The following is a 57,463-nucleotide window of genomic DNA, read 5'->3' as shown; positions in this document are numbered from 1 at the left end:
GCGACGATCTGTCCGACCGCACCGACCAGCAGCTTGCCGCGCACGCCCGGGCGCCGCCCGGAGAGGACCGAGACCCCGATCGCCACCAGGAACATGGGCATCTGCACCAGCCCGGCGTGGAAGGGCGAGAGTCCGTAGCCCTCCTCGGTCCACTGGGTGAACCCGTAGAGGAAGGCGTAGGAGACGACATAGGCGACCAGCGCGCGGCCGTAGGTGGCCAGCAGCGGCGGGTTGCCGCCCAGTACCCGCAGGTCGACGAAGGGGGTGCCGGCCCGCAACTCCCGTGCGGCGAAAGCTATTCCCGCCGCCGCGGCGAGCACCAGCAGGTACCAGTCGCGCAGGTGAAGGTTCATCAGGAACAGCAGCAGCGACATCAGCGTCGCGGCGAACAGGCCCATGCCGGGCAGGTCGAGCTGGGCGGCCAGGCGTCCACGCTGCGGGGACTCGCCCGTTCCGGCGGAACCGGGCAGCCGGAGCAGCCCGAGCAGCACGGCCGCGACGGCCAGCGGCACATTCAGCGCGAAGGTGGCGCGCCAGCCGCCGAGACCGATCAGCAGTCCGCCCAGCAGCGGGCCGATCACGGCGATGGTCTGGTTGGTGACCGCGAGGGCGGTCAGCACCCCGCCGGGGCTGTCCCGTCCGGTGCGCCGGCCCTCGCTGCGCAGCAGCGCCATCGCCGACGGATAGCCGGCGCAGGTGCCGAATCCGAGCAGGACCCGCGCGGCGATCAGCACCCCCAGGTTCGGCGCCAGGGTGCCGATCACCCCGGCGACCCCGACCAGACTGGTGCTGACCAGGAAGAGCCTGCGCGGCCCGAAGACGTCGATGAGTCGACCCACGACCGGCTGCCCGAGCGCGGTGGCCAGGTAGAGGGCCGACACCAGCCAGGCGGTCTGCGAGGGCGGCGCGCCCAGGGCGTTGCCGATCGGCACCAGCGCGACGGCGATGATCGTGGAGTTGATCGGGTTCAGGATCGAGCCCAGCATCATCGGCGGCAGCAGCCGCCGGTCGAAACCGGGCTGGTCGGCCGTGCCTATGGACTCTGTCCTCGCGTCCCTGGCGTCAGTCATGGGTCAGCCGCTGCAGTACGGCCATGGCGGCGACCACGGTCAGCCGCTCCTCCTCGGTGCACCGGGTCTGCAACTGGTCCACCAGCCATTCCTGCCGGACCTGCCGCCCTTCCGCGACCCGGCGGCGGCCCTCGGCGGTGAGCGCGATCAGCCGGCGCCGCCCGTCGCCCGGGTCGGGGCTCCGCTCCACCAGGCCCAGCGCGGCGAGCGCGGTGACGGTCGCGGTCATCGACTGGTGCCGCACCCCCTCGGTGCTGGCGAGCTCGCTCGCGGTGACGCCGACCCGGTCGGCACCGGCCCGGTCGGACAGCCGGGCCAGGACGGACGCCTGGCCCAGGGTGAGGTCCTCCACCTCGGCGGCGTTCAGCAGACGCCGCCGCAGGCGGCTGATCACCGCACGGACCTCGCGTGACGCCTGGATCGCCGAGGGCGACGGGCTCGGGTTCTCGCTCATGCTCCGCACGGTAATATCAACAGTCTCAACTGTCCAGTTTGAGCTGTACAGTATGCGCTGCATGAACGGTATGTGCCGCGTGAACGGCCGCCGCCCTGCCCCGCGGGTGTCCCGAAGGCGAAGGCATCTACCGCGTGCCGTTCCGCATGATCCCGCTGATCCGAGAGGCTTGTGTTGTCGTAGAGCGTGCCCACCGTCGCCGACTTGATGAGGGCGGCCCAGACATCGGCCGTACATCTTGAGCTGCACGACAGCTACGGCATCGCACGAGAGACGGACGCTCTGAGGACTTGGCGGAGACCGGCAGGCGGAACGTGGACCCTGCCTCAGACCACTGGCGGCGGTCATGGGTCGAGCTGATCGGGGAGACCACGGGCCGGGGCGTCGTGGTGCAGCGCGCCCGGATCGTTTCCGAGCCGGTGTCTGAGTACATCCGGTACGAACACGCGGGGTCTGGGAGCTTGCCACTCCGCACGCTGACTACGTGGTCTGAGAGGCCCGGGCCGCGCGACCATGCCTGCTTCGCCGCTCTCCGGTGCCCAAGAGGCACGTAAGGCTATTGCTGACCGGCTGGGAGGAATCAGGAGGGACGCAGAGCTGTCCGGCCTTCAACTGGCTCAACTCTGCGGCTGGCACCCTTCCAATTCGTCCCGCATAGAGAATGCACGAGCCGTCCCGTCCGATGCGGACATTCGGGCGTGGTGCGCAGCGTGCGGAGTGCCGGACCGGGCCGCCGACCTGATCGCCGCGTCCCGCTGTATGAGCGGACCCGGCTCATGCCGGTGTACTGCTCCACAGTCGAAGCTCTGGCCCATGGGTCGTCATGGCACCGGAAGAGATCAGCACATACGCCAAGGCGTTTCAGGACGTGGGCGAATGGATCAGATGGTCAAGGCCACCACCCGGCGCTGTCTGGTTTGCGACGGCGTAAAGATGGGGTGGCGGGATGGCCGTTGGTCTGTCGCCCTCTCCGTGTTCCCGGTGCCGCCCGTCGTCGGGGCAGGGGAGTGAGCGCCGTGCACGCTCGGGCACGATCGGGCTCAGCGACGGGCAGATCACCGAGTTCTCGATGTCGACCGCGAAGCCGTTGACCTGGAGGCCGCCCTGAAGCGGGAGATGCCGTCCAGGATGATGGCCTACTCCGAATCAACATAGGTCGAACACGATTCCCACATATCTTCCGGGAGCTGCAGATCGAACAGGGCGGTGGTCAGTCGGTCGAGGAAGAGGCGGGTGCTGCGGTCGGCGGCGGTGCGGGCGCAGCGGTGGGCCTCGGTCTCGAGGAGTTCCTCGATGCTGTTCACAGGGCTGTTCCCGGTGCCGGTCGGACGGGGCGGGCGAGCCGGGCGTCCAGGAAGCGCAGACCGGCCCAGGTGTGCGCCTTCGCGGCGCCCTGGTCGATGTTCAGGGTCAGGGCGACGGTGCGGTAGGGGAGTCCGGCCAGGTGGCGCAGCCGCACGCAGTGCGCCTGCAGCGGGGAGTGCGCCTCGAGTTCGGCCAGGGCGGATCTCAGCGGGGAGGCCGGGTCGGGCCGCGGGCAGGCGGCCAGTACGTCCTGCAGGATCTCCAACGCGCCCAGGGTCGGGGCGGCCCGGCCCAGGAGGTCCGGCCAGTGGCAGTAGATGAGGGCGGCGGCGTGCAGAACGGCCTGCTCCGCGGCGGCCGGGTCGGGCAGGTGCTGGGCGGCAAGGCGCAGGAAGGGCTGGTGCCATTGGGTCAGGAACGCCTCAAGGTCCAGCGGCAGCGCGGGTGCGGCGGGGGACGGGTTGCCGGTCATGCCGGGCCCGCCGTGGGGAGGCCGTGGCCGGGGGCGAGTGGGGTCAGGGCGTCGGGGTTCCGGCGGGCGGCGTTGGTCGCCTCCCACAGCGGGCGCACCTCCTGCGGGCGGCCGTGGAGGGCGTCCACCACGTCCTGCACCACGGGCCAGTCCGGGGTGTCCCCGTCAAGTAGCGCGGTGATCCCTTGCGTGGTCAGGGTGTTGGGGTACAGCGCACACAGCTGGGAGGGGGCGGGGCGGGACGCCGCCAGGTAGAGCCCGTTGATCGCGGCGTGGAGTTCGGCCTCGGCGCTCTGCGGCAGCAGACGCGGGCGCAGTCCGCGGGCGGCCTCCCACAGCGGCAGGAGATTGGCCGGGTCGCAGTCGCAGGCCTGGGCAAGCGCCTCGGTGAGCCTCCAGGTGGGCAGGCGCTCACCGGACAGTACCCGGGAGATGTAGGAGGGGGAGACCTGGGTGATCTCTGCCAGATCGCGGATGCTGTGCGCCGAGGAGCGCTGCAGGTGCGACATGGCGCTGCTGAGCTGCTTGGTGGGGTCGGTCGGCAGTTGCGGGGTGCTGGGGGTGGTGGGGTCGGGCGCGGTCCCGGGAGTCCTGGGCGGTCGGCGCTCGAAGACCGACTCGGCCCGGCGTTTGGCCTGGACCCGGCTCTCGCGCTTGAGCAGCATGCGCCAGGTGCGGCTGCTCGACCAGCGTTCGCGCGCGGTGGGGGCGCTGACCTCCAGGGCGTCGCCGATGGATTTCCAGCTGAGGTTCGGATGGCGTAAGCGGGTTTGCTGCACCGCTATGGCCATGAGTTCGGTCAGGCCGTGCTGGGTGTGGTTGAGCTGTTCCAGGAGCGCCAGCGGGGGCAGGTCGGGGTCGTCGCCGACCGTACGGGCCGCCAACCGCTCGACGTCCAGGGCGAGTTGTTTGAGGTCCTGGGCGAACAGGCCCAGGGCGTGGTCGTACTGGCGCGGGGTGGGGCCTTCCGCGGCGGCGGCGCTCTGGGTGTGCCGGCCGCGTGCCCGGGCCCGGCACGCGGCCGAACGGCAGGTGGTGGTGCAGTACTTCGAGGGGCGGCCGTTGGTCTTGGGCCGGGTGTACGGCTGGCCGCAGTGCCAGCAGATCGCAGACGGCGATGTCATGTGTCTTCCTAGGGATGCTCGTTCCGAGGGGTGGGGGTTTCGTTGTGCGCCACCCCAGCCTCCGCGCACGGTCCTTGTACGAAATAGGTGATCCGTGCGCTGTTTTCCGATCCGGTCGGGTGCCGCCGCCGACGGCGTGCGTCGCCGGCGGCACCGCGCGGCCTAGCGGATGGTGGTGCGGCGATAGGCCAGGTGGGAGCGGTTGGCGGCGGCGATCGCGGCCAGCACGAGAGCAGCTGCCGGGCCCGGTGCCGCCACCCCCCGGATCAGCATGATCGGAAGAACGAGCAACGCGAGGAAGGCCCCCGCGCGCCACATGACCGTCAGGTCAACACGCTGTCGCGGTTCCCAGGTTTCAAGGGGGTCCGGATGCGGCATGTTACGGTCGTCAAACGCGCGGTCCGGCAACGCCCTTGGGCGCTGGACTGCACTCCGGTCGGGGGGCATGGGCCATCCTTGATCTTGGAGTGGACGTGGACGGTGGAGCCCCGGCAGAAGTTTGAGAGACCGAACCGGGGCTCCCCGCTATCGGGGGACACTACAGCGACAGGTGCACACCCAAGGTGCCCGTCGGAACGTAAGCCGAAGATTTCACCAACCACCCATGTAGAAAATCCGATTCTTTCGGAATGCTCTGCGCGCCGGTCGAATCTGGTCTAGCGTTGACGACTTTCCATCGCGAAACGGCCATTTGACGGTCCAGTCCTGCCACGGGAAAACCTCGGCCCCGCCGGCGGCTGCCGGCGGGGCCGAGGTGCTGCTGCGGTGCGTGTCAGGCGGTGCCGAGGGCGGTGCGGAGGACGGTGACGGCCTTGGTGATGGCGGCCTCGGCGGCGTGGGTTCCGCGCAGGGCGTTGAGCATCACGAAGTCGTGGATGATGCCCGGGTAGCGGACGGCGGTGACCTCGACCCCGGCCTGGCGGAGCTTCTCGGCGTAGGCCTCGCCCTCGTCCCTGAGCACGTCGGCCTCGCCGGTGATGACCAGGGCCGCGGGCAGCCCGGCGAGCTGCTCGGTGCTGGCGCGCAGCGGGCTGGCGGTGATCTCGGCGCGCTGGGCGGGGTCGGTGGTGTATTGGTCCCAGAACCACTGCATGCCGTCGCGGCGCAGGAAGTAGCCCTCGGCGAACTGGCGGTAGGAGCCGGTGTCGAAGTTGGCGTCGGTGACCGGGTAGAACAGCACCTGCTGCACCAGCGGCACATCGCCGCGCTCCTTGGCCATCAGGGTCAGCGCGGCGGCCATGTTGCCGCCGACGCTGTCGCCCGCGACCGCGACGCGGCCGGCGTCCAGGCCCTTGGCGGCGCCGTCGGTGGTGATCCAGCGGGCGACGGCGTAGTTCTGCTCGATGGCGACCGGGTAGCGGGCCTCGGGGGAGAGGTCGTACTCGGGGAAGACCACCGCGGCGCCGGCGCCGACGGCGAGTTCGCGGACCAGGCGGTCGTGGGTGTGGGCATTGCCGAACACCCATCCCGCGCCGTGGATGTAGAGGATCGCCGGCAGCGTGCCGGAGGCCCCGGCCGGCCTGACGATCCGGACCCGGACGCTGCCGGTGGGGCCGCCGCTGACGGTGGTCCACTCCTCGTCGACCGCGGGCTTGGCGATGTCTCCGGACTGGACCTCGTCGACGGCCTTGCGGCCCTCGGCGGGACCGAGGTCGAACAGGTACGGCGGGTTGGCGGTCGCTGCGGCGAACTCGGCCGCGGCCTGCTCCAGGACGGGTGCGGCGGGCGTGTGCTCGGTCATGGCTCACTCCTTCGGAGCGGGAGCCGGGGCGGCTCTCCGTCTGAGCACTAACCTATGACACGATTACCTCGTGCGCAAGTTAAGTGCTGAAGTGGTAATCGCCTCCGTGGGATAAACTGGCCCCATGAAGGCTGCTGACACACCCGGCGAGGCCGGGGACGGGTTCTCGCTGCTGCTGGACGACCAGCTCTGCTTCGCGCTCTACGCCGCGTCCAGGGCGGTCACCCACCGCTACCGGCCGCTGCTGGAGGCGCTGGGGCTGACCTACCCCCAGTACCTGGCCCTGCTGGTGCTGTGGGAGCACGGAACCGTGCCGATCAAGGACATCGGCGCCGCGCTGCAGCTCGACTACGGCACGCTCACCCCGCTGATCAAGCGGCTGGAGGCAAGCGGCCTGGTGCGCCGGGAGCGGTTGCCGCAGGACGAGCGCACGGTCCAGGTCAGCCTGACTGAGCAGGGACGCGACCTGCGCGAGCGCGCCGCGCAGGTGCCGGGGGCCATCGGCGACGCGATGGGGCTGTCCACCCGGGACTTCGACGAGGCCAGGAGGCTGCTCCGGCTGCTCACCGCCAATGTCTCGGCGGAGGCCTGACGGCGGATCAGTGGCCGGGGATGTCGCCTCGGGCGTGGGCGGCGAACTGCGCCGCCGCGGCCTCCGGTCCTGCCGACTCCAGCGCGGCCAGCAGGCCGGCGTGCTGCTCGGCCATCGCGGCCCAGTCGCCGGTGAACAGCGGGTCGGACACCACCCGCAGCGCCCGCAGGCTGGGCTCCATCACCGCCCAGACCTTCGGCAGGAACGGATTGCCGCTGGCCTCGCAGACCGCGCGGTGGAAGGAGATGTCGGCGTCGCGGAAGCGTCCGACGTTCCCCTCCGCCGCCGCCTCGCGCATCGCCTCGACCTGTTCCCGCAGCGCGTCCCACGCCTCGGCCGAGGGCTGCACCGCCGCGGTGCGCTCGGCCACGGTGCGTGCGGCCAGCTCCTCGATGACCAGCCGGACCGCGCGGGCGGCGGAGGCGTCGTCCGGCGACACCTTGGCCACGAAGCTGCCCCGGCGCGGGGCGTGCTGGGCCAGGCCCTCGTGCACCAGGCGCTTCACCGCCTCGCGGACCGGCGCCTGACTCACCTTGAGCTGCCGGGCGATCTCGGACTCCACCAGCCGGTCGCCGGGTTCGAGCTCACCGCTGATGATCAGGGCGCGCACCCGTGCGTACACCTGGTCGGACAGCAGGACCCGGGTCAGCGGCTGTCCGATGGTGCTCGCCATGAAGCCTCCTTGTGTGGACCTCCCGGCATCCTATCGACGGCCCGGGCCCGGATCCATGACGAACGGTGCAACCTATTGACGCCTCACAAGGGCCTCTCATACATTTCCTTCATGTAAACGGACTGAAACGTTTCAGATGGATTGTGGAGAAGCACACATGACGATGCCTCACCGTGTACCTGGCCGTTCGGACCGGAAACGACGTCTCGGCGTCGGTGCAGCCCTGGTGGGGCTGGCGGTGGCCGCGCTGCCCGTCGCCAACGCCGATGCCTCGGGCCACGCCGCCGGCCGTGCCGCCGACCACGGCCCTGCCCCGGCCCGTCCTTGGGACGCCTACAACCTCGCGCCGGCGAGCCGCACCGTCGCCCCGGTCCGGGTGACCCGGACGACGGGAACCGTGAGCAGCCCGAGCGCCCTGCTGCACGGGCGCCCGGTGGTGCTGTCCGGGGCCGGGTCCGGCTCCTCGATCACCCTGGACTTCGGCAAGGAGGTCGGCGGCGTGGTCAGCCTGCACTTCACCGGCGCCAGTGCCGGCGGGCAGCGGTTGGGCCTGGCCTTCAGCGAGTCCTCCCAGTACATCGGCACCAGCAGCGACGCCAGCAACGGCGGCTCCGGCAGTGACGGCGCGATCTACGCGGACGTCACCCCGGGTGCGACGTGGACCATGCCGCAGGCCTCGCTGCGCGGCGGCTTCCGCTACCTCACGCTCTTCTCCGCCTCCGGCGGGCCGATCTCCCTGGACAGGGTCAGCCTCGACATCTCCTTCGCGCCGACCATGGCGAACCTGCGCGACTACGACAACTACTTCTACTCCAGCGATCCGCTGCTCAACCGGATCTGGTACGCGGGCGCCTACACCGTGCAGACCAACACCATCGCCCCGACCACCGGCCGGGTCTGGGGGCCGCCCGCCTCCGGGTGGGACAACAGCGGCACCGTCGGCACGGGTGACACCGTGCTGGTCGACGGCGCCAAGCGGGACCGCACGGTCTGGCCCGGCGACCTGGGCGTCTCGGTGCCCACCGAGTTCGCCTCGCTGGGAGACCTCACCCCCACCCGCAATGCGCTGACCACGCTCTACCAGCACCAGGCCGCCTCAGGTGAACTCCCCTTCGCCGGACCGGAGGTGAACTTCTACGGCTCGGACACCTACCACCTCTGGACCCTGATCGGCACCGCGAACTACTACCAGTACTCGCACGACAAGGCGTGGTTGGACAGCGAGTGGTCCAACTACAAGCGGGCGCTGGCCTTCTCACTGGCCAAGGTCGGCACGGACGGACTGATGTCGGTCACCGGCACCGCCGACTGGGCCAGGAGCGACCAGGGCGGCGAGAACATCGAGGCCAACGCCCTGCTCTACCAGGCGCTGCGGACCGGCGCCGCGCTTGCCGCCGCCGAGGGCGACCAGGCGTCCGCCACGGCCTGGAAGGCCGCCGGCGACAGCGTCAAGGCCGGCGTCAACGCCGTGCTCTGGGACGACGCGGCGGGGGAGTACCGGGACAACCCGACCAGTGACCTGCACCCGCAGGACGGCAACTCGGCCGCCGTCTGGTTCGGCCTGGCGCCGAGCGACCGCGCCAAGCGGGTCAGCGCCTCGCTCACCACCGACTGGAACGCCTTCGGGGCGACGACCCCGGAGAAGAACTCCGAGATCGCCACCTTCCCCGGCTCCATGGAGATCCAGGCCCACCTGCAGGCCGGTGACACCACCCAGGCGCTGGACCTGATCCGCCGGGAGTGGGGCTATATGCTCAACTCCCCGCTGGGCACCGGCAGTACCTTCTGGGAGGGCTACCTCGCCAACGGGCAGTTCGGCTACGGCGGCGCCTACATGAGCGCCGCGCACGGCTGGGCCACCGGCCCCACCTCGGCGCTGACCTTCTACGTCCTCGGCATCAACCCGGCCTCGGTCAGCGGCGGTTACACGATCAAGCCGCAGCCCGGTGACCTCAAGAACGCGCAGGGGTCGCTGAAGACACCGCTCGGCGACATCAAGCTCGGCTGGCAGCACGACGTCAGCAGCCGCACCTTCACCGAGCAGCTCGACGCCCCGGCCGCGGCGGTCGGCGAGGTGGACGTGCCGACCTTCGGCGCCGCAACCCTGGTGACCGTCAACGGCAAGCGGGTCTGGAACGGCCGCGAGGGCTCCGGCTACGGCGCGCACCTCCAGGACGGCTATCTGGTCCTGCGCGGCGTCCCGGCCCGGGCGACCATCCGCAGCCAGGCCGTCGGCGCGGTGCCGACCACCCTCTCGGTGGCGGCGACCTCCACCTCCACCGCTCCGCTGCAGGCCGGACACACCCTGACGGTGCCGGTCACCGTCTCCGCCCAGGGCGACAAGGTGCTGAAGGGCAAGCTGACCGCGACGCTTCCGGCCGGATGGACCGCGGACCCGGCGAGCTTCACACTGGACACCAGGGACGGGCCGACCGACACGGTGGTCGACCTCACCCTGCACGCTCCCGCGGACGCCGCGAGCGGCCCGCAGTCCATCGGCATCACCGCGACGGCGGACCGGGCCAACGCCCATCTCAGCACGCCGGTGCTGGTGTTCGGCAGCTGGCCGCAGGGCAGCACCGCCGCCGCGTCCAGCGCGCACGCGCCGAATGTCTTCAACGGCCAGCAGCGGACCTATGACGCGGCCAACGCCATCGACGGCGACCCCGCCACCTTCTGGAACGACGACACCCCCGGCCAGTTCCCGGACACGCTGACGGTGACCGCGCCGTCGCCGGTCACCCTGCACGGAGTCGGCTTCGCCTCGATCGTCGACGGCGTGCCCACCGACTTCTCGGTGCAGACCTGGGACGGCAGCGAATGGACCACCCGGGCGGAGGTGAGCGGGAACTCCGCGGTCGACCGGTGGATCCCCTTCGACGCCCCGGTCAGCACCACCCAGGTCCGCCTTGTCGTCACTGGTTCGCAGACGCAGAACGGCAATTTCACCCGGGTTGCCGAGCTCACCCCGTAGTGCCGGAGCCCAGCGTTTTCCGGCTGTCGTTTTGAAACGTTCTACTGCGATCGAACCCCTGGAGCCCCCATGCCCTCCCCCCGTCCACGCCCCCGCCCGCGCCCCCGCGCGGTCCGTACCGCCCAGGCGGCGGCGCTCGCCGCCGCGCTCACGGTGACCATGTCCGTGGTGGTCGGTCCGGCCTCCGCGCAGTCGGCAACGGCCGCCCTGCACCGGTCGTCCTCGCCCGACTGGAAGCAGTACGTCCAGGCGCCGTCGAGCCGCTCGGTGCAGCCGGTCGCGGTCGTCGCCACCACCGGCGACGTGAGCCACCCCGGCGGGGCCCTCGGCCGCGGGACCGCCGTGCTCACCCGCCCGGCGCCCGCGCCCAAGCCCGCCTGGCCGGCCGGCACCACCGCCGACGCCTCGTCCTTCCACGACGGCAACAACGGCAATGACGGCAAGCCGCGCACCTATGTGCCCGGCAACGCGGTCGACGGCAATACCGACACCTTCTGGAACGACGCCTCCGCCGCCACCTATCCGGCCTGGATCCAGCTCACCAGCCCGACGCCGGTGAAGCTGCCCGGCATCACCGTGCTGTCCAACAGCGACGGGGTGCCGCAGGACTTCACCGTGCAGACCTGGGACGGGTCCGCCTGGACCACCCGGGCCACGGTCACCGGCAATGCCGACGTCCAGCGCGCGGTGGCCTTCCCGGCGGCGGTGAGCACCACGCAGGTGCGGATCACCGTGACCAAGGACCAGTCCACGCCCAAGGGCGAGTACACCCGGATCAATGAGATCTGGCCCGGCCTGGTCCAGGCCGACCCACCGCCGCCGAGCATCACCCTGGACTTCGGCAAGGTCGTGGTCGGCTACCCCAGGATCAGCTTCGCCGGCGCCTCCTCCAACAGCCCCGGCGTGCGGATCGCCACCTCGGAGACCCTGCAGTACCTCAGCGACCGCTCCGACTTCACCCGCTCCGACGTCAACGGCGGTCCCGGCACCGACCAGCACGCGGTGGCGCAGCAGGGCGAGATCTGGACCGACACCAAGGGCTGCCAGAGCGGCACCAAGGTGTGCGCCGACGGACTGCACGGCTTCCGCTACCTCAAGATCACCCTGGACGCCCTGGACACGGACGCACCGATCGCCCAGCCCTACGGCACCGTGAGGATCAACGGGGTCTCGCTGGACTTCAGCGCCTTCCTGGGCACCCCGGACAGCTACACCGGCTGGTTCGAGTCCTCGGACCCCCAGCTCAACCAGTACTGGTACGACGCCTCCTACACCAATGAGCTGGTCACCGACACCTTCCGGTCCAGTGACGTGGACCCGCGCGGCGCCGACAGCCCGACCCTGGACGGCAAGCTGGTGCTGCAGGACGGCGCCAAGCGCGACCGCGACCCCTATGTCGGCGACATCGCGGTCTCCGGCCGCACCACCTACCTCACCCATGACACCGCGGTCGCCGCCCGCAACGTGCTGGCCGACCTGGCGGACCACCAGCGCGCCGACGGCTGGATTCCCCCGGCGTCCATCAACAACTACACCCTGCCGCTGTTCGACTATCCGATGTGGTGGGTCACCAGCAGCTGGGACTACGTGCTCTACAGCGGGGACACCGCCTACGCGCAGTCCTACTACCCCAACCTGGTGAAGGTGCTGGACGACTGGTACCCCAGCGTCACCGACGCCAACGGCCTGCTGTCCAAGGGCCTGAACGGCACCGGCGGCTACGGCGACTACGCCTTCCTGGGCCGCACCGGCGAGGTCACCTACTACAACACCCTCTATGTGCAGGCGCTCAAGGACGCCTCGGCGATGGCCCGTTCGATGGGCCGCGGCGCCGACGCCGACCGCTGGCAGCAGCGGGCGCAGACCGTCAGCACGGCGATCAACGCCCATCTGTGGGACAGCGCCACCGGTGCCTACCTCGACTCCGCGTCAGGACCGGTCCGCCACGCGCAGGACGGCAACGGACTGGCCGTGGTCGCCGGGGTGGCCGACCAGGCGCAGGCCACCTCGGCCCTGAACTACCTGGCCCAGAACACCGCGCTGCCCTACGGCAACTCCTTCATGGACAACAACACCCTGGTCTCCGACGGCACCCAGCGGGTCTACGCCTTCACCTCCTACCCGGACATCCAGGCCCGCTTCCTCAGCGGCCAGGCCGACTCCGCGATCGACGAGATCAAGCGGCTGTACGGGTGGATGGCTGGCCACGGCCCCGGCATCACCGACTGGGAGGGCATCGGCGCGGGCGGGTCCCTCTACGAGGGCGCCTACACCTCGGCCGCGCACGGCTGGTCCACCGGTGTGGTCCCGGCCCTGAGCAACGACCTGCTCGGCGCCACCCCGACCGGACCCGGCTTCAGCACCTGGAGCGTCCAGCCGCACCCCGGCTCGGTGACCTGGGCCCGCGGCCAACTGCCGACCCCGCACGGCCCGTTGCAGGTCAGCTGGAGCCGAGGCAGCGGCGCGCAGCAGTTCAGCCTGACCGTCACCGCCCCCAAGGGGACCAGCGGGGACGTCGCCGTGCCGGTCACCGGGAGCGTCCTGGTCCGGGTGGACGGCAGGACCGTCTGGAACGCGGCCGGCGCGGTCGGATCCGCGGGCTCCTCCGCATCCGGGGCCACGCTCCAGGACGGCTACCTCACCCTGCACGGGGTGCGGCCCGGCACCCACACCGTCACGGTCACCGCCGCCGGCAAGTAGCACCCAGCCACCAAGTGCCGGTCCCTCCACGCCCGAACCGAGAGGACACATGTCAGTGAGATGGCCAAGGATCCGAGGAGGCGGGCGGACGCGCACGGTCGCGCTCGCCGCCGTGCTGGCGGCGGCGCTGTCCGTCCCCGCCGCCGTACCCGCGCTGGCGGCAGCCGCGCCGCAGCACCACCCGGGGGCCTCGGGCAGCGCCCTCGCCCCCACCGACCTGCGGGTCGACGGCCACGGTCCCGGCCTGCCCGCCGGTGAGTCGCGGCCGATCCTGGCCTGGGCCCTGCATGACGCGGCCCGCGCCGAGACCCAGACCGGGTACGAGATCCGGGTCCGCTCCGGGGCGAAGGCGGTGTGGGACTCGGGCCGGGTGGCATCGCAGAACTCGACCGACGTCGGCTACGCCGGGCCCGCCCTGGTCAGCGACCACAGCTACCAGTGGTCGGTGCGGACCTGGAACCGGCAGGGCCAGGCCTCCCCGTGGTCGGCCCCGTCGTCCTTCGACACCGGGCTGCTCAACGCGTCCGACTGGTCCGCCTGGTGGCTGCAGGTGAACGACGGCGCCCTGGTGCGCGGGGACTTCTCCGTCACCAAGCCGGTCGCCCGGGCCCGGCTCTACTTCGCGGCGCAGGGCATCGTGGAGCCGCATCTGAACGGCGCGCGGGTCGATCCCAGCGAGGTGCTCGACTCCTCGGTCACCGACTACAGCTCGCGGGTGCTCTACCGCGACCTGGACGTCACCGCGCAGCTGAAGCAGGGCGGCAACGCCCTCGCCTTCATGGCCGGCAAGGGCCAGTTCAGCGGTCGGCCGACCTTTGTCGCCCAGCTCGACGTCACCTACACCGACGGCTCCAGGTCGGTGTTCGGGACGGACCCGTCCTGGCGGACCACCGCAGGGCCGGTGACCGGCGACGACTTCTACTACGGCGAGACCTACGACGCGCGCAAGGCCGTCGCAGACTGGGACACGGCCGGTCTCGACGACAGCTCCTGGGCCGCCGCGCACGCGGTGGCACCGGCGGCGCACCCGGTCAGCCTGGCCCAGGGCAAGCCGGTGACCTCGCTGGACTCCACCACCTGCTGCGGCTGGTCGCCGGCCGCGCTCACCGACGGGGTCGACGGTTCCAGCGACGCCTCCGAGGGCTACCACTCGGCGATCGGGTCGGTCGCCGACACCACCAAGTGGGTGCAGACCGACCTGGGCACGGACCAGCAGGTGCGGCAGATCCGGCTGTTCCCCGCGCGGCCGACCAACGACCCGGCCGGTGACTTCCCCGCCGCCGGGTTCCCGGCCCGCTACCTGGTCCAGGTCAGCGACGACCCCACCTTCGCCACCGCCACCACGGTCGCCGACCGCACCGGCGCTGACCAGCCGTCACCCGGTACCTCGCCGGTGCTGCTGGACACCGACGCCACCGGGCGCTACGTCCGGGTCACCGCCACCGAACTGCCCTGCATCGGTACCAGTTGCACCTTCCGGCTGGCCGAGTTGGGCGTCTACGGCGCGCAGCCGGCCACCGGCTACTCCGCGGTCACCCGGCTGCAGGCCGACACCACCCCGCCGACCACGGTCGTCAAAACCCTCACCCCGGTGAAGGAGACCCGCCTCAGTTCCGGACAGCGGGTCTACGACTTCGGCCAGGACATCACCGGCTGGGTCACCATCTCGGCGGCCCAGCCGTCCGGGACCACCGTGGACATCAAGAAGGGCGAGATCCTCGACCCGTCCGGGCAGGTCTCCACGGCGAACATCAGCTTCTCCGCGAGCGACCCGCCCCGGCAGACCGACCACTACACCTTCAGTGGCTCGGGGACGGAAACCTACGCACCGCACTTCAACTACAACGGCTTCCGCTACGCCGAGCTGAGCGGCCTGCCGGACGGCGCCGCGGTCACCGTCACCGCGCAGGAGGAGCACACCGGTGTGCTGACGACAGGTCAGTTCACCTCCTCCAACCCGCTGTTGAACTCGATCCAGAGCGCGGTGGCGCAGACCCAGCTGAACGACCTGCAGTCGATCCCGCTGGACTGCCCCACCCGTGAGAAGCACGGCTGGCTCGGCGACGCCGCGGACTCCGACGTGGAGGCGATGAGCAACTACGACATGCAGTCCTTCTACGACAAGTGGCTCGGCGACGTGGTCACCAGCATCAACCCGGATGGCAGCATCCCCTCGGTGGCGCCGACCAACGGCGGCACCGGCTGGGCCACCGACCCGGCCTGGGGCACGGCGTATCCGCAGATCATCTGGGACAGCTACACCCAGTACGGCAGCACCCAGCCGATCACCGCCAACTACCAGCACGTGAAGGCGTGGGTCGACTACCTGGGCACGATCAGCGACGCCGACCACATCGTGGTCAACTCGCCCACCTCCTGGGGCGACGACTGGGTCGCCTCGGTCAGCACCCCGCACGACTACTTCCAGACCGGCTTCTACTACCTGGACGCCACTCTGCTGGCGAAGATGGCGGCGGTGGTCGGCAACACCGCCGACGCCACCCACTACAGCACCCTGGCCGGCCAGATCGCCACCGGCTTCACCCAGCGCTACTTCGACCCGGCCACCGGCGTCTACGGCACCGGAACCCAGCTCTCCTACGCGATGCCGCTGGTGCTCGGCCTGGTCCCGGCCGGACACGAACAGGCCACCGCGGACAAGCTGGTGCAGGACATCACCGCCCATGACGACCACCTCACCACCGGCTTCGTCGGCACCACCTTCGTATTCCAGGCGCTCGGCGACTACGGGCGCAACGACGTCGCGCTCGCGGTGGCCGAACGCACCGACTACCCCAGCTTCGGCTACATGATCAGCCAGGGCCCCGGCACCATCTGGGAGAAGTGGCCCAACTCCTCGGCCCCGGACGGGACCTCGTCCAAGGACCACATCGGCCTGGGCGGCTCCATCGGGCAGTGGTTCTACCAGCAGCTGGCGGGCATCCAGCCCGGCAGCACCGGCTCCGGCTACCGCACGCTGACCCTGGCGCCCAGCGTCGTCGGCGATCTGACCTCCGCCTCGGGACAGCAGCAGACCGCGCGCGGGACGGTGGTCAGCTCCTGGCAGCGTGACGGTTCCACGCTCACCTACCACGCGGTGGTCCCGGTCGGCGCGACCGCGACGATCCGGGTCCCGCTGCTGGGCGGCGCCGCCTCCACGGTGCGGGAGAGCGGGCGGACCATCTACGCGGCCGGGCACGGGGCCCAGTCCGACCCGGGGATCACCCTGGGGAAGGCGAACGACCAGGCGCTCAGCCTCACCGCCGGGTCCGGCGACTACACCTTCACCGTGACCGCGCCGAAGACCTCCTTCACCCGGATCGCGGTGACGGCCAGCCAGCCGGCGCCGATCACCCCGGGCGGCAGCGGCGACGTCACCCTGGTGGTCGAGGGCCGCTCCACCGAGGCCGGTTCGGCCGTGGTCGGCGCGACCCTGCCCAGCGGCTGGACCGCGACGGCGACCCCGGCCGCCGTCCCGCTCACCCCGGCCACCAGCGACGTCCGTGCGACGCTCCGGGTCAGTGTGCCGAGCACGGCGGCCAGCGGCGACTACTCGCTGACGGTCAGGGTGCGGGCGCCCGACGGGACCGTCGCCACGACGGCCGTGCCGGTGTCGGTGTTCGGCCGCTGGCCCGACGGCACCACCGCCTCCGCGTCCAGCGAGCACGCCCCGAACGTGGTGGACGGCGCCACCCGCACCTATGCGGCGGCCAACGCGATCGACGGCAACGTCGCCACCTTCTGGAACGACGACACGGACAGCCAGTACCCGGACACCCTCACCGTCACCGTGCCCGCGGCGGTCCCGCTGCGGGGTGTCGGGTTCGCCTCGTCCGCCGACGGCGTCCCGACCGCCTTCACCGTGCAGACCTGGGACGGCACGCAGTGGGTCACCCGGGCGGACGTGTCCGGCAATACCGCGCAGTACCGCTGGATCCCGTTCGCCACCGCGGTCAGCACCACCCAGGTGCGGGTGGTGGTGACGGCTGCTCAGAACAGCTTCACCCGAATCGCCGAGCTCACCCCCTGACGGGGGAGACCGGCGCTTGACCTGAGGTCGGGCCCGCCCGGACGAACTTCCCCTCGTCCGGGCGGGTCTTCGCCTTGGCTCTTGCCGTCGCTACCGTGCGGGGTAGCGGATTTCGAGCATCACGCAGCCCGGGCCGGTGCGGTAGGGGCCGTGCGGCATGCCCGGGGGCCGGCAGGCGTAGTGGCCGGCGGTGAACACCGTGCCGAGCGTGAGGTCCTCCAACTCGCCCTCCAGCAGCAGCACTTCCTCGACGTACTGATGCCGGATCACGCCCGCGGCGGAGGTGTCGAGCCCGGGGGCCCAGCGGGCCAGCCGGGTCAGTTCGGCGCCGTCGCCGGACGGGGCCGCGCTGAGCAACCGCTCGGAGACCCCGGGCGCCCCGGCGACCTCGGTCCAGGGCAGGCTGTCGACGGCGAGGAACTCCTGGGTGCGCTTCATGCCACCAAGCTCTCATAGCTCGGATGTGACGGGTGCGCCCGGTGGGAACCAGGAGGCGGCCCTGCTCGTCAGGCTGGATATGTCCAGCGCTCTTGTCCTCGGTATCGACCCGCACGCCGTGCCCGGTATGGACGGGGACGCCATCCGCGCGGTCCTCGACCGGGAGCTCGCCAGATTCGGCGAGCACGCCATCGAGGCGTCCATGACCCTGGTCACACTGGATGAGTCGGCCGAGTCCACGCTGGTGGCGGCGCTGACGGCGCGCGAGTGGGACGTGGTGGTGGTCGGCGGCGGGATCCGCAAGCCCGACTCGCTGCTGACCTTCTTCGAACACGTGGTGAACCTGATCCGGCAGCATGCGCCGGGCGCCGCGATCGCCTTCAACACCAGCGGCGCCGACAGCGTCGAGGCAGCCCAACGGTGGCTGTGATCCGGGCCCGGGTATGAACTCTCGGCGGGGGTAGGCACCGACCGCACCGGTGCAGCATCATCGGAAGTCGAGGAGGCCGCCATGGCAGAGCCGGAACAGACACCCCCCGAGGGGCAGGGCAGAATCGCGGGCCTGCCGTTCGACTGGCGCAGGCCCACCCACGCCCGCCTCGTCTCCCGGGCCTGGAACCCGAACGACCGCCGCCTGTTCACCCCCAAATCCTTCGGCTGGGGCTACGGCGTCAACTTCTACTGGGTGGCCCACCCGGTGAAGTACGCCCAGCGGAACCGCCAGCGGTGATGCGGGCGTACTCGCCTGATCGTCGCCGGCTCGTGGGCCGGGGTCAGTCCGTGTCGAAGAGGTAGACCGTGGCGTTGTCGGTGACCGGGACGGCGAACTGCAGGGTGAGGGCGAACGGGGCCGCCTTGGTGGCCGAGCCGGTGGTGCTGCCGCACTCGATCGTCATGACGTGGGGGAGTTCGGCGGAGTCCAGTTGCTTCGACAGCAGGGCGCTGATCTGGTTTCCGTCCCGGTGCAGGGCCAGCGGGCTGTTGTCGCGGTCGGAGGAGTACCAGGCGGTGCCGGAGCAGGGCGGTGCCAGGACCTCGATGGTGCTGGCGGTCCCGGACCCGAAGGCCAGGGCCAGCGGGGCGGTGGGGTCGTTGGGGCGGGGAAGGTCCTGGAGCAGCTTCAGGCCGGTGCTGTACAGCCCGCCGAGGCCGTCCGACCGGCCCTGGACCAGGGCCATCCGGTCCTGCCCGGCGGAGTCGCGGCCGACGATCAGCAGAACCAGCTGACCGCCGACGTAGTCCTGGTGCAGCTGCCGCACATCGCTGTGCGGCCCCCGGGCGTCCCAGAGGCTGACGACGGCGTGCGGCGGGGCAGTGCTGCCGGCCTCGGCCAGCGGCCACCAGGGTGTCTCGGGCGGGGTGCTGGTCCCGGTCGCGGGCGGCTGGACGGACGAGGAGGCCGCGGGACCCGTGGTCGGGACGGGTGCCGACGGGGCTGAGCCGGTGGGCAGGGTGAGCGCCACCGTCAGCAGTGCCGCGGCGCAGGCCGCGACGCCTGTGGTGCCGGCGACGGCCCGGCGCCGGCGCCGGGCGGTGACGCGGGCGCGGGCCCGGCCGGCCAGGGCCGCCGAGGGCGGCGCGGACCGGTCGGCGAGCGCGGCCAGGGCCTCTTCGAGATCGTGTTCGAAGGCGTCGGTCATGACCCCTCCTGACGGGACGTCGGCACGGACGCGGCGGTGTCCTGGTCCGGGAACGCCGCGCGCCCCGGTGGTTCCATCGTGGTGCGCAGCTGGGCCAGGCCGCGGAAGGTGAGCCTTTTGACGTTGCCCACCGAGCAGCCCAGGGTCAGCGCCGACTCCTGCTCGCTCAGCCCCACGTAGTGCCGCAGCACCACGGCGGCCCGGGTGCGCGGGGCCAGTTTCGCCAGCTCCCGGCGCAGCAGGTCGCGGTCCTCGGCGGCCTGGGTCTGCGCGGGAGCGTGGCTGTCCGGCGGGTGCAGGGTCATGATCTCCTTGAACCGGCGCCGGCGGACGGTGTCGATGTGCGCGTTGACGATCGCGGTCCGCACGTACGCCTCCTCCCTGCCCTGGGACTGCGCCCGGTCCCAGTGCCTGAAGCAGTTGGCCAGGGCGTTCTGCAAGAGGTCCTCCGCAAGGCCGGTGTCGCCGGTCAGCAGGTAGCACAGGCGCAGCAGCGAACGGGAACGTGCCAGCACGAACTCCTCGAACTGGGCTTCCCTCTCGCTCCGGCGCACCCTGCCCCCTTCTTCTCCGCTGTTCGAACGCTGGCGCGAGCCGCCCAGCAACCTCCTTCAACGCAGTCCGTGTGCCCGGGGTTGTACCGCTGGTGTGTGACGAGCGTCATATCCGCCCGATTCAACCTGGGCCGGCCACGACCTCGTTCTGAGCCGGTATGAAGACGCACACCCGTTCCATTGTTTCGCGTACGGCGGCGCTGGCCTGCCCGGCTCTGCTGGTGGTCGCCCTGTGCGCGGGATGCGCACAACCCGGCAGCGGTACCGTCGCCCAGGCGGTCGGCCCCGCGCCGGCCGCCGCGACGGCCGCCGCGCCGACCGCTGCGGCGCACCTCGCCGGAGGGGTCCCGTCCGGCGGCGCCTCCGCGCCCGTGCCCGCCGCGCTGCCGCCGGGCATCGGTGCCACGCTGGGCCACCGGGTGCCCGCCGATACGAACCAGATCCTGCTGGTGACCGGTCAGGGCGTCAACTCGCCCGACTCCAGCGCGGTGCTGTACGAGCGCACCGACGGGGTGTGGCAGGCGCACGGCAGCTGGGCCACGCACAACGCGCTGCACGGCTGGACCGAGGACCACCACGACTCGGACCTGCGCTCCCCGATCGGGGTGTTCGCCCTGACCGACGCGGGCGGCCTGCGGCCCGACCCCGGGTCGAAACTCCCGTACCACCACTCGTCCGGGTTCGTGGTGACCGGGACCGGGTTCCGCGGCGAACCGCTGGCCGGGGCCTTCAACTACGTGATCGCCATCAACTACAACCGCGAACCCGGCACCTCGCCGCTGGATCCCACCCGTCCGGAGGGCTATGCCAAGGGCGGCGGCATATGGCTGCACGTCGACCACCACGGCCCGACCCACGGCTGCGTCTCGCTGCCCAGCGCGGCCATGGTGGCCCTGCTGCGGACGCTGGACCCGGCGCAGCACCCGGTTGTGGTCATGGGGGACAGGGCGGCGCTGAGCGCGTGACCCTCCCAGGTGTGAGCAAAACGAAACACGTATGCCGCACGGAAGACATCTCCGGTTAACGCGAAACGCGGGCGAAACACTTCTGTTCGCGACCGGTAATACGGCCGGGTGACCATCAGGTCGCCCGGCCTGCACCGATCGCACCTTCCCGACGCCCCCGCGGCACGCGGGGGACAAGGAAGCCGACCCGCCCATGACCGACGCCCTCTCCGCCCCGGTGCTCTCCGATCCGGTGCTCTCCGCCGCCGCGTCCTCCGGCCTCAGCGCCGGTGACACCGCGTGGCTGCTGGTCGCCACCGCCCTGGTCCTGCTGATGACACCGGGGCTCGCCCTCTTCTACGGCGGCATGGTGCGCACCAAGAGCGTGCTCAACATGCTGATGATGAGCTTTGTGTCGATCGCCCTGGTCACCGTGGTCTGGCTGGCCGCCGGATACAGCCTCGCCTTCGGCCACGACCTCGGCGGCCTGGGCCTGCTCGGCGGCTTCGAGCACCTCGGCATGCGCGGGATCACCCCGCGGACGCTGACCGGGCACATCCCGACCCTGCTCTACGCGACCTTCCAGCTCACCTTCGCCATCATCACCGCCGCCCTGATCAGCGGCGCCATCGCGGACCGCACCCGGTTCAACGCCTGGGTACTGTTCGTGCTCGCCTGGACGCTGCTGGTGTACGTGCCGATCGCGCACTGGGTGTTCTCCCCGGACGGCTGGATCGCCGCGCGGCTGCATGCCCTGGACTTCGCCGGCGGAACGGTGGTCGAGGTCAACTCCGGCGCGTCCGGGCTCGCCCTGGCGCTGGTCCTCGGCCCGCGGCTGGGCTTCCGCCGGGAGGCGATGCGTCCGCACAACCTGCCGCTGGTGCTGCTCGGGGCCGGACTGCTCTGGTTCGGCTGGTTCGGCTTCAACGCCGGCTCGGCCCTCGGCGCCAACGGGCTGGCCGCCGCCGCGCTGCTGAACACCCAGGCGGCTGCCTGCACCGGTCTGCTGGGCTGGCTGGTGGTGGAGAAGTTCCGCGACGGCCACCCCACCACCCTGGGCGCGGTGTCCGGCGCGGTGGCCGGGATGGTCGCCATCACCCCGTCCTGCGGCTCGGTGGACCTGCTCGGCGCGCTGGTGATCGGCCTGGTCGCCGGGGTGCTCTGCTCCTACGCGGTGTCCTGGAAGTTCAGGCTCGGTTATGACGACTCACTGGACGTGGTCGGCGTGCACCTGGTCGCGGGCATCGCCGGAACCGTGCTGATCGGGGTCTTCGCGACCAGCGTGATGACCGGCGGCCCCGAGGGCCTGCTGCACGGCGGCGGCCTGGGCCAGCTGTGGCGGCAAGGGGTCGCGGTGCTGGCCACCGGGGCGTACGCGTTCGCCGTCAGCTACGGGCTGGGCAAGCTGATCGACCGCTTCGTGGGCTTCCGGGCGCCCGCCGAACACGAGCTCTCCGGCCTGGATCTCGCCGAACACGCCGAGACCGCATACGATCACGGCGTCATCCACCAAGGCGCCCTCGCCGGGTCCGCCGCCCACACCGCTCACCGGAACGAGTCTGTCGCGCCATGAAGCTGATCACCGCCGTCATCAAGCCGTTCCGCCTCGACACGGTGAAGGAGGCCCTGCACGAGCTGGGCGTCAACGGACTCACCGTCACCGAGGCCAGCGGCTACGGCCGCCAGCGCGGCCACACCGAGGTCTACCGCGGCGCCGAGTACCGGATCGACCTGGTGCCCAAGGTCCGGATAGAGGTCGTGGTCGAGGACGAGGCGGCCGACCAGGTGCTGGAGGCGATCGTCAGCGCCGCCCACACCGGCAAGATCGGCGACGGCAAGGTGTGGTCCGTCCCGGTCGAGACCGTGGTCCGGGTCCGCACCGGCGAGCGCGGCCCCGACGCCGTCTGACCGGAGGTCCTGATGCCGGGTGTCGCGTTGTTCACGCTGGGCGGCACGATCGCGATGGCGGGGCAGGCCAGGGACGGTGCGGGCGGGCCGGTGGTCGCCCGGTTGAGCGGGGCGGACCTGACCCGCGCGGTTCCGGCCCTGGGCACGCTGGGTGTGCCGCTGGAGGTGCACGACGTCGACGCCGTGGGCAGCGCCAATCTGACGTTCGCTCAGATCACGGCCCTGGTCGAGGCGGCGTCGGCGGCCGTCGCCGCCGGGGCCCGCGGGGTGGTGGTCACCCAGGGCACGGACACGCTGGAGGAGACCGCCTTCCTGGTGGACCTGCTGTGGCCGCACCCCGAGCCGTTCGTGCTGACCGGGGCGATGCGCAATCCGACCCTGGCCGGGCCTGACGGTCCGGCGAACCTGCTCGCCGCCGCCCGTACCGCCGCCTCGCCCGCCGCGCGTGGGCTGGGCGCGCTGGTCGCCTTCAACGACGAGATCCACGCCGCCCGCTGGGTGCGGAAGACGCACAGCACCAGCACGGCCACCTTCGCCTCGCCGAACGCCGGTCCGATCGGCCAGGTCATCGAGGGCCGGGTCCGGCTGCTCACCACCCCGCTGCGTCATCAGCCGCTGCCGCTCGGGTCGTTGGAGCCGTCGCCGGTGGTGCGGGTGGCGCTGCACACCGTCACCTTGGACGACGACGCCGAGGGGCTCACCGCCGTCGCCGGGACCGCGCAGGGGCTGGTCGTGGCCGGCTTCGGCGTCGGCCACGTCCCCGCCGTGCTCGCCGACCCGTTGGGCGACCTGGCCGCGCGGATGCCGGTGGTCCTGGCCTCCCGGACCGGCAGCGGCTCGGTGCTGCGGCACACCTACGGCGCGACCGGTTCGGAGACCGACCTGCTGGGCCGAGGGCTCATCAACGCCGGTCTGCTCGACCCCTACAAGTCCCGGGTCCTGCTGCGCCTGCTGCTGGCCCGCGGCGCCGACCGGCGGGCGATCGAAACCGCCTTCGAGCAGCACGGCTGAGACACGCCGCAGGGGGTGCTGGTCCGCGCATGTCGCCCTGTTCCCTTGGGATAGATTCGGGCCATGGACACGCAGACGCTGGGAGCCGCCGGGGGCCGGAATGCCTGACCGGAGCCCGGCTTCGCCGCTGGACGCGGTCGCGGCGCTGCTGGCCGCCGTCGCGGCCGGAACCGTACTGCCCGTGCCCGCCGAGCGGGTCCGGCTGCGCGAGGCCGCCGGGCTGACCGAGGCCGCCGTCGCCCAGGCCCTCGGCGTGCGGGTCCCGAGCATCCAGGCCTGGGAGGCCGGACGCGCGGAGCCGGCGGGCGAACGGCTGGAGGCGTACCGGCAACTGCTGGACGGCCTGGCCACCCGCTTCCCGGCACCGGCCCCGGCCCCGGCACCGACGCCCGCGCCTGCCCCCGCCCCCCGCGCCGAGACCGTGCCGCGCAAGGCCGCCACCCCCGCCCGGGCCGTCCCGTCCCGCTCCGCGCAGCAGCGCCCGGACCGGGATCCGCGGTTCGCGAACGGGCCGCTGCTGGTGCTGGACGGCGACGGCTGTGCCTACGGCGAGGGCGGGTTGGTGCTGGACTGCCCGGCGGCCACCGTTCCCGCCCTGGTGGCTTGGACGGTGGACCAGGCCCGCATCGGCACGCCGCGGCTGCATGCCTCCGGCAAGGACGGCGACCCGCTGGTCGTGCTGACCGCCACGGCGCTGGAGCGCCTGGGCCTGCCGGAGCGGCTGGAGGACCGGCGGGCCCTGCGACTGCCGGAGAACCATCCGGTGATCAAGCAGCTGGCCAAGGCCGGATGGAAGCTGACCAAGCGCGGCTTCGGCCCCTGGGCCCGGATCTACCGCCCGGTGGACGGCGGTCGCCGGGTCTGCGTGCAGCTGGCGCTGCTGCCCTGGGACGCCCTGGACGCCCGGGCCTGGGGTGAGGACGCCGGGACGCTGCCCGCCCCGGACGTCGCCAAGCTGCTGACCGACTACGCGACCCGGGTGCTCACCCCGCTGGGTTCGCCCGCGGTGTGCGGCAGCGAGCTGATGAGCGCGCTGCGCCCGCCGACCCGTGCCGTCCAGGGCCCCGACGGCGGTTGGCGCTCGGGCGGGCTGCCCGGGTCGCTGGTGGTCGCGGTCGACCCGGCCCCGCCCGAGCCCCCGGACGAGCACCCGCTCGCGGTCGGTCGCGGCCAGGGCCCGGACGAGGTGCTGGACGAGGAGGCGTTCGAGTGGGTCCGCGACCCGGAGACGCTCAGCGACGCCGAGTGCGCCCGCCCCTGGGCGGTGGGCATCGACGTCAATATGGCCTTCGCCGCCGCGGCCAACCGGCTGCGGGTCGGGCTGGGCGAGGCGGTCCTGGTGCAGGCGCCGCGCTTCGACAAGGACCTGCCGGGGTCCTGGCTGATCGACCTCTCCGAGGTCGCCCTCGACCCCCGGCTGCCGTCCCCGTTCACCCCGCACGGCAGCACCCCGGCCGGCCCCGCCTGGTACACCACGCCGACCGTCGGCTACGCCCATGAGCTGGTCCGACTCCTGGGCCTGCCGGTCCGGTTGGAGCCGATCGAGGGCTGGCTGCGGCCCACCGAGGAGCAGCTGCACGCCCTGGTCCGCGAGCACGGAGCCCGGGTCCCGGCCGCCGCGTGGGAGTCCGGCGAGCTGGAGCAGCTGCAGCGGCTCGGCCTGGAGGGCGTGCTGGAGGACGAGCGGCGGCAGCGGGCGCTGGAGTTCCTGGGGACCGTACCCCGCTTCGACAACGGCCCCTATCTGGACCCCTGGTACAAGCGGCTGCGGGACGCCTATGTGGCCACCATGGCCGAACTCGGGGTGACCGCGGAGTTGACGCCGCCTCAGTTCCTGGCCGCGATGGAGGGCCACAAGCAGGTCGATCCGGGCCAGGCGGCGGTGCTCTCCGCGATCAAGGCCACCGTCAAGGGCGGCATCGGCAAGCTGCGCGAGCGCCCCCAGGGCGCCAAGCACAAGCCCGGTGAGCCCTGGCCGGCGCTGCGCCGTCCGAGCTGGCGTCCGGACATCAGGGCCGCGGTGATCGCCTCGGCGCGGGTCAATATGCACCGGAAGATCATGGCCCTGGCGCTGAAGGCGGACCTGTACCCGATCGCGGTGCTCTCCGACTGCGCCGTCTACCCCTCCGCCGGGCCCTCCCCGCTCGACTTCCTGCCGCACGCCGCCGATGGCAAGCCGCTGCCGGGAGGGTTCCGGCTCGGGGTCTCCCCGGGGATGGTCAAGCACGAGGGCACCCAGGCGCTGCTGGGCTGGGCGGTGCCGCTGATGGACCAGGGCCACAACCCCGCCCGCCACATCAAGGGCGGCGGACACGACGCCTTCCTGGACGGGGAGTAGACGCACCATCATGGGAAAGATCAGCGACGGCCTGCAGCGGGCGATCGAGGCCCAGTTCACCCGCAAACCGCCGGTCAGCACCCAGGCCCGGGCGAAGTTCCTGGTCAAGCAGCACGGCGGCACCCGGGCGGTGGCCGCGCTGCTGGGCGTCTCCCAGCGCACCGTCGAGCGCTATCTGACCGGCCAGCGGCGGACCCCTCCCGCGGCGGTCGCGGCCAGGCTGGACGCCGAGGTGCGCCGCCGCTGGCAGCCGCTGGTGCGCAGACGCGCCACCCAGCGCGCCGCCACCAGCACCGGCATCACCATCGAGACCCGTGCCACCTTCGGCTACGACGCCCCGGCCGGCACCACCGACGAGGGGCGGCTGCGCCGGATCACCCAGCACCTGCCGGCCTCCTACGCCGCCCGGCTGTTCGAAGCCGGCGAGGCCGGGGCCTCGGAGAACGAACTCGCCCAGATCGTCGCCGACGGCTTCGCCGAGCACTACTTCCGCGACGGCGGACGCCGCGCCCAGGGCCTGGACGTGCGGCTGACCGGCATCGACTACTGGGACGCGGACCTGTAGCCCGTTGGGCGGCGTCGGTAGGACCGGACCGGTCCGGAGGTGTGCAACGGATCTTTCGGGGCAGTCGGAAAGTGCTGTCCTCGATCCGATGGAGGTGGGCCATGCCCTCCGAGCCCGATGTCCTGACCGTCAGTACCACCGTCCATGGCACGGACCGCGCGGTGGTGGCCATCAGCGGCCAGCTCGACGGCGACACCGCCGCCGTGCTGCAGCACCAGTTGGCCGCGCTGACGCTGCAGGGCCGGCGCTTCATCGTGCTGGACCTGGCACTGGTGCCGTTCATGGACTCCTCCGGCCTGAACAGCGTGCTGCGGGCGCGGTCCGCGCTGCTCCGCCACGAGGGACAGCTGCTGCTGGCCGCTCCCTCCGAGCCGGTGCGGCGTCTGCTCGACCTGACCGGCATCAGCCTGGCCACCCCGCTCCACGACAGCACGGACCTGGCTCTGGCTGCCTTCCCCGCCGAGGAGGCACCCCCGCGCTCCGGCGTGTAGCTCGGAGCCCTGCCAGGTGGCATACGCTTCGCGGGCGGAGTGGGGACCACTGCCGCAGAGTCCTCACACCTTACGGAGACGTCATGGTTGATGCTGGAAACACCGAACGGTTGGTCGAGCTGCTGTCGTCGGCCGGGGACGACGTCGCCTCCCGGTGGCTGGAGCAGGTCGCCTCCACCCTGGGCGGCCGGGTCAGCCGGGGTGAGGTCGAGAGCGAGCTGCGCGAGCTCTACGCCGCGCTCCTGGTCGGTCTCGGCTCCGGCCTGGACGCCCACGGAGATGAGTTCGCCGAGGTCCGCGCCCTGCTGGCGGAGCTCTCGCGGACCCGGGCCCGGCAGGGCTTCAGCCCGACCGAGACCGCGGTCAGCGTGTTCGCGCTGAAGCGGGCCCTGGAGCCGGTGCTGTCGCAGGACGGGGGTGCGGGCGACCTGCGGGCCTATCTGCAGCTGTCCTCGCTGCTGGACGACCTGGGCCTGTTCACCATGGAGACCTACGCCCGCGCCCGGGAGGAGCTGATCGGCGCCCAGGCCGAGCAGCTGCTCGAGCTGTCCACCCCGGTGGTCAAGCTGTGGGACGGGGTGATCGGCGTCCCCCTGGTCGGCACCCTGGACTCTGCGCGGACCATGGTGGTGATGGAGAAGATGCTCCAGGCCCTGATCGACACCGGTTCCGAGCAGGCCATCATCGACATCACCGGGGTCCCGGCGGTGGACACCCAGGTCGCGCAGCACCTGCTGAAGACCGTGGTGGCCGCGCGCCTGATGGGCGCCGAATGCACCATTTCCGGCATCCGCCCGCAGATCGCCCAGACCATCGTGGCGCTGGGCATCGACTTCGGCGACATCGCCACCAAGGCCACCCTCGCCGACGCCCTGCGGCACGCACTCCGGCGCTCCGGGATCACCCTGACCGCCGCCGACAGCAGGGCCGGTGGCATCAAGTGAGCGAGCGGGTACCGATCCTGCAGATCGGCGACGTCCTGCTGGTGTCCATCCAGACCGATCTGGACGACCAGGCCGTGCTGTACCTCCAGGACGACCTGGCCGCACGGGTGGTGGACTCCGAGGCGCACGGGGTGGTGATCGACATCACCGCCGTGGAGATCGTCGACTCCTTCGTGGGCCGGATGCTGGCGACGATCGCCTCGATCTCCAGGATGCTGGATGCCGAGACCGTCGTGGTGGGGATGCGTCCGGCCGTGGCGATCACCCTGGTCGAGCTGGGGCTCTCACTGGGCGGTGTGCGCACGGCACTGACCCTGGAGAAGGGCCTGCGGCTGCTCGAACGGGCGCGGGAGACGTCCACGGGCGACGCGCCGGCTTCGAGGCCGTGGTGACCGTCTCCGGGCAGCTCACCGCCATCGCCACGAACGCGGACGTGGTGCTGGCCCGTTCCGCGGTGCGGGCGGCGGCTCAGGAGTGCCGGCTGTCGCTGGTGGACCAGACGAAACTGGTGACCGCCGCCAGCGAACTGGCCCGGAACACCCTGATCTACGGCGGCGGCGGCACGATGCGGCTCGACACGGTCGAGAACGGGCTGCGCCGAGGGGTCCGGGTCGTCTTCGAGGACCGGGGCCCCGGCATTCCGGACCTGGACCTGGCCCTGACCGACGGCTGGACCTCGGGCACCGGCCTCGGCCTCGGCCTGAGCGGCTCTCGCCGCCTGGTGGACGAGTTCGACCTCGACACCGAGGTCGGCCGCGGCACCACGGTCAGCATCACCAAGTGGGCCAGGTGACCACCTCACTGGTGGACAGCGAGGACGTGGCCTGGTTCCGGGACGAGCTCACCGCGGCGCGCGGCGCGGCGGCGGCGCTGGCCCGGCGGACCGGCCTCGACGAGGACCGCTGCGCCGAGGTGGCCCTGGCCGTGTCGGAGGTCGCCACCAATCTGGACAAGCACGCCCGGGACGGCGCGCTGCTGCTGCGGGTGCTGCGCACCCCGCTCCGGGCGGGCGTGGAGGTCGTCGCCCTGGACCAGGGCCCCGGCATCGCCGACGTGGCCGAGGCGATGCGCGACGGCAACTCCTCGACCGGCACCCTGGGCATCGGCCTCGGCGCGGTCGGGCGGCTCGCCGACACCTTCGACATCTACTCGCTGCCCGGGCGGGGGACCGTGCTGGCCGCCGGGTTCTGGTCGCGGACCGGCGCGGACGGCGGTCCGCGGGGCCGGTCCGGCGTGGCCGGACTGACCCGTCCGATGGCCGGCGAGCAGGTCTGCGGCGACGCCTGGAGCACCCGGCTGGACGATGACGGCTCCGCGGTGCTGGTGATGCTGTGCGACGGTCTCGGCCACGGGCCGATGGCCGCCCTGGCCGGTCAGGCCGCCGCGCAGGCTTTCCGCACCGGCCGTGCCCGCAGCCCGGAGGACGCCGTGCAGGAGATCCACCGCGCCCTGCGCGGCACCCGAGGCGCGGTGGTGGCCGTGGCCCGGATCGAACCCGAGCGCGAACGCCTGCTGTTCTGCGGCATCGGCAATATCGCCGCCGCCCTGATCAGCGCCGACACCCGCGCCACGCTGGTCTCCTCCCCGGGCATCGTGGGCCACCAGATGCGCACCCTGCGCACCTTCGAGCACCCGCTGCCGCGCGACGGCGCGCTGGTGCTGCACTCCGACGGGCTGAGCGAGCGCTGGAGCCCCCGCGACCTGCCGGGCCTGCTCCAGCACCCCCCGGTCGTCATCGCGGCCCAGCTCCTGCGACACGCCGGTACCCATCGGGACGACGCCGCTGTGGTGGTCGCCCGAGGACAGTGGTGAGCACTATGCCGACACCGTCCCCCCGCGCCGCGGAGACCCTGCTGACCACCACCGTGCACAGCGAGCGGGACGTCTTCGCGCTGCGCCGCTACGGCCGGACCGCCGCCGAGGCGGTGGGCCTCGAGCGGCAGGACCAGGTCCGGCTGGCCACCGTGCTGAGCGAACTCGGCCGCGACCTGCTCCGCCCCGAGCCGATGACCGCGCGCTTCACCCTGGCCGACGAGCACCCCCGGACCCTGGTGGTCGCCCTGGACTGGGACGACGGGCGCGGCCCGAGCGCCGAGTCCCTGGCCGCCGTCCGGCGGCTGTTCCCGCAGGTCGGCGAGTCCCGGGGGAACGGGTCCGAGGGCGGCGGGATCACCGTGGAATGCCCGATCCCGGCCCGTACGGCGACGCCCCCGGGCTTCGCCGAGTCCGTCCGCGCGAACCTGCGCGTGGCGGGCGCGGCCGAGACCAGCACCACCGAGGACCTGCGTGCGCAGACCCGCGACCTGATGGCCTCGCTGGAGGAGGCCCGCTCCCAGCGCGAGGAACTGCAGCGGCTGAACCTGGAGCTGGAGGAGACCAACCAGGGCGTCCTCGCCCTCTACACCGAGCTGTCCACGGAGCTGGAGGAGACCAACCGCGGCGTGGTCGCCCTCTACGCGGAGCTGGAGGACAAGAGCCGGCTGCTGCGGGAGGCGAGCGAGTCCAAGACCCGTTTCTGGTCCAACGTCAGCCATGAGCTGCGCACCCCGCTCAACTCGGTGGTCGGGCTGAGCCGGCTGATGCTGGACCCGGCCTCGGCTCCGCTCAGCGCCGAACAGCGGCGGCAGGTCGGGCTGATCAGCTCCTCGGGCAGCATGCTGCTGGCCCTGGTCGACGAACTCCTGGACGTGGCCAAGGCCGAGGCCGGGCGGCTTGAGCCGCGGCCGGCCCGGGTCGACCTGGCCGCGCTGCTCACCCAGCTGCGCGGGATCATGCTCGGCACCGCTCCGCAGGGCGACGCCGTGGCCGTGATCGTCCCCGAGGTGGTGGAGCCCGCGCTGCTGCTGACCGACGAGGTGCTGCTGACCCGGATCCTGCGCAATCTGCTGTCCAACGCCCTGAAGTTCACCCGGGCCGGCGAGGTCCGGCTCGAGGTGGAGCAGGAGGCCGGGGGCGTGGTGGTGTTCCGGGTCAGCGACACCGGGATCGGCATCCCGGCGGACCAGCAGGAGCGGGTGTTCGAGGAGTTCTACCAGGTGCCGGGCGAGAACCAGGTCAAGCGTCCGGGCACCGGCCTCGGCCTGCCCTACGCCCGCCGGCTGGCCGAACTCATGGGCGGCACCCTCACCCTGAACAGCACCCCGGGCCGGGGCACCGAGGTCACCCTGCGGCTTCCGCCGCCGGACGGCGAGGACGGGGCGGTCCAGCGGATCCCCTGCCTGGTCGCGGTGGACGACGACCCGGTGTTCCACGAACTGTTCCGTCCGCTGCTGGACGGCATCGCCGAGCGGGTGGTCCCGGTGCACGACGGCGCACTGGTGCTGGCGGCGGTCCGGCGCGAGCGCCCGCAGGGCGTGGTGCTGGACCTGCAGATGCCCGGCACCGACGGCTACGCCGTGCTGGCCCAGCTGGCCGCCGACCCGGAGCTGCGCACCGTCCCGGTGGTGGTGATCACCGCGGCCGACCCGGACGAGCAGGACCACAGCCGGCTCACCCACGCCCGCGCCGTGCTGTCCAAGCACGGGGCCACCGCCCGCCGCCTGGCCGACGCCCTGAAACAACAGCCCCGAGCAAGGAGTTGACGATGAGCCAGCCCGATCCGGTCGCGGACCGGCCGGTCGAGGACCGGCCCGCCGTGGTCCTGGTCATCGACGACAACCCCACCAACCGGTACATCCTGGCCAACTGGCTGCAGCGGGCCGGGCACACCGTGCTGGAGGCGGGCGACGGTCTCGGCGGCCTCGCGCTGCTGGCCCCCGGCGCGACCCCGCGACCCGAGCTGGCGATCGTGGACGTACGGCTGCCGGACCTCAGCGGCTTCGAGGTCAGCGAGCGGATCAAGTCCGACCCGCGCACCGCCGGGGTGCCGGTGATCCATGTGTCCGCCATCGCCATCGCCACCTCCGACCGCACCCAGGGCCTCTACCGGGGCGCGGACGCCTACCTGACCGAGCCGATCGCTCCCAGCGAGCTGCTGGCCACCGTCACCTCCGCGCTGCGCTACAGCCGGGCCCGGATGCGGGCCGAGCAGTTGGCCCGGCGCCTGGACACGCTGAACCGCGCCACCCTGGACGTGTACCGGGCGGTCGATCCGACGGAACTGGCCGCAGCGGTCGCCCGCGGCGCCCGCACCCTGCTGCAGGCGCCCGCACTGGTGGTCACCCAGCCCCCGGACACCGACACCGTGCAGCTCACCCACTGGGACGAGGACGGCCGAGCCGTGGTCCGACCGGCCCCCCCGGCCCTGTTGGACAGCCTCGCGGTGGCGGCCCTGGGGGCCGGGGTCGGCGTCGGCAGCGCCCGGTACGGCGTCCAGGAGTGGGCCGACCTGCTGGCCCGCAACGACGTCCGGAGCCCGGCGCCGGGCGGCGCGGAGGTGACCGTGGTGGCGGCCCGCACCAAGCGCGGACGGCCGCCGGTGTGCGTCGCCCTCCACACCGACGCCGAGACCAGCGAGGAGGACCGCGACCTGGTCTCCCAGTTCACCCAGGCCAGCGCCCTGGCCCTGGAGGCGCTGCGCAGCTACACCGAGGAGCACACGCTCTCGGTGACCCTGCAGCGCGCCCTGCTGCCCCGCTCGCTGCCCGAGCCGGACCGGATCCGGCTGGCCATGCGCTACCTGCCCGCCACCCGCGGCAATGAGATCGGGGGCGACTTCTACGAGGCGATCGAGACCCCCGCCGGACTGCTGCTCGCGGTGGGCGACGTGGTCGGCCACTCGCTGCAGGCCGCCGTGGTCATGGGCGAACTGCGGCACGCCCTGCGCCTGTACGCCCATGAGGGGCACCCCCCGCGGACCGTGCTGGAGCGGCTGGACGCCCTGCTGGACCGCGAGTGGCCGGGCTGGACCGCCACCGTCTGCATCGTCCTGGTCGATCCCGACCGCACCGGCCTCAGCGTCGCCAACGCCGGACACCTCCCGCCGCTGCTGCTGGACCCGCTGGGCGAGGGGTCTTTCGTGCACGAGCACGGGCCGATGCTGGGGATGGGTCTGCCGCAGCCCCCTTCGGCCGAAGTCCGGATCACCGCGGGGACCCGTCTGCTGCTGGTCACCGACGGCCTGATCGAGACCCGGGACAAGGATCTGACGACCAGTCTGGAAGAGCTCAGGACGGCGGCCGGCCAGGAGACCGCGGGCCCGGACGCGCTCTGCGAGCACCTGCTCCGGGTGTTCGGCGCCGAGCAGAGCGACGACGTGGTCCTGTTCGCCGCCGAGGTCACCGACCAGCAGGTGTGACAACCTGTGTTGTCGGCCCGATCATCCGTGGCCTAGGGTGGCAGCCACGGTCGGACCCCTCGTCAGGTACCCGTCCCGCACCGCACCCACGACTGGAGCACAGATGGCCGCCCTCGCAGCACCCCGCCCGTACGACATCCTGCTGGTCGAGGACGACGCGGCCGACGCCATGCTGATCCAGGAGGCGCTGCTGCAGCGCGGCGCCGCCCGCACCGTCTCCCAGGTGGACGACGGCATCGCCGCCCTGGAGTACCTGCGCGACCCGTCCCGCCGCGCCCCCGACCTGATCGTGCTGGACCTGAACATGCCGCGGATGAACGGCCGCGAGCTGCTCGCGGTGCTGAAGAACGACGACGACCTCAAGGCCATCCCGGTGGTGGTGCTGACCACCTCGGGAGCCCCTGACGACGTCTCCGACGCCTACCGCAGCCACTCCAACGCCTACATCACCAAGCCGGTCAACCTCGACGACTTCATCGCGGCGGTCCAGAGCATCGACGTCTTCTTCCTCGACACCGCGACCCCCTACCGCCCCGACGACCAGGCCTGACGGTAGATCAGCAGGGCCACGTCGTCCTCGTGCCGGCCCTGGTCCAGCAGCACGGCGCAGAGGTGGTCCACGACGGCGTCGGGGGTGGCGGGCAGCTCGCCCGCCAGCGCCGCCTCGGCGCGTTCGATGCCGGTGTCGATGACCTCGTGCCGGCGTTCGACCAGCCCGTCGGTGTAGAGCAGCAGATGCGCGCCGGCCGGCAGGGTGGCGCTGGTCTCCGGCCGTTCGCTGCCGGGGGTGACGGCCAGCGGCACCGACTGCGCGCCGTCCAGCCGCCGCACGCCGCCGTCCGGGCGGGCGAGCAGGGCGGGCAGGTGCCCGGCGCTGCTGTAGCGCACGGACCCGGCGGCGGGGTCGACGACGGCGCAGAACACGGTGGTGCAGAAGGCTCCCGGCAGCAGGTCGGCGAAGCGGTCCAGGGCCTCCAGCACCCGGGCGGGCCCGTTGTTCTCCAGCAGCAGGGCCCGTGCGGCGCTGCGCAGCTGGCCCATGGTGGCGGCGGCCGGCAGGCCGCGGCCGACCACGTCGCCGACGACGACCCCGTAGCGGTGGCCCGGGAGTTCCAGCACGTCGTACCAGTCGCCGCCGACCTCCAGGGCCGACCCGGCCGGCTCGTAGCGGACCGCGAATCCCGGCGGCAGGTCGGCCGGGCCCAGGATGGCCCGCTGCAGGGCGAGGGCGACCCGGCGCTGCTCGTCATTGGCCCGGGCCCGGCCCAGGGCCCGCTGGAGGTGGCCGGTGAGCTGGATCATCAGGGTGCGGTCGGCGACCGTGAACGGGCGCGGCCGGTCGAACTCCAGCCGGAGCACCGCCTGTTCCGACCCGTCGAACAGCGGTGCGTCGGCCCCGGTCACCAGCTCGCGGGTATCGGGCGGGGCGCTGCCGCCCGGATCCGCGCCGGTGTCCTGGCCGCGCAGCACGGTGACCCGTTCGGCCTGCCAGTAGTCCCGCAGTTCGGCCAGGCCCACGGCCAGTACGGCGGCGCTGTCGTCGATCCCGGCCAGCCGCCCGGTCAGCCGGGAGACGGCGGCGTCGCGTTCGGCGGCCAGGTGGGCGACGGTGACGTCGCGCAGGGTGCCGACCAGGAGCCGCCCGGTGCCGCGGTGGTCGCGCAGCGAGTCCAGGGCCGCGTCGACCCACAGCCGCCGCCCGTCCCGATGCCGCAGCGGCAGCACGAAGCGCCCGTGCCCCTGGCTGCGTACCAGCTTCACGGCGGCCTCGACCAGGGCGTACGCCTCCGGGTCCTGCTCGCGGGTGGGCCACCAGGGGTGCGGGACCGGCCAGGGCAGCTGCGCGGCGTCGTAGCCCAGCAGCCGGGTGAACCCGTCGTTGACCTCGATCACCGACAGATCGGGCCGGGCCACGAAGAAGCCGTCCTGCATCGCGTTGACCAGGGCGGTGCGCCAGGCGGACTCATGGTTGCGCAGCCGGGCCAGGTCCAGGTTGGAACGGACCCGGGCCAGCAGGTCCGCCGAGGAGAACGGCTTGGCGAGGTAGTCGTCGGCGCCGGCCGCCAGGCCCTCGGCCGCGGCCTCCTGGCCGGCCCGGGCGGACAGCAGCACCACCGGGGTACGGGCGGTGGCGGGGTCCGCCCGCAGCGCCCGGAGCAGGGCGAAGCCGTCCAGGCCCGGCATCATCACGTCGGCCAGTACCAGGTCCGGCCGCAGCTCCCGGGCCAGCCGCAGGGCCTCCCGGCCGTCGGCGGCCGGGGTGACCGCGTACTCGGGCGCCAGCAGGGCCGCCAGGTAGCTCCGCAGGTCGGCGTTGTCCTCGGCGACCAGGACCCGGTCGGCCCCGGTGGCTGCGGCCGGCGCGTCCGGGTCCGCCGCCGCGGTGGCCGGGCTCCACTGCAGCGCCTCGGCGACGTAGTCCTGCACCACGCTGTGGCTGAACCCCGGCGAGGCGGGCTGCGGGGCCGGACGGGCCGGCAGCCGGACGGTCAGCGTGGTGCCCCGGTCCGGCCGCCGGGCCGCCTCGGCCGTGCCGCCGTGCAGCGAGGCCAGTTCGCTGACCAGGGCCAGGCCGATGCCTGAGCCCTCGTGGGACCGTCCGCCGGTCCCGCGGACCTGGCGGAAGCGCTCGAAGACGTGCGGCAGTTCGGCGGGGTCGATGCCGATGCCGGTGTCGGCCACCGTGAGCTCGACCTCCGCGCCGGTGAACCGCAGGCCGAGCCGGATCTCGCCGTCGAGGGTGAACTTGACCGCGTTGGAGAGCAGGTTCAGCACGATCCGCTCCCACATGCCCGGGTCGATCAGCACAGCGGGGGAGTCGTCGGGGCAGTCGACGGTGAACCGCAGCCGCGCGCGCTCCACCGCCGGGGCGAAGGACTGGGCGATGCCGCGGGTCAGCGTGGCCAGGTCCACCGGAACGGGTTCGCCGCGCAGCCGGCCGTCCTCGATCCGGCTGAAGTCGAGCAGGGTGTCCACCAGCCGCCGCAGCCGTCCCGCGTTGCGGTGGACCACCTCCAGACGGCGGCGCTGGGCGGGTGCCAGCGGGTGCAGCTCGTCGGCCAGGGCGTCGGCGGCCGGTCCTGCGATCAGGGTCAGCGGGGTGCGCAGTTCATGGCTGACGCTGGTGAAGAACTTGGTCTTGGCCCGGTCCAGTTCGGCCAGTTCCTCGGACCGGCGCAGCTGGGCGGCCCGGGCCCGGGCGTCGCTGATCGCGGCGGTGAGGTGGTCGGCCGCCAGGCTCAGGTACTCCTGGTAGGAGTCGTCCAGGGCGAGGTAGGGACTGGTGCCGAGGACGACCGCGCCGTAGGAGTGGTCGCTGCCGGTGGCGGAGAGCGGCAGCGCCACCGCCGTGTCCACCGGCGCGGGGCCGGCCGCCGCGGCCCCCGGCAGCACCGGCGCGGGGGCGACGCGGGCGAGGCCGGTACGGGTCCGCGGGCCGGGGGCGGTCAGGGCCTGCCGGATCCACTCGGCCTCGTCGGCCGGGCCGTCCGCGGCCATGGCCACGGTCGACGGCAGCCACGGCAGCTGCGGCGGCCCGGCGAGGCCGAAGCAGGACACCGCCCGGGCCGTGCCGCCGTCCCGGTCGAGCAGGTAGACCACGCCGAAGGGCACGTCCTCGCGGTGCGCGGCGAGGACGGCCGTCGCGGCGGCGCAGGCCTGCTCCGCGTCTGCGATCCGGGCCGAACGGGCCTGGCCCAGTTCGCGCAGGGTCCGCAGCCGGCGGGTGCCCAGCACCTGCGGCGTGGTCTCGGTGACCACGGTGAACACCCCGCCCACGGTCCCGTCGTCCTGCGGGATCGCGCTGTAGGCGAAGGTGAAGTACACCGTCTCGTCGAAGCCGTGCCGTTGCAGCAGCAGCGGCAGGTTCTCGTGGTAGGTCGACTCGCCGCGCTCCATCACGCGGGTGATCATGTCGCCGACCACCGGCCAGGCGTCGGCCCACACCTCGGCGCAGGGCAGGCCCAGCGCCGGGTGCTTGGCCCCCAGGATCGGTACGAAGGCGTCGTTGTAGACCATCGCCAGGTCCGGGCCCCACATGATCAGCATCGGGAACGGCGAGTTCAGGCACACGCCCACGGCGGCCCGCAGCTCGGCGGGCCACGCCCGGACCGGGCCGAGCACGGTCTCCGCCCACGGGGTCCGCAGCATCAGCGGGTCGAGCGCGCTGCGCGGCTCCGCCGTCGGCTCCTCCACGGTCCCCGCCTCCGTACTCGTCCCCTGGCTGTCCTCGGACAGCCTATGCGGCGCGGGCGGCGTCGAGGGTGGGGTAGAGGTGCAGCATCGCATCCACGCTGATCAGCTGGAACAGCCGGGCCACCGCCGGGGGCGCGGCGGCGATCCGCAGCTCGGTGCGCCGGTGGGTGAGCAGGACCAGGCGCAGGAACGAGGAGTCGCTGAAGGTGATGCCGCTCGCGTCCAGGATCACCACCGGGTGCCGCGCGGCGGCGGCGTCGAGCTCGGTGGTCAGCGGGCCCAGGGTGTCCGTGTCCAGGTCGCCGCGCGGAGCGACGACCGGGTAGGAGGCGGAGGGTCCGTTGTCAGTAGCCATGCTGCGATTATGTCGAACAACAGCGGACTACGACGCCTGCAGACCCGCGCTCGCGTTCGAATTCGACTGTGCGGTCCGGCCGGTCTGAGCCTCAGTCAGTGCCGGTGACGGGCCCTGCGGGCTCGGGGTCCGGCCCGGCGGGCAGGCCGAGCGGGCGGGCCAGGGCGAGCACGCCCTCGTCCAGCCGCTGCAGATGCCGCAGCACCCGAAGCGCGACCGTCCGGTCGGGGCCGGCCCCGGGCGCGGCGCGGACCAGGGCGGACACGCTCGGGCCCGGCTCCAGCGGCGGCAGCCCGCGGTCGCCCTCGCGCAGGAAGGCGACCAGGGTGTCGAGGTTGCGGGCCAGCCGCCGTCCGGCGTCGGCCAGCCGGGGGTCGGCCCTGACGCCCAGGGCGTCCGGGAGCAGGGTGTCCGGGAGCAGCCCGGCGGTGGCGGCCAGGCTGCGCGAGTGGAAGGCGCAGGTCTCCAGGATCCCCAGCACATAACGGGCCCGGCGGCGCCGGTCGCGCAGCGGGCTGGCCGGGTGCGTCAGCGGCTGGATCGACGACCGGAAGGCATCAAGGGCCGTGTCGAGGTCGCGGGTGGCGTCCAGCAGGTCGGCGGCCGGGGCCCCGGCGAGCTGGGCCACCGACAGGGTCACCGACTGCCGCAGCCGCAGCAGCACGGTCACCAGCTGCTCGTCCGTACGCCGCCGGGTGTGCACCGGGAGCACCAGGACGGCGGCGACCAGCCCGCAGGCCGCGCCGAGCGCCGTCTCCTCGATCCGCAGCACCAGCACGGCCTCGCTGTAGGTGTGCAGCAGGGTGTAGAGCAGCCCGATCATCGCGGTGACGAAGAAGGACATCAGCGTGTAGGACAGCGGCGCGGTGAAGAACATGCCGAAGATGCACAGGATCACCAGGGTGAACGCGGTCCAGGTGTCGTTGCCGACCAGCGCGGCCAGGCCGACCCCGGCCAGCACGCCGACCACCGTGCCGAGCAGTCGGCGGTAGCCCTTGACCAGGATCTCGCCGATGGAGGAGGTGTTCAGGAACACCACCCAGCAGGTCAGCACCGCCCAGTACCAGCGCTGGCTGGACAGCAGCTCGCCGCCGAGGACGGCCAGCGCCGAGCCGGTGGTGACCTGCCAGGCCGCCCGGGTGGTCGGCCGGTCGAGACCGGTCTGCGGGGGAGCGTCCTCGTCCTCGGCGCCCAGCAGCAGGTCCTCCACACCCAGCTCCTCGCGGGTACGGGCGCCCTCCGGGCTGTCGGCCGGGGTGTCGGCGGCCTCGGGCTCGGCGCCGAAGGCCAGCCGCAGGCCCAGCATGGCGCGGGCGAGGTCCCCGATCGCCCGGTAGACGTCCCTGACCTGGTCGCTGACCTCCGGGATCCGCTGGTCGTCGCGGTAGTCGAGCAGCCGGTCGCGCACCGCGGTGAAACCGGCGTCCCGTGCTTCCGAGGTCGACCGGGCGACCAGGAAGCGCAGGCTGTGCAACTCGGCGACCAGGGCCTCAAGACCGGGGTCGGTCGCCTTGGCACCGGGCAGCAGCTCCGGCAGGTACAGGCCGAGGGTGACCGCGTTGTCCTGGCCCCCGTCGTGCTGGCCCCCGCGCTGCTGCGGCCGGAGCACCCGCAGCAGCAGGATGCCGAGCCGCTCGGCGGCGATCTCCGCCTCGGCGATCCGGCGCTGCAGCAGCGAGGCGGCGTGCGCGTCGGGCAGGCCGCTCTCCAGCCGGGCCTGGATCATCAGCGCGCAGGCGTGCAGCCGACCGGTCCGTCGGCGCAGGTCCTCCGCGGCCCGGTCGGCGCCGGGGGTCCCCGGCGCGGCCTCGGCGGCGGCCTCCAGCGCGTCGACCAGGTCGGCCAGCCGGGCCCGGAACGCCCGCCGCAGTCGGCCCAGGGTGCGTTCCGGGGTCGCCCGGACCAGGCCGAAGCGGACCACCGCCGCCACGCCGAAGGCGATCCCGAGCACCCCGTACAGCTGCGGCAGCATGGACGGGGTGACATGGGCGAACTGCGACACGAAGAACAGCTGAAAGGCGATCAGCCCGAGCCCGGTGCCGCGCGGACCGTAGCGGCGGACGTAGACCGCGGCGAAGATCAGCAGCAGGAACAGCAGGTCGGCGGCCACCCGGTAGCGCGCCAGCAGGGCGCCGCAGCTGATCACGGCGAAGGCGGTCGGCACGCCCAGGGCCAGGGTGACCGCCTGCTCGCGCGGGCCCGGGTCGCTGATCGCGAAGGACGCGACCATCGCGCACAGCGCGCCGACCACCAGCATCGGCACGGCCGTGTGCAGCGCCGCCAGCACGGCCAGGGTCGCCACCACCGCGCCGACCGTGGTCAGCCCGCTGGTCAGCCGGATCAGCCCGGGATCGGACGCGCTGAACCGGTCCCAGAGGTCGTCCCAGGTCTCCCGCGCCCTGCCGAACAGCGGCACCCGAGTCGCTTCCATGCTGACATGATCTGCCCCCGACGCCGCCGGACGCACCAGCGACGCGGGTGCCGTCGGTCACGCCGCGGTGTCGTCCAGGAATCCGCCGGACTGGTGCTGCCACAGGGTGGCGTAGGCGCCGTGCGAGGCCAGCAGTTCCTGGTGCGTCCCCTGTTCGACGATCCGGCCGCGGTCGAGGACCACCAACTGGTCCATGGTGGCGACGGTGCTCAGCCGGTGCGCCACCACCAGCGCGGTCCGTCCCTCCATCAGCCGCCACAGCGCCTGCTGGACCAGGACCTCGCTCTCGGAGTCCAGCGCGCTGGTCGCCTCGTCCAGCAGCAGGATCGGTGCGTCCCGGAGGATCGCCCGGGCCAGCGCCACCCGCTGGCGCTGTCCGCCGGAGAGCTTGACGCCGCGCTCGCCGACCATGGTGTCGAAGCCGTCCGGCAGCGCCTCGGCGAACTCCTTGACGTGCGCCGCCTCGGCCGCGCGGCGGATCTCGGCGTCGGTGGCGTCCGGCCGGGCGAAGGCGATGTTGTCCCGCAGGCTGCGGTGGAACATAGCCGGCTCCTGCGGCACATAGGCGATCAGGCTGCGCAGGTCGGCCTGGCGCAGCCGGCTGATGTCCTGACCACCGATCAGGATCCGGCCGGCGTCGATGTCCGTCATCCGCAGCAGCAGCCGGGTGAGCGTGGTCTTGCCGCCGCCGGACCGTCCGACCAGGCCGATCTTCGACCCGCTGGGCACGGCCAGCTCCAGGCCCTCGAACAGCGGTCGCGCGCCGGCGTGGGTGAAGCTCACCCGCTCGAAGCGGACGTCGGCGGCCCGCGACAGCAGCGGCTCCGGCGTCGCCGGATCCACCACGGTCGGCGGTGTCAGCAGCAGTTCGGTGAACTGCGCGGCCTCCGTCATCGAGCTCTCCAGGCGGCGGTAGATCTGGTTGAACTCAAACATGATCCGGGTGGCGTTGGAGTAGTAGGTGAAGGCGACCACCACCGCCTCCACCCCGTGCCTGCCCCCGCCGAGGGCGACCGCGAGCAGCAGCCCGAGCGCGTTGGTGAGCACGGACAGCGGCGCCACCAGGGTGTCGATGCGCAGGTTGCCGTAGTCCCAGGAGCGCAGCGAGAGCCGCCGCGACTCGGCGACCCGGGAGCGGTGCTCGGCCGCCTCGTGCTCCTCGGCCGCGAACGCCTGGACCGTGTCCATGTTCATCAGGCTGTCGGCGACATGGCCGGACACCCGGGCGATGGCCTCCTCGCGCTGGTCGACCAGCGCCTGCCGGCGGCGGATCAGCGGCACCACGCACAGCGCGGTCAGCGTGATCATCGCCAGCAGCCCGACCACGAGCAGCGGTTCGTAGGTCCACAGCACCACCGACCCGAACACCAGCGGCACCAGGCTGCCCACCACCGAGAAGGTCAGGGTGTCGACGAAGTCCTCGAAGCGGGAGGCGAAACTGAGCACCCGTTTGGTCAGCGAACCGGCGAAGTTGTCGTGGAAGAACGCGGTGTCCTTGGCGAACAGCTGGTCCATGCCGATCACATACAACTGCTCGATGCCGAGCGCGTCCAGGCGGTTCAGGCAGTGCAGCCCGATCCGCCACAGCGCCTCCGCGAGCAGCAGCACGCCGCCGAAGGCGAGGACGTAGGGCAGGGTCGTGCCGATGGTGACGGCGGAGTCGCCGGCGATCCGGCCGACGAGTTTCGCGACGATGAGCGGCGCGATGTAGTTGATACCGATGTTGCCGACGGCCGGCAGCAGCATCCCGGGCCCGGTCAGCCGCCGGAGCCGGGTCAGCTCCCGTCCGTAGTACCGCAGTGCGAGGAGGACCGGGCCCCGGTCCGACGACGCCCCGCGCGATTCAGGCGTTTTCATGACAATCCTGTGTCGTCGTACGCGAGTTCGCCCCAGGGGTGTGGGGGCGGAAACCGCAGTCTCCCGTGATGGCGGCAACGGAGTCCAAGCGTTTTTCTCGGCCACGGCGCCATGGGAATTCGCCAGGATGGTTGACCGTTGAACAAAACAGGTGGGAGTCACAGACCGGCGCGGCCAGGCAATCCCCCTCCTGGTCGACGCCACCGTCCCGTGGGCCCCGAGCCGCCGCTCGGGGCCCACGGGCTTTGTTGTTCTCCCGGTCGAGCAAGGGCCATGCTCCATTGGTTGCATATTATTGCTCTTTTGGAGTATCAATAGCGCATGTTCAATCACTTCGCCGTGGCGCGACCCGGTCATCGGGAAGGCCAGTGATCCTCACCGTCACCCTCAACGCGGCCCTCGACGTGACCTACCAGCTGGACCGCATCCAGCGGCGCGGCAGCAACCGGGTGCGCACCGCGGCGCAGCGCGCTGGCGGCAAGGGCGTCAACGTCTCCCGGGTGCTGGACGCACTGGGCCGGCCGACCGTGATCACCGGCCTGGCCGGGGGCCGCAACGGCCTGACGGTGCGTGCGGACCTGGCCGCGGCGGGGCTGCGCGAACAGCTGCTCACCATCGAGCAGGAGAGCCGCCGCACCGTCGCCGTGGTCGAGGAGGCCGAGGGCGACACCACGATCTTCCTGGAGCCCGGCCCGGTGGTGTCCGCCACGGAGTGGCGCGGCTTCCTGGACCTGTACCGGGAGCTCGCCCCGACCGCGTCCGCCGTGGTCCTCTCCGGCAGCCTGCCGCTGGGGGTGCCCCGCGACGCCTACGGCGTGCTGATCGGCCTGGCCCGGATCCACGGCGTCCCGGTGGTCCTGGACGCGGACGGCGCGGCACTGAGCGACTCGCTGGCGGCCGGGCCCGCCCTGGTCAAGCCCAATGCCGCGGAACTGGAGCGGGCCACCGGCACCGGGGACCCGCTCGCCGGAGCCCTCGCGCTGCGCGCCGCCGGGGCGCGGGCGGTGGTCGCGTCGCTGGGCCCGGCCGGTCTGCTCGCCTGCACCCCTGAGGGCAGCTGGCAGGCCCGTCCGCCGGAGCGGATCGCAGGCAACCCCACCGGGGCGGGCGATGCGGCGGTGGCGGCGCTGACCGCGGGCCTGGTCGCCGGCACCCCGTGGCCGGAACGGCTGCGCCGGGCGGTGGCCCTGTCCGCGGCGGCGGTGCTGTCCCCGCTGGCCGGCGGCTTCGACGCCGCCGCCTACCGGCGGCTGCTGCCGCTGGTGTCCGTCCGAGCCGTCCACGAAGGAATCTGAAGGAATCACCATGCCCCTGATAGGAAGCGGCGCCGTTGTGGCGCCCGCGTCGGCCGCCGTCCGCGGCGTCGGCGCGTTCAACGTCATCCAGCTGGAGCACGCGCAGGGCATCGTCGCCGGGGCGGAGGACGCCGGACTCCCGGTGATCCTGCAGATCAGCGAGAACGCGGTCCGCTACCACGGCGGACTCGCCCCGATCGGCGCGGCGGTGCTGGCCCTGGCCGGGGCCGCCCGGGTGCCGGTGTCGGTGCACCTGGACCACGCCACCTCGGTCGACCTGGTCCACGAGAGCGTCGAACTCGGCTTCTCCTCGGTCATGTTCGACGCCTCCGCGCTGGACTACGCCGAGAACGTGGCGGCGACGGCGGCAGTGGTGGAGCACTGCCACGCGGCCGGTGTCTGGGTGGAGGCCGAGCTCGGCGAGGTGGGCGGCAAGGACGGTGTGCACGCACCCGGCGCCCGGACCGAGCCGGACGAGGCGGCCCGCTTCGTGGCCGGCACCGGCGTGGACGCGCTGGCCGTGGCGGTGGGCAGCTCGCACGCCATGCTGACCCGCGACGCCGCACTGGACTTCGGCCTGATCGCCGCCCTGCACCGGGCGGTGCCGGTGCCGCTGGTGCTGCACGGCTCGTCCGGGGTGGCCGACGCCGACCTGGTCCGGGCGGTCGGCGCGGGGATGACCAAGATAAACATCGCCACCCATCTCAACGCGGCCTTCACCGCCGAGGTCCGGGCCCGGCTCGCCGAGGACCCGGACCTGGTCGACACCCGGAAGTACCTCGGACCCGCCCGCGCCGCGGTCGCCGCCGAGGTCTCCCGGCTGCTGCGGCTGCTGCACCGCTGAGCGCGGTCCCGCAGCTCGGCCGCCCGGCCAACGTCCCTTCCGTTTCCCCGACTTGAGGAGTCACCGCATGTCCGCCGCCACCCCCGCCCCCGCCCGGGGCTCCCGTACCTCCGTCGAGATCGCCTCCCAGCCCGTCTGCTGGCGGCAGGCGGCCGAGACCCTCCCGGCGCACACCGCCGCACTGCCGCGCCGCGGCGAGCGCGTCGCGGTGGTGGGCTGCGGCACCTCCTGGTTCATGGCCCAGTCCTACGCGGCGCTGCGCGAGAACAGCGGCCACGGCGAGACCGACGCCTTCGCCGCCTCCGAGTTCCCCCGCGGGCGCCGCTACGACCGGATCCTGGCGATCACCCGCTCCGGCACCACCACCGAGGTGCTTGACCTGCTGGGCCGGGTGCAGGGCACCGTGCCGACCGGCGCCATCAGCGCGGACCCCGCCACACCGGTGATGGGGCTGGCCGACGCGGTCGCGGTGCTGGACTTCGCCGACGAGGAGTCGGTGGTGCAGACCCGCTTCGCCACCACCGCGCTGGCACTGCTCCGGGCCCATCTGGAGCGGGAGGGCAGCCGCCCGATCGGGCTGCGCACCGTGGCCCAGGCCGCGCAGGACGCCGAGCGCGCCGTGACCCAGCCGCTGCCCGCCGACCTGGTCGGCGCCGAGCAGTTCACCTTCCTCGGCACCGACTGGACCTACGGACTCGCCCTGGAGGCGGGTCTGAAGATGCGTGAGGCAGCGGGCGCCTGGACCGAGGCGTACCCGGCGATGGAGTACCGGCACGGCCCGATCAGCATCACCGGCCCCGGCCGGGTGGCCTGGGTCTTCGGCGCCCTGCCCGAGGGGCTGGCCGGCGACATCGACCGGGTCGGCGGCCGGCTGGCGGCCGGATCGCAGGACGCGGCCGGGGACCTGGACCCGCTGGCCGACCTGATCCGGGCCCAGCGGCTGGCCGTGGCCATCGCCGAGTCCCGCGGCTACGACCCGGACCGGCCGCGCAACCTGACCCGGTCCGTGGTCCTGGAGCACTGAGCGTGCGGCCGAGCGACGGCGCCGACGCGTGCGTGATCGCCCTGGACGTCGGCGGGACCGGCATGAAGGGCGCGCTGCTGGACCGGGAGATGCGCGCGCAGGCGACCATGCGCTTCCGAACCCCGCGCGCGGACGGCCCGGACGCGGTGCTGCGCAGCATCGCCGACGCCCTGCGGGAACTGCGGGACCGGGCCGGCGAGCGGGGGCTGACGGTCCGTAGGGCGGGCGTGGTGGTCCCCGGCATCGTCAGCGAGGCCACCGCCCGCGCGGTCTACTCGGCCAACCTCGGCTGGCGGGACCTCCCGCTGGCCGAGCTGCTGGAGGCCCGCTGCGGGCTGCCGGTGACGCTCGGTCATGATGTCCGGGCGGGCGGCTTCGCCGAGGCCGTGCTCGGCGCCGCCCGAGGGGTCCGTGACGTGCTCTTCGTCGCCATCGGCACCGGGATCGCCGGCGCCCTGGTCCAGGACGGGACGCCGCTGTCGGCGGGCGGCCACGCCGGTGAGATCGGCCATCTCGTGGTCGCTCCGGACGGTCCGGCCTGCGGCTGCGGCAACCGCGGCTGCCTGGAGACGCTGGCCTCCGCGGCGGCGGTCGCGGCCAGGTTCACCGCCCGGTCCGGCCGGGAGGTCGACGGGGCCCGCGGGGTGGCACAGCTGCTGGTCCGGGGCGACCCGGACGCCCGCGCGGTCTGGGAGGACGCCGCCGAGGCCCTGGCCGTGTCGTTCGCCGCGGCGGCCACCCTGCTCGCGCCCGAGCTGATCGTGGTCGGCGGCGGCCTCGCCGAGGCGGACGAACTGCTGCTGTCGGCGGTCCGCTCCCGGCTGGACCCGCGGCTGCCGTTCCAGCGGCGGCCGGCCCTGGTCCGGGCCCGACTCGGCGACACCGCGGGGTGCCTGGGCGCGGGCCTGTACGCGTGGCGCGCGGTGGACGCGGGCGACCGCGCCGGGGTCAGGCCCGGATCACCTTGATCCGGGCGGCCTCGAAGGCCTGGACCGTCTCGGCGCTCGCGGCCGTGTCGGTGACCAGGACGTCCACCTCGCTCAGCGGGCAGATCCGGGCGAACGCCCGGCGGTCCAGCTTGCTGGAGTCCGCCACCACGACGACCAGCTCCGCCCGGCTGACCATCAGCCGGTTGATGGTCGCCTCGCCCTCGTGGTGCGCACTGGCGCCCAGGTCCACATTGACCGCGTCCACACCCAGCACCACGATGTCCAGGGCGAGTTGCTCCAGCACGCCATTGGCCAGCGACCCGGTCAGCTCATAGGACTGCGGCCTGGCCACGCCCCCGGTGACGACGATCTTCACATGCGGGCGCACCGTCAGTTCCGCGGCGATGTTGAGGGCGTTGGTGACCAGGGTGATCTGCGCGTCCGTCCCCTCGGTCTGCAGGTCCGCGCGGATCGCCAGGGCGCGGGCGACCTCGGTGGTGGTGGTGCCGCCGTTCAGGCCGACCACCGCGCCGGCCGGCACCAGCGCCGCCGCAGCCGCGCCGATGCGCTGCTTCTCCCCGGCGCGGCGGGCGGTCTTGTAGCGCAGCGGCAGGTCGTAGGAGGTCGCGTTGGCGACCGCGCCGCCGTGGGTGCGGGTGAGCAGCTGCTGCTGCGCCAGGTGGTCCAGGTCGCGCCGGATGGTCGCCGCCGAGGCCGAGAGCTCCTGGGCGACATCGTCCACGTCCAGGGTGCCGCCGGTCGCCAGCAGGTCCAGGATCGCGTTGAGCCGCTCGTGCCTCTTCATGCTCTCTCCCCATCAGACTCAGGCGATCACCATAGCCTGTGCGCGGTTCTGCTCCTTCGGGGACATTTCCTGCACGTATCACCACCGTGGTTGTTGCCCGCCGGACACGCGTTGTTCAGGAGGCGTGTGTGCAATGGAGCGGCTGGCAGGGCCCGTGCTGTCCGTCCGGCGGCATAGCATTTCGCGGTGTCGGCAAGCTCACAGCCCGCCCGCGTGCGCGCGGGTGCGCGGGGCCGGATGATTGCCCTGCCGGGGGGCGGGGGCGGGACCATGGAGGCGTGGGTGCGTTCCGAAGGACCGGGCACCGACCCGGGCGAGGCCGAGGCGCTGCCGGCGCCCGGCTCCGCCGGTGCCGTCGCCCTGCGTGCCCTGCTGGCCGACCGGGCCCGGCTGGCGCTGCTGGACGAGGCCGCCGAGGGGATCGGCACCAGCCTGGACCTGGAGGCCACCTGCGCGGAGCTGGCACGGTTCGCCGTGCCGCGGTTCGCGGACCTGGCGAGCGTGGAGATCCTGCCGCCCGAGGCGCTGCCGACCGGGCTCACCCTCGGATCCGGTCCGCTGCGGGCCCGGCGCACCGCCCTGGAGGCGGTCCCCGCGCTTCGCCGCCGACTGGCCGACCCGGTACCGCCCGGCGGGTGGGTGCGGCACCGGTCCGGCTGCCCGACCTCGCAGTGCCTGGAGAGCGGCCAGGTCTTCCTGGGCCACCAGCGTCCCGGCGGTGCGGACGGGCAGGGCGCCCGGCCCGAGCAGCACGCCTCCTGCGAGGCCGGGGCCGGAGCCGGCTCCGGGTCGGTGCTCGTCGTCCCGCTGCGGGCCAGGGGCCGGCTCATCGGCGTGCTGTCCCTGCTCAGGTCCGCGCAGGGCACCCCCTTCGACGAGGACGACACCGTCACGGTCCAGGCGGTCGCCGACCGGGCCGCCCGGAGCATCGACAACGCGCGCCGCCACGCACTGGCGCAGGACCTGACCATGGAGCTGCAGCGGGCGCTGCTGGCCGAGCCCGGCAGCCCGCACGCCAACCTGGAACTGGCCTCCCGCTACCTCCCGTGCGGGATGTCCGCGATGGTGGGCGGCGACTGGTTCGAGACCATCCGGCTGTCCTTCGGCCGCACGCTGCTGGTCATCGGCGACGTCATGGGCCACGGGGTGGAGGCGGCCGTGGACATGAACGCCTACCGCACGCTGCTGCGCTACGTCGCGGCCACCGACCTGCCGCCGCACCGGATCCTGCGGCAGCTGGACCACCTCACCTCGCAGAGCGACGCCACCCGTCCGGCCACCTGCCTGCTCGCCCTGGTGGAGCCGGCCCGCCACCGCTGCACCTTCGCCAGCGCCGGCCACCTGCCGCCCACCCTGCTGCGCCCGGACGGCCCGGCGCAGCTGCTGGCGGTGCCCACCGGGCCCCCGCTGGGGACGGGTCTCGGCGACTACCAGGCGGTGGTCTACTCACTGGATCCCGAGCAGGTGCTGCTGCTCTACACCGACGGCCTGGTCGAGCGGCGCACCGAGGACATCGACGACTCCCTGGCCAGGCTCACCCGCCTGCGCCGGCTGCCCGGGGGCGAGCCCCTGGAGGACCTGCTCGACCAGGTCCTGGCCACCGTCGCCCCGGCCGCGCCCGACGACGACATCGCGGTCCTCGCCGCACGCATCCGCGTCTGACCGGAGCGGCCCCGTCCCCGGAGGACGGCCACGGCGGGCACGTGACCGTGCCCGCCGTGGCCGTCCTTGAGCTAGGGGTCAGGCGAAGTAGCCGCTGCAGTCGACGACCAGGTCGATCGTTCCACTGCTGTGGTTGTAGACGGAGAACTGGTCGGTGGTGCCGGTGGGAAGGAGCGCGAGATTGGCCATGTTCGTGCTGGTGTCCCAGTTGAGGTTGGAGGTGCTGGGCTGGGTGCCCCCGGTGGGATAGGCGACGGCGTTGCCGTTCTGGGCGTTGTCGGTCACGGTGAGCATGGCGACCAGGGTGGGTGTGGTCACGGTGGTGATCTGCTGGGTGCTCGCCGCGGTGCTGACGTAGGTGCCCAGGCTGGGCACCGGTGCCACCGCGTTGGTACCGGTCCCGTTGCGGGTGTCCACCATCCGGGTGGGGTTGACGGTGTGGAACTTCTGGCCGTTGGTGTCCGTGGTGTAGTAGCCGGCGATGTCGACGATGACGTCGGCGGTGCTGCTGTGGTTGAAGATGGTGATGCTGCCGCTGCTGCTGAGGGGGACGTCGGCGTCCGTTGAGGCGAGGCCGATGGTGTTCGCGGCGGTGTAGCTGAGGCTGGTGAGCGTCGGCGCGGTGGTGCCGGTGGGGTAGACGCTCAGGTAGCCGTTGCCGGTCTGGCCCGCGGCGGTCAGGTTGAGCGCGACCGCGGTGGCCGTCGCGGGGACGCCGTTCGTACCGGTGACCTGGAGCGTGAAGGAGGTGCTGGCGGCGACCAGGCCGGTGGCGTGGAGGTTGGTGTTGGCCACGCTGGTGCGGGTGTCCAGGGCGCGCGACGCGACCGGCAGCGGGGTGTAGGTCTGGTCACCGACCAGGCCGGCGTCACTGGTGAAGTAGCCGGTGAGGTCCACGACCAGGGCGACGGTGGTGCTGCTGCTCGCGGCGTTGTAGAGGTCGATCCTTCCGTCGGCGCCGACCGGGACGATCTGGTACCCGGTGGTGGTGTTGTTCGCGGTGTAGTTGGTGGACGAGGTCAGCGGGTGCTGGGTGCCGTCGGCGTACGTGGTGACGAATCCGCTGCCGGACTGGGCGGTCACGGTGACGTCGATCGCCACGGCGGTGACCGAGTTGGGGATCCTGGTGGTGGTGCCGCTGACGGGTGCCACGGTCAGGCCGCTGATCTGCAGGGCGGTGGTGGTGCCTCCGGCGATGCTGCTCGCGCCCACCGGAGCCTTGGGGCTCGTGTTGGTCACGCCGGGGCCGGTGGCCGTGCGGGTGTCGAGCACCCGGGTGGCGGTGATGGACTGGTGGTAGCTCGCCGGAGTGTAGGGCTGGGCCGGCGGCAGCGCAGCCGCGGACCAGGTCTTGACCTGGGCCAGTCGGCCGGTGACGTAGTCCGTCACCGTGCTGCCGATCTGGTCGGCGCCGACCCGGAAGCCTCCGCCGGCCCCCGTGGCCGGGGCGGTGTGGGTGCCGGTGGCCACCAGGACGTCGTGGACGTACAGGCTCATGGTCTTGGTGGTGTGGTTGTAGCTGGCGGTCAGGTGCGTCCAGGAGCCGAGTTGGACGCTGCCGCCGGTCACGTCGTCGAAGGTCGCGGCGGTGCCGGCACCGGTGTTGAGGCTGAACTTCCAGCCGCCGCTGGTGGCCAGCAGGCGCAGGCCGGAGTCGGCCGTCCCGTCCTGGGACACGACGGCGCCGTACGCGGTCGGATCGGCCCAGGCGGAGACGGTGAAGTCCTTGGTCAGGTCGATGGCCTTGGCGCTGGTGGCCAGGGTGTCGTGGTCGGCTGCCGTCAGGGCCACGTCCGGGCTGAAGGGGTCGCCGGTGTTGGCACTGACCCCCGAGGTGCCGGTGAGGTTCAACGGGGTGCCGCTGGTGTCATCGGCTGCGGTGGTGGGGGCGGTGGCGTCGGCGCCGTAGTCGTTGAGCTGCCAGGCGTGGGTGGCCGTACTGGGGGTGGACGGCGCGGTGGTGGTGACGACCGGGTGGTCGGCCAGGGCGGCGGGGAGGTAGGCAGTGGTGCTGCCGGTGGCGGGGTCGGTGGCCCACAGGTCGGGAACGCCGTTGCCGTTGAAGTCGGCGGCCCGCAGGATCCGGTTGGTTCCGGTGTTCCATCCGGACGAGTCGATGGTGTACTGGCCGGCGGTCGTCAGGGTGGTGCCGGTCGTGGCGGACAGGGTCAGGCCGGTCCACAGGTCCAGTTCACCGGTGGTGGGCTTCCACAGGTACAGCGCCGTCCCCGAGGAGAGCTGCGCGGTGGCGATGGTCCAGCTGTTCCAGTCCTGGGTGCCGTCGGGGGTGTTCAGCGCACTGAGCGCGAAGCAGCCGCCGTCCTGGCACATCGGGTCGAATGCCGCGTCGCCGGTGTAGCCGTTGGGGGTCTGCGTGTAGAACAGCACCAGTTGGTTGTTGACCGTGGCCAGGACGTCGGGGATCCCGGTGTTCTGGCCGCTGGTGTTGCCGGCCGCGGCGATCTGGGTGGCGGTGTTGCCGGACGCGTCCTCGAAGGACCCAGCGCTGATCGTGAACGGTGCGGAGCCGGACCCGGGGTCGGTGGGATCGCCCGTGGTCAGCGACCCGTTGCTGCCGTCGTTGCAGACCACGCTCCCGCCGCCGGCGTTGGCACCGGTGGGGAAGTAGGCCAGCACGTCCTGCTCGCCGTAGCCGCAGAAGTCGCCGCTGACGGCCTGTGCGCCGTTCCAGTCGGCCGGGCTCACGGTGGTGCCCAGGCCCAGGCCGTTGGCGCCGATGTTGGTGCCGTTGGGGGCGACGGTGCCGTTGGCGCTGCCGCCGGCCAGCCACAGGCCCGGGGGCAGTGCGGTGCTGGCGTTCCCGGGCACGATCAGGTCGGGGAAACCGTCACCGGTCAGGTCGCCGTCCTTGGCGGCCGGGTTGAGGGGGCTTCCGTCGAACCAGGCGGTGACCGGTGAGCCGAGGTTGCCGCCGGGGGAGAGGGCGCTGACGGTCAGGGTGTTGACCAGCCGCTCCAGCCGCACGCTGACGGTGGCGCCCGCGCTGGCCGACACCGTCTGCGGGGGGTCCTGGTTGACCTGGTAGATGTACCCGGACACGGTGCTGCCGCCGGTGGGCGGGGCGAGGTTGAACGAGCAGGTCGAACCGACGGCCTGCACCGATCCGGCCGGGACGTCGAGGGTGGGGCAGGTCACCGTGTCGGTGGGCGGGGTGGGGTTCGGGGTGATGGTCGGCGCACCGGGCTGGGTCGGGTCCCAGCCGAAGGTGCACGGGGCGGACCAGGCGGAGGTCAGCGTGCCGTCGGTGGTCTGTGCGATCCAGCTGAACGAGGTGGCCGCACCGGCGGCCTGCGCCTTGTAGAACGCCTCACTGGGCGTCAGCACGGCGACCTGCCCGGAGGCTCCGCCGTAGGTGTCGGAGGCGATGCCGTTGGCCGTGGTCAGCAGGTTGGTCTTGGCGGTGTCACTGGTCTTGTACAGGTGGAACGTCGTGGTCAGATGGGCCTTGGTGACGGTGGACACCGGCGCGTAGAGCGCGACCGCGGTGTCGCCCAGGGTGGTGCCGGAGCAGTGCGTGGCCGGCGAGGTGTACAGGCCGCTGGGGGTTTTGGGGGTCTGGTCGTAGGTGACGGTCAGTTGGGCGGTCTTGGGGTCGAACTGCTTGAAGGCGTAGTTGTCGCTGTGGTCGGCCGCCCGCAGGACCAGGGTCTGGGTGGATTTGGGAGTGGCGCCGTTGATGTCGTTGTTGATCTGGGTTTTGACGACGAAGGGCGGGGTGCTGTTGGCGGGGCAGCTGGAGTTGTAGCCCAGCGCGAAGGAGTGCGAGTCGACGCTGCTGCCGAGGTTGTTGACCCAGGCGTTCCAGGTGGCGTTGGCGGAAGTCAGGACCTGTGTGGGGGCGTAGATGTTGACGGTCTGGTTGTGGCCGGAGGTCGGGCAGGCCCAGGAGTGGTCCTCCTTGATGCCGAAGGTGGCGGCGTAGATCGTGGCGCCGCGCAGGGTCGTGAGGTCGATGGGGAAGTCGAAGATGCTCATTGCCTCCCCCTGCACGTCGCCGCTGTTGCCGACTTCGGTGTCGCCGGTGTAGGAGACGCTCTTCTTCCAGTAGCTGTCGCTGGCGACTCCCGCACCGGGGCTGGACCAGCCGGTGTTGCCGTACTCCGGTGACAGGGTGGGGTCCAGGTAGACCGGCCAGGTGGTGTCCGGACCGGTCAGCAGCGCGCTGGGCGCGTCCAGCACGATCGCGCCCGAACCGGTGTGGACCTTCAGCTGTGCGACGTGCGCACTGCGGCCGGGGGCGTGGAAGGTGGAGCTGGGGGCCTGTGCGGCGGCGTTGACGCGGGGAGCTGCGGTGATCGGCTGATGAGTCGTCAGGCTGCCGCTGGTGGAGGTGAATTCGGCTGCGGCCGGTGGCGTGCTGGAGTCCCAGGCGCGGGGGGCGGGTGCGGTGTAGAGGGGGTGGCCGGCGGTGTCGGTGACGGCGAGGTTGCCGGTGGTGTCGGACTGGACCTTCAGTCCGGGGGTGGTGGTGGTGCGGGTGGTGAGGAGGGTGGTGAGTTGGGGGTTGCGGGCGGCTGTGGGGGTGCGGACGGTGAAGACGTCGCTGACGGCGCCGTCGGTCTGGACGGTCACCGTCAGGTCGATGCCGGGCAGGACGTCGGTGTAGAGGGCGCTGGGTCCGGACAGGGTGGGGTGGGGGAGGGTGACGGGCAGGGTCAGGGAGATGCCCTGGCCGCCGGTGTAGAGGGAGGCGAGGGGGGTGGTGCCGCCTCCGGACAGGACGACCTGGTTCAGGGAGGCGGCGGGGGACAGGGTGCCGTCGGGGTTGGTCCTGAGGGTGGCGTCCAGGTTCGTCCACTTCCCGTGCTGGCGCACGCGGGTGGGGACGGCCGACTCGGTCAGGGTCAGGGTGCCGTTCGGGTTTGCCTGGGTCAGTGAGGTCTGCGAGGTCAGTGAGGTGACCTCGACCGGCTTGCCGGTGGACTTCGCGCGCGCGGCGGCCTGCTGCGCGGACAGCAGCCCTGCGGGTGCTGCTGCGGGGGCCGTGGCCTTGTCGGCGGCTGCGGCCACAGCTGTGGGCGCGGTGGCGGTGAGCGTAGCCGCGGCGAGAGCGGCGGCGAGCAGCGCCGTCACCCCTCTACCGTGCGCGTGCAAACGTCGTTGTATCGTCATTGCCCTTTTTGTTCCTATCGGCCCGAGCCGGGGCGCAGGTCGCCCTCGTGTTCGTGAGTATTGCCGAGCCCGAAGCCCTGTGGATCGATCTGGATACGGAACGACGGGCCAATAGTCGGATTCATGACTTTCGTCGTCGAGTCTTGGCTAAATCTTTGCCGATTGACTGGGGAGGGATATCGCAAATGGTACGTGACCATGAAGAAGCTGGGCTTTTCGTCCTCGGCGCCGAGTGCGCGGCTCCGCTGCGGGGGAGTTATGTCGGAATTCTCGATCTGGACCGAGTCGTTCCGGATGAGATTGGGTTGCTGCCGGTGGGATCCTTTGCCGGGTAAATTCAAGGTATGGGCGAATTATGCTCGGAGGCTGTTTTCCGGATTCCCCTCTGGCAAATTCCCGTGACTGCTACGGTTCGCGTGATCAACGCTCGCGAGATGGTCATCGGGACGCAGGGGGCAGTGGTGAAGGCCAGGCTTTGGTGGAGTGGGCACCGGTTGGTGTGGGTGCGGGTCGCGTTGCTTGTTGCGGCGGCGTTGATTGCCCAACTCGGGATCTCCTCCACTGCGTTGGCTGCTCCTGCGGTGGCGGTGGCGGGTGTGGCGCCGAAGCCGGCGTTGGGTCATCCGGTTCCGGTGACGGAGGTCAAATCCAAGGCGGCAGTTGCGCCGAAGCGGCCGAAGAATTACACCGCGACTGCGGCTGCGACGCGTTTTCCGGCGTCTTCGGCCGGGACGGTGCCGTTGAAGCAGGCGGCGGCGAAGGGGCATACGGCTGGTAGCCCGGTGTGGGGGCAGGCGGTCCCGGACAAGAAGGGCGCCTACAGCGGCCCGTCCTCACTGGGCGTGAAGGTGCTGGCCCATAGCGCGGCTGCCGCTGTCGGTGTCAGCGGGGTCCTTGCCCAGGTGACGCCGTCGGGTGCGGGGCGTGGTGCGGTGCGGGTGGGGGTGGACTACTCCTCCTTCGCCCAGGCCTACGGCGGTGACTACGCCTCACGTCTGCACCTGGTCAGCCTCCCGGCCTGCTCCCTGACGACTCCTCAGGTGGCGGCGTGCCGGGTGCAGACGCCGCTGGCGACGTCCAATGACGCGTCGGCGAAGTCCCTGTCCGCCACCGTGACCCTCGGGGCGGTGGTGAAGCCGCTGTCCGCGACAGTGGCCCCCGCTGCGCAGAGCGGCGCCATGGTGATCGCGGCGACGGCGTCGGTGTCCTCCGGCGACGGTGGCGGTGCCGGTGGCCAGTACGGTGCGACCTCGCTCAAGCCCTCGGGTTCGTGGACGTCTGGCGGGTCGTCGGGTTCCTTCGACTACTCCTACCCGATCACGGTCCCGCCGGCGGTCTCGGCCCTGGCTCCCAGCCTGGGCCTGTCGTACGACTCGGGCAGTGTGGACGGGCAGACCGCTTCCACCCAGTCGCAGTCCTCGTGGATCGGGGACGGGTGGTCGATGGGTGACTCCTTCATCGAGCAGTCGTTTGTGACCTGCGGGGACGATCCGGAGGGGGTGACGCTGCCGGCGGCGGACAAGACCGGTGACATGTGCTACGACGGGCCGTTGCTGACGCTGTCGCTGAACGGGTCCAGCACCCAGCTGATCTGGGACGCGACCAAGGGCACCGGGGGGACGTGGAAGCCGGCGAGCGACAACGGCGACGTGGTCAAGCACGTGACCGGCAGCAACAACGGCTCCGGCACGTACAACACGGACTACTGGACTGTCACCGACCGCTCCGGCACCGTCTACCAGTTCGGCCGCAACCAGCTGCCGGGCTGGACTTCGGGCAAGCCCACCACCAAGTCGGTGGACTACGAGCCGGTGTACTCCGCCAACCCGGGTGACCCGTGCTACTCCGCCTCGGGGTTCACCTCCTCGGTGTGCACGATGGCCTACCGGTGGCACCTGGACTACGTCACCGACCTGCGCGGCAGTGCGATGTCGTACTACTACGGGCAGGACACCAACTACTACGCCGAGGACAACGGCGCGCACACCAACGTCCCCTACATTCGGGACTCGCACCTGGACCACATCGACTACGGCTTCACGGCCGGCAACGCCTACGGGACGGTGCCGGAGAAGGTGGTCCTGACCGCCGGTGAGCGCTGTGTGTCGGGCACCTGCGACCCGTTGAACGCGACCAACGCCCCGAACTGGCCCGATGTGCCGTTCGACCTGGTCTGCGCGCAGGGGGCGACCTGTACGAGTTACGGGCCTGCGTTCTTCTCGACGTTGCGGTTGACGAAGATCGAGACGGAGCAGTGGAACGGGACGAAGTACAACACGGTCGACTCGTGGGCGCTGGGGCAGTTGATTCCGACGACGGGGACGTTCAACACCTCGACGCTGTGGCTGAACACGATCACCCACACCGGTGACGACACCACCGCGGGCGGCCCGGCCGTGACGCTGCCGCAGGTCTCGTTCACGCCGACGATGCTGGCGAACCGGGTGAACTTCACCACCGGTGTCGGGGCGGGGCTGGGGCCGTTGAACCGGTACCGGATCGGGGCGGTCACCACCGAGACCGGCAGTGTGATCAGCGTCAAGTACGAGCTGAACAACCCCTGCACCGCGGCCGGTGTCGCCTCGCTGACCCCCTCGACGAACACGCTGTCGTGCTTCCCGGTGGTGTGGGCGACCAACGGAGCCCCCTATACGGACTGGTTCAACAAGTACGTGGTGCAGTCGGTGTCGCAGTCGGATCCCTCGGGCGGGTCGGCGGGGCTGTTCACCGGGTACAAGTACGTCGGTGGGGGTGCGTGGCACTACGACGACAACGAGTTGGTGCAGGCGAAGTACCGTACCTACGGGCAGTGGCGCGGTTTCGGGGATGTGCAGACCCGGACCGGTCAGGGCACGGATCCGCTGACGGAGTCGGAGAGCTGGTACTACCGGGGCATGGACGGGGACTGGCTCTCCTCCACCTCCAACAGGTCGGTCTCCCTGACGGACTCGCAGGGCGGTAAGCACACCGACAGTGACCAGTTGGCGGGGAATCCGCTGGAGTCGGCGACCTACACCTACGACGGCGGGCCGGTCGACCATTCGAGCATCAACTCGTACTGGGTCTCCCCGGCCACGCTGAGCCGCACCCGCAGCGGGCTGCCGCCGTTGACCGCGAACGCGGTGGGGCAGGTGGAGACGTGGAGCCGGCAGGCGCTGACGGACACCTCGCCCACGATCTGGCGCACCACCGAGTCCGACAGCAGCTTCGACACCGACCCGAGTTCGCCGACGTTCGGGATGGAGTTGTACTCCTTCTCCCACGGTGACCTGGGCCTGGTCGGTACCGGGTCCTCGCAGGCGACCTGCACCCGGACCGTGTACGCCCCGGCGAACACGGCGTTGAACCTGGTCGGGCTGGTGGCCGAGACGGAGACCGACGACAAGCCCTGCGGCGGCACCTCCCCGGGTGGTTCCAGTGTCCCGACTGCGGCGCAGGTCAACGCGCTGACCGCGCCGACGGGTCTGAACAAGGCCACTGACGTGGTGTCGGACACCCGGACGTTCTACGACAACCCGACCCTGGCGGCCACCTGGCCCCAGCCCGCCTCCTTCACCTGGCCGCAGGCCGCGCCCACGTTGGGCGACGACTCGGTCGAGCAGGACGCGACCGGGTACAGCGGGGGTGCGTTCACCTACAAGACCAAGTCCGCCACCGTCTACGACGCCTACGGGCGTCCCACTGCCGCGTTCGACGCGAACGGGAACGAGACCGACACCTCGTACACCAC

46 protein-coding genes and 1 pseudogene (1 of these 47 cut by a window edge) are annotated in these 57,463 nt (G+C 72.2%); 30 read left to right on the top strand and 17 right to left on the bottom strand.

What is annotated here, in order from left to right; genetic code table 11:
• Both ACEZDG_RS34180 and ACEZDG_RS34175 read right to left on the bottom strand, forming a co-directional pair.
• On the bottom strand, positions 1–989 hold the 5' portion of the coding sequence (locus tag ACEZDG_RS34180) for an MFS transporter (protein WP_380517887.1). It extends 367 nt beyond the left edge of the window; only the first 989 of its 1,356 coding nucleotides appear in the window; the start codon lies at positions 987–989; the stop codon falls past the left edge of the window.
• Positions 990–1,062: 73 nt separating this feature from the next.
• Complete coding sequence (locus ACEZDG_RS34175; RefSeq protein WP_380517705.1) at positions 1,063–1,524, bottom strand: MarR family winged helix-turn-helix transcriptional regulator; 462 nt, start codon at positions 1,522–1,524, stop codon at positions 1,063–1,065.
• 207 nt (positions 1,525–1,731) lie between these two features.
• Between ACEZDG_RS34175 and ACEZDG_RS34170 the strand changes: the two genes are divergently transcribed.
• Genes ACEZDG_RS34170 through ACEZDG_RS34160 form a run of 3 tightly spaced genes read left to right on the top strand, consistent with a single transcriptional unit; the run spans position 1,732 to position 2,535 of the window.
• A complete protein-coding gene (locus ACEZDG_RS34170; RefSeq protein ID WP_380517885.1) occupies positions 1,732–1,884 on the top strand; it encodes a hypothetical protein in 153 nt (50 codons plus the stop codon).
• The gene (locus ACEZDG_RS34165; protein ID WP_380517702.1) at positions 1,839–2,078 is read left to right on the top strand and encodes a DUF6879 family protein; all 240 of its coding nucleotides are present in this window, start codon (positions 1,839–1,841) and stop codon (positions 2,076–2,078) included. Before ACEZDG_RS34170 ends, ACEZDG_RS34165 begins: the two co-directional genes overlap by 46 nt.
• On the top strand, positions 2,038–2,535 hold the full coding sequence (locus ACEZDG_RS34160; RefSeq protein ID WP_380517699.1) for a helix-turn-helix domain-containing protein: 498 nt from the start codon (positions 2,038–2,040) through the stop codon (positions 2,533–2,535). The genes ACEZDG_RS34165 and ACEZDG_RS34160 overlap by 41 nt, the downstream gene beginning before the upstream one ends.
• A 125-nt stretch (positions 2,536–2,660) precedes the next feature.
• Here ACEZDG_RS34160 and ACEZDG_RS34155 read toward each other — a convergent pair whose 3' ends face one another.
• The 5 genes from ACEZDG_RS34155 to ACEZDG_RS34135 form a co-directional block, all read right to left on the bottom strand.
• Entirely contained in the window at positions 2,661–2,828 is a 168-nt protein-coding gene (locus ACEZDG_RS34155; protein ID WP_380517696.1) for a hypothetical protein, read from the bottom strand.
• Complete coding sequence (locus ACEZDG_RS34150) at positions 2,825–3,301, bottom strand: hypothetical protein (RefSeq protein ID WP_380517694.1); 477 nt, start codon at positions 3,299–3,301, stop codon at positions 2,825–2,827. The genes ACEZDG_RS34155 and ACEZDG_RS34150 overlap by 4 nt, the downstream gene beginning before the upstream one ends.
• Positions 3,298–4,425, bottom strand: a complete 1,128-nt coding sequence (locus tag ACEZDG_RS34145) for a helix-turn-helix domain-containing protein (protein ID WP_380517691.1) — start codon at positions 4,423–4,425, stop codon at positions 3,298–3,300. Before ACEZDG_RS34145 ends, ACEZDG_RS34150 begins: the two co-directional genes overlap by 4 nt.
• Positions 4,426–4,587: 162 nt before the next feature.
• Entirely contained in the window at positions 4,588–4,803 is a 216-nt protein-coding gene (locus ACEZDG_RS34140; protein ID WP_380517688.1) for a hypothetical protein, read from the bottom strand.
• A gap of 394 nt (positions 4,804–5,197) precedes the next feature.
• Positions 5,198–6,166 (bottom strand): alpha/beta hydrolase, encoded by a 969-nt coding sequence (locus ACEZDG_RS34135; protein ID WP_380517685.1) that lies wholly within the window; start codon positions 6,164–6,166, stop codon positions 5,198–5,200.
• A gap of 124 nt (positions 6,167–6,290) precedes the next feature.
• On the opposite strand from ACEZDG_RS34135, the gene ACEZDG_RS34130 reads away from it, so the two are divergent.
• Complete coding sequence (locus ACEZDG_RS34130; protein WP_380517680.1) at positions 6,291–6,758, top strand: MarR family winged helix-turn-helix transcriptional regulator; 468 nt, start codon at positions 6,291–6,293, stop codon at positions 6,756–6,758.
• Positions 6,759–6,765: 7 nt separating this feature from the next.
• Here ACEZDG_RS34130 and ACEZDG_RS34125 read toward each other — a convergent pair whose 3' ends face one another.
• Positions 6,766–7,431, bottom strand: a complete 666-nt coding sequence (locus ACEZDG_RS34125; RefSeq protein WP_380517677.1) for a GntR family transcriptional regulator — start codon at positions 7,429–7,431, stop codon at positions 6,766–6,768.
• A gap of 157 nt (positions 7,432–7,588) precedes the next feature.
• On the opposite strand from ACEZDG_RS34125, the gene ACEZDG_RS34120 reads away from it, so the two are divergent.
• From ACEZDG_RS34120 to ACEZDG_RS34110, 3 genes are all read left to right on the top strand, one after another.
• Complete coding sequence (locus tag ACEZDG_RS34120; protein WP_380517675.1) at positions 7,589–10,405, top strand: alpha-L-rhamnosidase-related protein; 2,817 nt, start codon at positions 7,589–7,591, stop codon at positions 10,403–10,405.
• 69 nt (positions 10,406–10,474) lie between these two features.
• On the top strand, positions 10,475–13,105 hold the full coding sequence (locus ACEZDG_RS34115; RefSeq protein ID WP_380517672.1) for an alpha-L-rhamnosidase-related protein: 2,631 nt from the start codon (positions 10,475–10,477) through the stop codon (positions 13,103–13,105).
• Between the two features lie 49 nt (positions 13,106–13,154).
• A complete protein-coding gene (locus ACEZDG_RS34110; RefSeq protein ID WP_380517669.1) occupies positions 13,155–17,135 on the top strand; it encodes a family 78 glycoside hydrolase catalytic domain in 3,981 nt (1,326 codons plus the stop codon).
• Between the two features lie 90 nt (positions 17,136–17,225).
• Here the strand turns inward: ACEZDG_RS34110 and ACEZDG_RS34105 are convergent, their stop codons facing one another.
• Complete coding sequence (locus tag ACEZDG_RS34105; RefSeq protein ID WP_380517667.1) at positions 17,226–17,573, bottom strand: cupin domain-containing protein; 348 nt, start codon at positions 17,571–17,573, stop codon at positions 17,226–17,228.
• Between the two features lie 79 nt (positions 17,574–17,652).
• Between ACEZDG_RS34105 and ACEZDG_RS34100 the strand changes: the two genes are divergently transcribed.
• The gene (locus tag ACEZDG_RS34100) at positions 17,653–18,003 is read left to right on the top strand and encodes a hypothetical protein (RefSeq protein WP_380517665.1); all 351 of its coding nucleotides are present in this window, start codon (positions 17,653–17,655) and stop codon (positions 18,001–18,003) included.
• 81 nt (positions 18,004–18,084) lie between these two features.
• Positions 18,085–18,303 (top strand): DUF5808 domain-containing protein, encoded by a 219-nt coding sequence (locus ACEZDG_RS34095; protein ID WP_380517662.1) that lies wholly within the window; start codon positions 18,085–18,087, stop codon positions 18,301–18,303.
• 43 nt (positions 18,304–18,346) lie between these two features.
• Here ACEZDG_RS34095 and ACEZDG_RS34090 read toward each other — a convergent pair whose 3' ends face one another.
• Both ACEZDG_RS34090 and ACEZDG_RS34085 read right to left on the bottom strand, forming a co-directional pair.
• Positions 18,347–19,213 (bottom strand): hypothetical protein, encoded by an 867-nt coding sequence (locus ACEZDG_RS34090; protein ID WP_380517659.1) that lies wholly within the window; start codon positions 19,211–19,213, stop codon positions 18,347–18,349.
• Positions 19,210–19,767: a SigE family RNA polymerase sigma factor gene (locus ACEZDG_RS34085; RefSeq protein ID WP_380517656.1), complete on the bottom strand. Its 558-nt coding sequence runs from the start codon at positions 19,765–19,767 to the stop codon at positions 19,210–19,212. Before ACEZDG_RS34085 ends, ACEZDG_RS34090 begins: the two co-directional genes overlap by 4 nt.
• Positions 19,768–19,925: 158 nt before the next feature.
• On the opposite strand from ACEZDG_RS34085, the gene ACEZDG_RS34080 reads away from it, so the two are divergent.
• The 14 genes from ACEZDG_RS34080 to ACEZDG_RS34015 all read left to right on the top strand — a co-directional run bounded on the left by ACEZDG_RS34080 (position 19,926) and on the right by ACEZDG_RS34015 (position 33,754).
• Positions 19,926–20,732 carry a L,D-transpeptidase family protein gene (locus ACEZDG_RS34080; RefSeq protein ID WP_380517653.1) on the top strand — a complete coding sequence of 269 codons (807 nt, stop codon included), beginning with the start codon at positions 19,926–19,928 and terminating at the stop codon, positions 20,730–20,732.
• Positions 20,733–20,925: 193 nt separating this feature from the next.
• The gene (locus tag ACEZDG_RS34075) at positions 20,926–22,284 is read left to right on the top strand and encodes an ammonium transporter (protein WP_380517650.1); all 1,359 of its coding nucleotides are present in this window, start codon (positions 20,926–20,928) and stop codon (positions 22,282–22,284) included.
• Entirely contained in the window at positions 22,281–22,619 is a 339-nt protein-coding gene (locus ACEZDG_RS34070; protein ID WP_380517648.1) for a P-II family nitrogen regulator, read from the top strand. Before ACEZDG_RS34075 ends, ACEZDG_RS34070 begins: the two co-directional genes overlap by 4 nt.
• Positions 22,620–22,631: 12 nt before the next feature.
• Positions 22,632–23,630, top strand: a complete 999-nt coding sequence (locus ACEZDG_RS34065) for an asparaginase (protein ID WP_380517645.1) — start codon at positions 22,632–22,634, stop codon at positions 23,628–23,630.
• Positions 23,631–23,730: 100 nt separating this feature from the next.
• Entirely contained in the window at positions 23,731–25,968 is a 2,238-nt protein-coding gene (locus ACEZDG_RS34060; RefSeq protein WP_380517642.1) for a helix-turn-helix domain-containing protein, read from the top strand.
• A 10-nt stretch (positions 25,969–25,978) separates the two neighbouring features.
• A complete protein-coding gene (tpg, locus tag ACEZDG_RS34055; protein WP_380517639.1) occupies positions 25,979–26,533 on the top strand; it encodes a telomere-protecting terminal protein Tpg in 555 nt (184 codons plus the stop codon).
• A 101-nt stretch (positions 26,534–26,634) separates the two neighbouring features.
• Positions 26,635–27,024, top strand: coding sequence for an STAS domain-containing protein (locus tag ACEZDG_RS34050; RefSeq protein ID WP_380517637.1), 390 nt, complete (start codon positions 26,635–26,637; stop codon positions 27,022–27,024).
• A gap of 83 nt (positions 27,025–27,107) precedes the next feature.
• Positions 27,108–27,968, top strand: a complete 861-nt coding sequence (locus ACEZDG_RS34045) for an STAS domain-containing protein (protein ID WP_380517634.1) — start codon at positions 27,108–27,110, stop codon at positions 27,966–27,968.
• On the top strand, positions 27,965–28,360 hold the full coding sequence (locus ACEZDG_RS34040; protein ID WP_380517631.1) for an STAS domain-containing protein: 396 nt from the start codon (positions 27,965–27,967) through the stop codon (positions 28,358–28,360). The genes ACEZDG_RS34045 and ACEZDG_RS34040 overlap by 4 nt, the downstream gene beginning before the upstream one ends.
• Complete coding sequence (locus tag ACEZDG_RS34035; RefSeq protein ID WP_380517628.1) at positions 28,354–28,761, top strand: ATP-binding protein; 408 nt, start codon at positions 28,354–28,356, stop codon at positions 28,759–28,761. Before ACEZDG_RS34040 ends, ACEZDG_RS34035 begins: the two co-directional genes overlap by 7 nt.
• Entirely contained in the window at positions 28,749–29,780 is a 1,032-nt protein-coding gene (locus ACEZDG_RS34030) for an ATP-binding protein (RefSeq protein ID WP_380517625.1), read from the top strand. The genes ACEZDG_RS34035 and ACEZDG_RS34030 overlap by 13 nt, the downstream gene beginning before the upstream one ends.
• Before the next feature lie 5 nt (positions 29,781–29,785).
• Entirely contained in the window at positions 29,786–31,549 is a 1,764-nt protein-coding gene (locus tag ACEZDG_RS34025; protein WP_380517622.1) for an ATP-binding response regulator, read from the top strand.
• Between the two features lie 2 nt (positions 31,550–31,551).
• A complete protein-coding gene (locus tag ACEZDG_RS34020; protein ID WP_380517620.1) occupies positions 31,552–33,204 on the top strand; it encodes a SpoIIE family protein phosphatase in 1,653 nt (550 codons plus the stop codon).
• Between the two features lie 103 nt (positions 33,205–33,307).
• Positions 33,308–33,754 (top strand): response regulator, encoded by a 447-nt coding sequence (locus ACEZDG_RS34015; protein WP_380517617.1) that lies wholly within the window; start codon positions 33,308–33,310, stop codon positions 33,752–33,754.
• Here the strand turns inward: ACEZDG_RS34015 and ACEZDG_RS34010 are convergent.
• The 4 genes from ACEZDG_RS34010 to ACEZDG_RS33995 form a co-directional block, all read right to left on the bottom strand.
• Complete coding sequence (locus tag ACEZDG_RS34010) at positions 33,730–37,398, bottom strand: SpoIIE family protein phosphatase (protein ID WP_380517615.1); 3,669 nt, start codon at positions 37,396–37,398, stop codon at positions 33,730–33,732. The genes ACEZDG_RS34015 and ACEZDG_RS34010 overlap by 25 nt on opposite strands.
• 43 nt (positions 37,399–37,441) lie before the next feature.
• A complete protein-coding gene (locus ACEZDG_RS34005) occupies positions 37,442–37,753 on the bottom strand; it encodes an STAS domain-containing protein (protein WP_380517612.1) in 312 nt (103 codons plus the stop codon).
• A gap of 91 nt (positions 37,754–37,844) precedes the next feature.
• Entirely contained in the window at positions 37,845–40,184 is a 2,340-nt protein-coding gene (locus ACEZDG_RS34000; protein ID WP_380517610.1) for an FUSC family protein, read from the bottom strand.
• A 57-nt stretch (positions 40,185–40,241) separates the two neighbouring features.
• On the bottom strand, positions 40,242–42,041 hold the full coding sequence (locus ACEZDG_RS33995; protein ID WP_380517607.1) for an ABC transporter ATP-binding protein: 1,800 nt from the start codon (positions 42,039–42,041) through the stop codon (positions 40,242–40,244).
• Between the two features lie 368 nt (positions 42,042–42,409).
• Here ACEZDG_RS33995 and ACEZDG_RS33990 point away from each other — a divergent pair, with 368 nt between their 5' ends.
• The 4 genes from ACEZDG_RS33990 (at position 42,410) to ACEZDG_RS33975 (ending at position 46,172) form a co-directional block, all read left to right on the top strand.
• A complete protein-coding gene (locus ACEZDG_RS33990) occupies positions 42,410–43,336 on the top strand; it encodes a 1-phosphofructokinase family hexose kinase (RefSeq protein ID WP_380517604.1) in 927 nt (308 codons plus the stop codon).
• A 10-nt stretch (positions 43,337–43,346) separates the two neighbouring features.
• Positions 43,347–44,180: a class II fructose-bisphosphate aldolase gene (locus tag ACEZDG_RS33985; protein ID WP_380517601.1), complete on the top strand. Its 834-nt coding sequence runs from the start codon at positions 43,347–43,349 to the stop codon at positions 44,178–44,180.
• 67 nt (positions 44,181–44,247) lie between these two features.
• Complete coding sequence (locus tag ACEZDG_RS33980; RefSeq protein ID WP_380517598.1) at positions 44,248–45,204, top strand: SIS domain-containing protein; 957 nt, start codon at positions 44,248–44,250, stop codon at positions 45,202–45,204.
• A 2-nt stretch (positions 45,205–45,206) separates the two neighbouring features.
• Positions 45,207–46,172, top strand: coding sequence for an ROK family protein (locus ACEZDG_RS33975; protein ID WP_380517596.1), 966 nt, complete (start codon positions 45,207–45,209; stop codon positions 46,170–46,172).
• Here ACEZDG_RS33975 and ACEZDG_RS33970 read toward each other — a convergent pair.
• Positions 46,153–46,938: a DeoR/GlpR family DNA-binding transcription regulator gene (locus ACEZDG_RS33970; protein ID WP_380517594.1), complete on the bottom strand. Its 786-nt coding sequence runs from the start codon at positions 46,936–46,938 to the stop codon at positions 46,153–46,155. The two genes, ACEZDG_RS33975 and ACEZDG_RS33970, sit on opposite strands and share 20 nt — an antisense overlap.
• Before the next feature lie 282 nt (positions 46,939–47,220).
• On the opposite strand from ACEZDG_RS33970, the gene ACEZDG_RS33965 reads away from it, so the two are divergent.
• Positions 47,221–48,600 (top strand): PP2C family protein-serine/threonine phosphatase, encoded by a 1,380-nt coding sequence (locus ACEZDG_RS33965; protein WP_380517591.1) that lies wholly within the window; start codon positions 47,221–47,223, stop codon positions 48,598–48,600.
• 78 nt (positions 48,601–48,678) lie between these two features.
• On the opposite strand, the gene ACEZDG_RS33960 is transcribed toward ACEZDG_RS33965, so the two are convergent.
• Positions 48,679–53,694 (bottom strand): hypothetical protein, encoded by a 5,016-nt coding sequence (locus ACEZDG_RS33960; RefSeq protein ID WP_380517588.1) that lies wholly within the window; start codon positions 53,692–53,694, stop codon positions 48,679–48,681.
• A 92-nt stretch (positions 53,695–53,786) separates the two neighbouring features.
• Between ACEZDG_RS33960 and ACEZDG_RS33955 the strand changes: the two genes are divergently transcribed.
• Both ACEZDG_RS33955 and ACEZDG_RS33950 read left to right on the top strand, forming a co-directional pair.
• On the top strand, positions 53,787–54,068 hold the full coding sequence (locus ACEZDG_RS33955; RefSeq protein ID WP_380517585.1) for a hypothetical protein: 282 nt from the start codon (positions 53,787–53,789) through the stop codon (positions 54,066–54,068).
• 447 nt (positions 54,069–54,515) lie between these two features.
• A pseudogene (locus ACEZDG_RS33950) lies at positions 54,516–57,463 on the top strand (RHS repeat-associated core domain-containing protein); the annotation flags it as partial.

This window comes from Streptacidiphilus alkalitolerans, from assembly GCF_042511045.1.
GTDB classification, from domain to species: domain Bacteria; phylum Actinomycetota; class Actinomycetes; order Streptomycetales; family Streptomycetaceae; genus Streptacidiphilus; species Streptacidiphilus alkalitolerans.
The sequence above is the reverse complement of the archived record's forward strand: the minus strand, read 5'-3'. Positions and strand labels throughout refer to the sequence as shown.

Bases quoted from the DNA above. Each gene is read 5' to 3' on its own strand.
- ACEZDG_RS33980 (WP_380517598.1), top strand. From the start codon at position 44,248: ATGTCCGCCGCCACCCCCGCCCCCGCCCGGGGCTCCCGTACCTCCGTC.
- ACEZDG_RS34175 (WP_380517705.1), bottom strand. From the start codon at position 1,524: ATGAGCGAGAACCCGAGCCCGTCGCCCTCGGCGATCCAGGCGTCACGC.
- ACEZDG_RS34050 (WP_380517637.1), top strand. From the start codon at position 26,635: ATGCCCTCCGAGCCCGATGTCCTGACCGTCAGTACCACCGTCCATGGC.
- ACEZDG_RS34135 (WP_380517685.1), bottom strand. From the start codon at position 6,166: ATGACCGAGCACACGCCCGCCGCACCCGTCCTGGAGCAGGCCGCGGCC.
- ACEZDG_RS34170 (WP_380517885.1), top strand. From the start codon at position 1,732: ATGAGGGCGGCCCAGACATCGGCCGTACATCTTGAGCTGCACGACAGC.
- ACEZDG_RS34045 (WP_380517634.1), top strand. From the start codon at position 27,108: ATGGTTGATGCTGGAAACACCGAACGGTTGGTCGAGCTGCTGTCGTCG.
- ACEZDG_RS34005 (WP_380517612.1), bottom strand. From the start codon at position 37,753: ATGGCTACTGACAACGGACCCTCCGCCTCCTACCCGGTCGTCGCTCCG.
- ACEZDG_RS34105 (WP_380517667.1), bottom strand. From the start codon at position 17,573: ATGAAGCGCACCCAGGAGTTCCTCGCCGTCGACAGCCTGCCCTGGACC.
- ACEZDG_RS34025 (WP_380517622.1), top strand. From the start codon at position 29,786: ATGCCGACACCGTCCCCCCGCGCCGCGGAGACCCTGCTGACCACCACC.
- ACEZDG_RS34115 (WP_380517672.1), top strand. From the start codon at position 10,475: ATGCCCTCCCCCCGTCCACGCCCCCGCCCGCGCCCCCGCGCGGTCCGT.
- ACEZDG_RS34065 (WP_380517645.1), top strand. From the start codon at position 22,632: ATGCCGGGTGTCGCGTTGTTCACGCTGGGCGGCACGATCGCGATGGCG.
- ACEZDG_RS34120 (WP_380517675.1), top strand. From the start codon at position 7,589: ATGACGATGCCTCACCGTGTACCTGGCCGTTCGGACCGGAAACGACGT.
- ACEZDG_RS34015 (WP_380517617.1), top strand. From the start codon at position 33,308: ATGGCCGCCCTCGCAGCACCCCGCCCGTACGACATCCTGCTGGTCGAG.
- ACEZDG_RS34080 (WP_380517653.1), top strand. From the start codon at position 19,926: ATGAAGACGCACACCCGTTCCATTGTTTCGCGTACGGCGGCGCTGGCC.
- ACEZDG_RS34000 (WP_380517610.1), bottom strand. From the start codon at position 40,184: ATGGAAGCGACTCGGGTGCCGCTGTTCGGCAGGGCGCGGGAGACCTGG.
- ACEZDG_RS34160 (WP_380517699.1), top strand. From the start codon at position 2,038: ATGCCTGCTTCGCCGCTCTCCGGTGCCCAAGAGGCACGTAAGGCTATT.
- ACEZDG_RS34125 (WP_380517677.1), bottom strand. From the start codon at position 7,431: ATGGCGAGCACCATCGGACAGCCGCTGACCCGGGTCCTGCTGTCCGAC.
- ACEZDG_RS34060 (WP_380517642.1), top strand. From the start codon at position 23,731: ATGCCTGACCGGAGCCCGGCTTCGCCGCTGGACGCGGTCGCGGCGCTG.
- ACEZDG_RS34140 (WP_380517688.1), bottom strand. From the start codon at position 4,803: ATGCCGCATCCGGACCCCCTTGAAACCTGGGAACCGCGACAGCGTGTT.
- ACEZDG_RS34070 (WP_380517648.1), top strand. From the start codon at position 22,281: ATGAAGCTGATCACCGCCGTCATCAAGCCGTTCCGCCTCGACACGGTG.
- tpg (WP_380517639.1), top strand. From the start codon at position 25,979: ATGGGAAAGATCAGCGACGGCCTGCAGCGGGCGATCGAGGCCCAGTTC.
- ACEZDG_RS34150 (WP_380517694.1), bottom strand. From the start codon at position 3,301: ATGACCGGCAACCCGTCCCCCGCCGCACCCGCGCTGCCGCTGGACCTT.
- ACEZDG_RS34020 (WP_380517620.1), top strand. From the start codon at position 31,552: ATGAGCCAGCCCGATCCGGTCGCGGACCGGCCGGTCGAGGACCGGCCC.
- ACEZDG_RS33985 (WP_380517601.1), top strand. From the start codon at position 43,347: ATGCCCCTGATAGGAAGCGGCGCCGTTGTGGCGCCCGCGTCGGCCGCC.
- ACEZDG_RS33970 (WP_380517594.1), bottom strand. From the start codon at position 46,938: ATGAAGAGGCACGAGCGGCTCAACGCGATCCTGGACCTGCTGGCGACC.
- ACEZDG_RS34090 (WP_380517659.1), bottom strand. From the start codon at position 19,213: ATGACCGACGCCTTCGAACACGATCTCGAAGAGGCCCTGGCCGCGCTC.
- ACEZDG_RS34075 (WP_380517650.1), top strand. From the start codon at position 20,926: ATGACCGACGCCCTCTCCGCCCCGGTGCTCTCCGATCCGGTGCTCTCC.
- ACEZDG_RS33995 (WP_380517607.1), bottom strand. From the start codon at position 42,041: ATGAAAACGCCTGAATCGCGCGGGGCGTCGTCGGACCGGGGCCCGGTC.
- ACEZDG_RS34110 (WP_380517669.1), top strand. From the start codon at position 13,155: ATGTCAGTGAGATGGCCAAGGATCCGAGGAGGCGGGCGGACGCGCACG.
- ACEZDG_RS34100 (WP_380517665.1), top strand. From the start codon at position 17,653: ATGTCCAGCGCTCTTGTCCTCGGTATCGACCCGCACGCCGTGCCCGGT.
- ACEZDG_RS34095 (WP_380517662.1), top strand. From the start codon at position 18,085: ATGGCAGAGCCGGAACAGACACCCCCCGAGGGGCAGGGCAGAATCGCG.
- ACEZDG_RS34145 (WP_380517691.1), bottom strand. From the start codon at position 4,425: ATGACATCGCCGTCTGCGATCTGCTGGCACTGCGGCCAGCCGTACACC.
- ACEZDG_RS34130 (WP_380517680.1), top strand. From the start codon at position 6,291: ATGAAGGCTGCTGACACACCCGGCGAGGCCGGGGACGGGTTCTCGCTG.